Source organism: Comamonas sp. NyZ500, assembly GCF_016772095.1.
In the GTDB taxonomy this organism is placed as follows: Bacteria; Pseudomonadota; Gammaproteobacteria; order Burkholderiales; family Burkholderiaceae_C; genus Comamonas; species Comamonas thiooxydans.
Genome location: NZ_JAEIJE010000014.1, coordinates 1 through 57,671, shown reverse-complemented (window position 1 = coordinate 57,671; position 57,671 = coordinate 1). Strand labels below are relative to the sequence as shown.

Below are 57,671 nucleotides of genomic sequence, written 5' to 3'. Positions count from 1 at the left end.
CGCCAGGCCAGCGGCAGATCCAGCTTCTGTCTTTGCACCTGATCCTCGAACATCGCCTTCCAGCCTGTGCTGCGCCCCAGGGACGGTGTCAGCAATGCCAGCAAATCCTGCATGCGCCTCGGTGCAATGCCCGCGTAGAGCACGGGCACGGACACCACGGGCACACCGTCCAACAGCGCGTGGCGCTGCGGCGTGTCCAGAAACTGCTGCGCCGAGCGGTCCCAGATGTCGAACTCGCAAAACCAGTGCGGCAAGGCGTCGTAGTACAGAGAGTGCTTGGCATACAGCCATTCGCCATACATCACATAGCGATCGTCCAGCAGCGCCATCAGCGCGCTCTCATGGGCTCGGGCCCATTGCTTGTAGGCGTTGAACTGACGCTCGCGCCCGCCCATCTGATCGGCTTGCAGATAGTGGCCGCGCGACTGCAGCAGCAAGCTGCCGTCGGCACCAAAGCTCAGCGCCGCATTGGCGCCGTCCAGCTTTTCCTCGACCACGATATGGCGGCCGGCCAGCGCTTCATAAGGCACGGCATCTGCCTGATCGCCGATCTGCAGCCGCGAGCCACGCAGATGCGGCGTGCGCGGATATTTGAGGATCTCCAGATTGAATAGATGTGGTGAAGTCATGTTGTGCTTTCCTAAAAGGGAATAAGCCACGCGCAAAAAAGGCGCGGCAGACAAATCAAGGACATGGACAGCGCCGCTCTCCGCTGCCATCGGAAAAAGACAGAACCCAAGCCGCCAAGCAAAGAGCCGGCCTGGAGTTCAGAGAGTGGGAGGAGCTTGGAGCCTGAATGCAATTCAGGCCAGAGACGCCAAGCAGGAAGATTGCCGCCCTTCACAGAGCGGGAGTTCCACACCGCAGCGCACACGCGAGAAGGATCAGCGTGTGACGAAGTCGTTTAGCTCAAACGAATACGGCGGGACATGGTGCACCTCGAAAATGAGAGCGAATAGCGCAGGTGGAGCAAGGCTGGCGAGTGTATTTGCTTGCAAGCCCAACTGCCAAGCGCTTGACCGAAACTTGTTGCGCAAAGAACACGAAACGGTTTCACAGAGATGAAACAGAGGCTGGTTACAAATCGTAGTTTTCTTCCTGCACCTGCCAAACTCTCAATGACATCTGCACAGACCTTGCGCCAACCTCTTCTGATTTCCCTGATCGCAGCCGCTGCCCTGGCCGCCTGTGGTGGCGGTGACAACAACACGAACAACACCACACCAGCGCCTGCTCCGATTCCTGAAGTCCCGGCACCGGCACCCGAGCCCGAGAAGACGCCCACCTCGCTCACGCTGGAGAAAATCGGCAGCTATCAGTCGGGCATTTTTCTGCAGAGCGCCGCCGAAATTACGGCTTTCGATCCCGTCACCAAGCGCGGCTTTGTGGTCAACGCCCAAAAGGGTGCGCTCGACGTGCTGGACATGAGCAACCCCGCCGCACCGCGCATGCTGGCCAGCCTGGATGCCACAAAGCTCTCGCTGGGTGCGGGGGCCTCCATCAACAGCGTGGCCGTGCATGGCGGCCTGGTGGCTGCAGCCGTGCAGGCATCGGTCAAGACGGACAAGGGCATGGTCGTCATCTATGACGCCGACAAGCTCGGCGTGATCGCCGAAGTGCCCGTGGGCGCCCTGCCCGATATGCTGACCTTCACCCCCGACGGCAAGACCATTCTGGTCGCCAACGAGGGCGAGCCCAGCGATGACTACCAGATCGACCCCGAAGGCTCGATCAGCGTGATCGATGTGAGCACGCCCGCCAAGCCCGTGGCGCGCACTGCCGACTTCAAGGCCTTCAACAGCCAGAAGGCGCAGTTGCTGGCCAAGGGCGTGCGCATCTTCGGCCCGACCGCAGACGGCCTGGGAACGGCCGCCGTGGCCAATGACCTGGAGCCCGAATACATTGCCGTGGCCCCGGACGGCAAGACGGCCTGGGTGACGCTGCAGGAAAACAATGCGCTGGCCATCGTGGACATCGCCAGCGCCACCGTGACCGATGTGGTGGCTCTGGGCTTCAAGGATCATGGCGCGGCCGGCAACGAGCTGGACTTCGCCGACAGCGACGGCAAGAGCCCGGTCATCAACATCACCCAGGCCGCCAATGTGTTTGGCATGTACCAGCCCGACTCCATCGCCGCCTACAAGGCCGCCGACGGTGCGACCTATCTGGTCACTGCCAACGAAGGCGATGCACGCGCCTGGGGTGAAGGCAACAAGAGCTATTTCGGCACGGCCGCCGACAAGACGGCTGGCACCCCGGCCACGGCGGGCGATATGAGCAAGGGCTTTGTGGAAGAGTGGCGCATCAAGCACCTGGTGCACAAGGACGGCTTTCTGCGCCGCGCGGGCGACGATCTGCCTGCCCATCTGGCTCAGCTGGCCAGCGGCGCCTATCTGAATGCCAGCAACTTTGCCTGGTGCGGTGCGGTCGGCACAGACCCCAAGACCTGCCGCGACGATGACAAACTGGGCCGCCTCAAGGTCACCTGGACCATGGGCTACCAGACCGACAGCAGCGGCAACCCCGTCAAGGATGGCAAGGGCCACCTGACCTATGACAGGCTATACGCCTATGGCGGCCGCTCCATCTCCATCTGGGATGCCAGGGGCAAGCAGGTCTGGGACTCTGGCGCGGCCATCGAAAAATTCATCGCCAGCCCCGAATGCAAGCTGGGCGCCAGACGTGACATTGCCTGCGCCACCTACTTCAACACCGGTCATGACGAAACGGCCAGGCTCGATGCGCGCAGCAGCGCCAAGGGTCCCGAGCCCGAAGGACTGACCGTGGGCCAGATCGGCAGCAAGACCTTTGTCTTTGTGGGGCTGGAGCGCATGGGAGGCATTCTGGTGTTCGACATCACCGACCCCAAGGCACCCAAGCAGATCGACTATCTGAACACTCGCGAAAACTGGACCGCCAGCTTTGACAGCAAATCCGCGCTGGCAGGCACTGCACTCAGCGATGTGGGCGATCTGGGCCCCGAAGGCCTGCACTTCATTTCTGCCGCCAAGTCACCCAACGGCAAACCCTTGCTGATGGTGGGCAACGAGGTCAGCGGCACCACGGCCATCTACCAGCTCAATCTGCAATATTGAAACCTGCAGACAAGCAATCGCTTTCATGCCAGGCCCCGTCCCCACGGGGCTTTTTGCTATTCAAATCAAGCAAAGACTGCACCGAGGGTTTCTCAATTACGTAACAATAAGCGCCAGCGGTCGGTGTACCGCCTATGGGTTCCCATTCGCCGCAAGCCAGACGCTTGCGACCTACTAAACCGCCGTGTATCCGGACGGCGGTGGCTTTTTGAACGGAGCACTTAATGACGCACTCTTTCGCTCGCCGCCAGGCGCTGCGCGGCTTGGCCGTGGCAGCTCTCGCCTCCTCCTCCCTGCTGTCCGCAGCGCATGCAGACACCCCCGCCGTGCTGCGCGTCTCGGCCATTCCCGACGAGGCACCGACCGAGCTGCAGCGCAAGTTCAAGCCCCTGGGCGAATATCTCTCCCAGGCCACCGGCATGAAGGTGGTGTTCACCCCCGTTTCCGACTACGCGGCCGTGGTCGAGTCCCTGGCCACCAAAAAGCTGGACCTGGCCTGGCTGGGCGGTTTCACCTATGTGCAGGCCAAGATCCGCACCAACGGCACGGCCATCCCCATTGTGCAGCGGGCCGAAGATGCGGTCTTCACCAGCAAGTTCATCACGGCCGACCCCGCCATCAAGACGCTGGCCGACCTCAAGGGCAAGACCTTTGCCTTCGGCGCCCCTTCGTCCACCTCGGGCAGCCTGATGCCGCGCTTCTTCCTGCAGCAGGACGGCCTGAATCCCGAAAAAGACTTCAAGACCGTGGCCTACTCGGGCGCGCATGACGCCACCGTGGCCTTTGTGGCCGCAGGCAAGGCCGAGGCCGGCGTGCTCAACACTTCGGTGTGGGACAAGCTGGTCGAATCCAAGAAGGTGGACACCAGCAAGGTGCGCGTGTTCGCCACGACGCCCACCTACTTTGACTACAACTGGACGGTGCGCGGCGACCTGGACCCAGCCATCGTCAAGAAACTGACTGCAGCCTTCCTGGCACTGGACCCCAGCAAGCCAGAGCACAAGGCCATCATGGACCTGCAGCGCGCCTCCAAGTTCATCGCCACCGACTCCAAGAACTACGACGGCATCGAAGCTGCCGCCAAGTCCGCCGGTCTGCTGAAGTAAGAAATTCAGCTTTTTTGACTGCCAGCGCTTATTTATCAGGCGTTGGCAGCTATTGTTTTCAGAGTATTCGTCTCATGAGCTTCATGCTGGACGATGTGGGCCTGACCCACAGCAACGGCTTTACCGCCCTGTCCCATATCTCCTTGTCCGCCATCCAGGGCGAGAGCATTGCGCTCATCGGCCCCTCGGGTGCCGGCAAGACTTCGCTGCTCAGCACCATAGGCACAGCCTACCTGCCCACGGCAGGTCGCATGCAGGTGCTGGGCCGGACCACGTCTGCGCAATCCGCCGCCCGCGAACTCAAGGCTTTGCGCAGCCGCATCGGCACCGTGCACCAGGCCGCGCCCATTCCGCTGCGCCAGCGCGTGGTCACGGCCGTGCTGGCCGGCAAGCTCGGCCAGTGGCCGCTGTGGAAGGCGCTGGCATCGCTGGCCTATCCGCAGGACATTGCGGGCGCGCGCGAGGCCCTGGCCCGCGTGCAGCTCGAGGACAAGCTGTTTGCACGCTGCGACCAGCTCTCCGGCGGCCAGCTGCAGCGCGTGGGCATTGCCCGCGTGCTCTACCAGCAGGCCAAGCTGATTCTGGCCGACGAGCCGGTCTCGGCCCTGGACCCTGCACTCTCGCAGGCCACGGTGCAGTTGCTGGTGCGGGAAGCCGCCGCGCGCAAGGCCACGCTGGTGGCCAGCCTGCATGCCGTCGATCTGGCGCTGGCCAACTTTGCCCGCATCGTGGGCGTGCGCGATGGCCGCCTGGCCTTTGACCTGCCGGCCGCGCAGGTCAGCGATGCACAGTTGCAAGCGCTCTATGCCCATACCGATGGCAGAGCGGCCGACCTGCCCATGCTGCACAGCCGCCTGGCTCAGCGCGATCCCGCCAGTATCACGCCCACTCCCATCCAGGTGAACGCATGCCGGTAGACATGCTCGAGCAAGCCCGGCCATCACGCCGCGACCCCTCTGCTCGCGGCCGCCTGAGCGGCCTGATCCTGACCCTGGTCGTGCTCTGGCCCATGCTGCAGACCTCGGGCTTTTCGCTCAAGCCGCTATTCGATGCCGACAATCTCAAGGTCATCGGCGGCTTTCTCGCGCAGTTTCTGCCGCCCGAAACCAGTGGGGAGTTTCTGGCCTATCTGGCTCAGGCCACGCTGGAGACCCTGGCCATCGCCACGGCCGGCATGGCGCTCGCCTTTGTGATTGCCGTACCCATGGCCTATCTGTCCACGGGCGCGGCACGCGAGAGAGTCACGCTCAACCCCATCGCCCGCAGCGTGCTCACCATCCTGCGCGGCATTCCCGAGCTGGTCTGGGCTCTGGTGTTCGTGCGTGTCTTCGGCCTGGGTCCTGCAGCCGGCGTGCTGGCCCTGGGCCTGACCTATGGCGGCATGCTGGCCAAGGTCTATGCGGAAATTCTTGAATCCACCGATCCCGTCCCGGCCAGCGCCCTGCGTGCCAGCGGCACCGGCCGTATCCAGGCCCTGCTCTACGGCCTGCTTCCGCAGGCGGCCAAGGAGCTGACCTCCTACACCGTCTACCGCTGGGAATGCGCGGTCCGCGCCTCGGTGGTCATGGGCTTTGTCGGGGCGGGGGGCCTGGGCCAGCTCATGGATCAGGCCATGAAGATGCTCAACGGCGGCGAAGCCGCCAGCATTCTGCTGGCCTTCATGCTGCTAGTGGCTGCGGCCGATCTGCTTTCCTGGTGGCTGCGTCGCGCGCTCGACGCCGCGCCTGCCGCGCGCGCCCTGCCCTTCGGCTGGCGAACCGGCACATTTGTGCTGGCGGCCTGCGCGGCGCTATGGGCCAGTCTGCGGCTTCTGGATATTGATTTCTCGGCGCTGTTCACGGCGGATGCTGCCGCCAGCATGGGCGACTTTGTCCGTGGCTTTTTCCCGCCCGATCTGAGCCAGCCCTGGCTGCTCAAGGTGCTGCAAGGCATCTGGGAGACCCTGGCCATCTCCATAGTCGGCACCTTGCTGGCCGCGATCGCGGGCCTGCTGCTGGCCCTGCCGCGCTGGCGTGCGCCATGGAATGTGGTGCTCAACGTGCTGCGCTCCGTGCCCGAGCTGGTCTGGGCCACGATCACCGCGCTGGCCGTGGGCCTGGGCCCGTTTGCCGGTGCGCTGGCCCTGGCCCTGCATACCACCGGCGTGCTGGGCCGCCTGTTTGCCGAGGCCTTGCAGAATGCTCCGGCCGCTCCCGCGAATGCGCTCAAGCTCAGCGGCAGCAATCGCCTGCTGGCATTTTGCTATGGCACCCTCCCTGGCGCAGCGCCGCAGTTGCTGGCATACACGCTGTACCGCTGGGAAATGAATATCCGCATGGCCGCGATTCTGGGCTTTGTGGGTGCCGGCGGTCTGGGCCAGCTGCTGTACTTCGAGCTTTCGCTGTTCCACTATGCCCAGGCCAGCACCGTGATCATGGCCATGCTTTTGCTGAGCATTGCCGTGGACTGGAGCAGCGCCGGCCTGCGCCGCGCCATGCGTTGAGATAGTTGACGCGGCGCCCTAGCACCGAATCAGCTTCATCCGTTCCTCCATCACATCCGCCGCGCAGCCCCCCCCCAGATGGGCCAACGCGGCCGGCGATCCGGTCTGCATCCAGATCTCGATGAGAGTTGAAACCTGAATGACTTCAGCCACACCTGGCACCGCTTAGCGATGCTGCTTCACACTCCCAGGGGCAGGTCGGCCTTCTTCAGCGTGCGCAGCACAAAGCTGGACTGGCTATGGCGTATGCCCTTGATCTTGTAGAGCTTCTCGCGCAGCAGGCGCTCGTAATCGCGCGTGTCCTTGACAACGATACGCAGCAGATAGTCGTACTCGCCCGAAACCAGATGCGCCTCCACTACCTCGGGAATGGTGGCCAGCACCTCACCGAACTTTTCCAGGGTGTTGTCCGAGTGGCTGTCCAGCGTGACCATGACCAGAACCGAATCGGCCAGTCCCAGCGCCTGCGGGTTCAGACGCACGGTATAGCCCTCGATCACGCCGGCCTCCTCCATCTTCTTGATGCGTGCCCAGCATGGTGATGCACTCAGACCCACGGCCGCGCCAATCTCTTGCAGACTGGCGCGCGCGTTAGCCTGCAATGCAGCAAGAATCTTTTTATCCAGAGTATCCATATCTTGGAATTTACTGCAAAAAATTCAAAAACAGAAAAATTTTCTGTAGCAACACTGTATTTACAGAATTTGAAGCAACATTTTCTGCACTGCAACATGCACACTTGAGTCCATGGAAGCACGTTTACCGACGCAGCAAAACCATTCAACATACCGCGCCGTTTACCGTCAGCATCCGGTTGGTTGATCCGCAATACGCATATGCAACAGGCCGCATCACTTAAGCACAGTGATGCGGCCTGTTGATATTTGGACTGCTCAGTCGCTCCGGCAAACGACAGCGGCATGAAAAAACCCGGCCGGATTTCCATCGGGCCGGGTTTTCGGGAGCCGGCCCGGCGCACAAGGCACCTGGCGGACGCTCATGCTGTCTACAGGGCTCGCTGCGGAGCAGCATCGGCTTGCACATGCTTGCGCACCTTGCTAACCAGACTTTCGCTCACATCCGAAGCCTGGTTGCCCCAGCCCGTGCGCAGGAAGGTGGCCAGTGCGGCCACTTCGCCGTCCGTCAGGCGGTCGGCATAGCCCTGCATCACCAGATGCATGGGACGGCGCTCCGTAGCGGGCGATGAAGCGCCCTTGAGAATCACCGACACCAGCGGGCTGGCATCCTTGCCCAGCACCATGGCATTGCCTTGCAGCTCGGGGAAGATCCCGGGAGCGCCCTTGCCGCTGACAAAGTGGCAGGCTGCGCAGTTGTCGAGATACAGACGAGCACCCAAAGGCATGTCGGGCGCTGCGGACTTCAGCAGCTTGGCCGTGACTTCACCAGCTTCGTCAGCCCTGGCAACCGCAGTGCTGCGAGGGCCTGGCGTGGCCACTTTTTCAGGGGCTGCATCTGCGGCTTGGCCGTCCATGGTCTTGAGGAACTTGGCCATGGCGTTCAGGTCCGCGTCGGTCATGTACTGCATGGAGTGTTCGACCACCATCGCCATTTCTCCGTTGGCCACCGCATGGGCGTTGCGGCCGGTTGCCAGATAGGCGGCCAGCTGCTCGGTGCTCCATTTCTGGGCACGCGCGTCCTTGCCGCGCAGCGCTGGAGCAGACCAGTCGTCCACCATGCCGCCGGTAAGAAAACCGGAGTCGGACAGGCGGGTGCCGTTCTGCGCCATGAAGGCAGTGCGGGGACTATGGCAGGCGGCACAGTGACCTGCACCCTCGACCAGATACTGACCGCGAATCTGCTGATCGTCACCAGCCATGGGCTTGAAGTCTGCGTCACCCGACAGCGCAAGCCAGTTCCAGGCACGGATGCCGAAGCGCATATTGAACGGGAAGCTCAGGCTGGTGGCCTGTACCTCGTTCCTGACGGGCTTCACCTCGGTCTGGAGGTAGTCGAACAGCGCGCGAATATCGCTTTCCTTCATGAAGCGATAGTTCTCGTAGGGCATGGCCGGATACAGCTGCTGACCATGACCACCGATACCGTCCACCATCGCGGCACGGAACTGCTCCAGAGTCCAGTTGCCGATGCCGGTTTCCTTGTCCGGCGTGATGTTGGAGGACCAGATGGTGCCCATGGGGCTGTCAATGCCGCGACCGCCGGCCATGGGCTCCCCCCCCTTGGCGGTATGACAGGCCATGCAATCACCGGCGCGCATGACATATTCGCCGCGGCCGGCTTCGGCCTTCCAGTCGGCGGCCAGCGCTTCATTCGCGGGCGTGGGTTTGAAAGGTACGTAGATCAGCGCCAGCGCCGCCACAACGCCCAGAACGATCAGCGCAATCAGAATGCTGAGGATTTTCTTCATGTCTTGCTCTCCTCAGACCAGCGGACGTGGGTTTTTCAAATACATGGTGCGGATCGCATGCAGCGTCCAGTACGCCAGTCCGCCGACCATGCCGGTGGGGTTGTACTGGGTGTTCTGCACGAAGTTGCCGGCACCGAAGACGAACACGTTGTGCTTGTCCCAGGCCTGGCAGTAGCGATTGACCACGCCGTCCGTGGGCTTGTCGGACATGATGTGACCACCGGTGTTGTGCGTGGTCTGGTAGGGGCGCACGTCGAACTTGGCACCGATATTCTTGAAACCCGACTGCAGCAGATCCGGTTTCAAGGCGTTGCCCACCTCCTCGGCCTTGATCTTCTGGTACTGAGTCATCCGGATGTCGTTGTCCTGCCAGTTGAAGGTCATGCGCATCAAGGGACGACCATGTGGATCCTTGTAGGTGGGGTCCAGATCCAGATGGTTGTTGCGGTAGGACATGTGCGAGCCGTGCGTGCCGATCGACATGGAATGGCCATACCACTCGCCAATGCCCTTCTTCCAGCCCGCGCCCCAGCCCGGCGTGCCCTTGGGCAGCGGCATGGAACGGATGGGTTGACCATTCATGGTGCCCACGCGCCAGTAGGCGCCGCCAATGAAGCCCAGCTTGCCGAAATCGTTCTGGTTGATGCCGTAGTCGTCGATACACATGCCGTTGGAGCCGTGACCGATGAAGGGATTGAAGTTCTCTTCCTTGAAGAACAGGGTCACGCCACCATTCATCTGGTAGGCGTAGTTCTTGCCGGTCACCCCGGTGTTGGTCTTGGGGTCGTAAGGCTTGCCGATGCCGGAGACCAGCAGCAGGTGCACGTTGTTGAGCTGATAGGACGACAGAATCACCAGGTCTGCGGGCTGGAACACTTCCTCGTTCGTGTTGGAGTCGAAGTAGGTCACGCCGGTTGCGGTCTTGCCGTCTTCCGAACTCTCCACACGCAGCACTTCGCAGTGCGTGCGATAGGAGAAATTCTTCTTGCGCTTGAGCGCATCCAGCACCGCCGTCTGGGGCGAGGACTTGGAGTACTGGTAGCAACCAAAACGCTCGCAGAAGCCGCAGAAGTTGCAGGGAGCCATCTGCATGCCATAGGGGTTCACATAGGACGTGGACGCAATGCCGGCAGGCGCCGGGAAGGGATGCAGGCCCATGCTCCTGGCACAGGCTTCGAACTTGCTCGCGTCGTAGGTCGATGGCAGAGCAGGCATGGGGTACTCTTTCGAGCGCCAGCCTTCAAACGGATTGCCGCCGGCCTGGATCTGGCCTTTGATATTGCCGGCCTTGCCCGAGACGCCGGCCACTTCGTCAAACCGGGTGAAGAAAGGCTCCAGCTCGTCGTAACTGACGGGGTAATCCATCAGGTTCATGCCTTCCGGAATGATGGACTCGCCCCATTTTTCCCTCACATAGCTGCGCAGCTTGATTTCCTCGGGCTGAGGGCGCCACAGCAAGCCATTCCAGTGCGTGCCGGCACCGCCCACGCCATTCGCAGGCAGGAAGGACCCCATCGAACGGTAAGGCAAAGCGATTTCGCTGTCGTCGCGGCGCACCGTCACCGTCGCCTGACGGGGATGCTGCATATTCTTCAGGCGCACGCCATAGGTCAGCTCGTCGATCTGATTGGGGTACTTGAATTCGGGCACCGTGTTCTGGTCGCCGCCGCGCTCCAGCGCGACGATTTCCAGGCCCTCAGCGGCCAATTCCATGCCGGCGATGGAGCCTGTCCAACCGAGGCCAACAATGACCACGTCTTTTTTCTTTTCAATGCGTGCCATGACTCAAGCCCTTTCGCCCTTGATGGATACCGGTCCCAGCGGGTACTTCACGTTGTGCTGATCGACCCATTCGGCATAGCTGGCGCGGGCGCCAGGGAAGCCGATGTATTTCCAGGACTGCATGCCGTGGTTGCCGCCATGCAAGGGGTCGGCGAAATAGCCTTCCTTGGTATTGGCCAGCAAGGTGGTAAAGAAAAAGCTCAGTTCAGGGTCTAGCTTGATCTCGCCCTTTTGCAACGCGGTCAGAGCTTCGTCCTGCTGCTCTGCGGCAAGGTTTTTGAACTGCTTGCCAAAGCGCTCCGTGCAAGCTGCATTGAAAGCGGGAATGGCCTTGCGATAGAGCTGCGCAGGGTTCAGAGGCGATTGCCAGCCGCGATCGGGCGTGGCTGCCGGGTCGTGCGGGCCTTCCATGTACCAGATCTCGGCATTGCCGTAGTAACCCTTGAGCTGGCGATCGATGAACACCGGCACATGAGCTTCAATCGCTCCAGGTCCATCCCCTTCGGACGGGATCAGGCGAGCTGTTGCCGCCAGAACAAAAGCCCACTCGTCCGCATTGAAGTACTCGGGCTTGTATGCATCCAGTTTGAGCGCAGGCTCTTTGGAGTTGGCACGCATTGCCACGGCCGTTCCAGCCAGTGCGACGCCAGCACCGGAGGCGAACAGAAAGGATCTGCGGCTTGGTGGGGAAAAGTTGGACATTGTGCGATTCCTACATCGTGTGAACCTCGGCCATGCACAGCCAGTTGCGCGATGACCGAATGTTCAGGTTTTTTGAATCAGCGGTGGGTTTGGGGTCAGGCAGGAAGAAGCACACACCCAAAGAAAATGCCCGCAAAGCGGGCACTCGTACGCAGAGTCAGAGCCTTTTTCAAGCCGGCCCATACCGCCTTAACAATTTGATAATAGTTGCGCTGACAAGTATCTGTGCCGGGCAAGCAACTTGCCTGCCAGCAGGTCGTGGTTTTTCATTGGAGTGCGCAACTGGGGTTTTCACTTAGATATAAGACATAAGACTGCCTACCTACTACTCTGCGGCCCAAGACGCTGCCAGGCAGTGATGCCAGACTCAAGACGATGGAGAAGCCCAGACTCGCCCTTCACTACTTACACGGCCAAAAGAGGGAAGGTGACGGCGCACTTTGTCGACACTAAGCTGGAGTCCGTGGCAATGAAAACCGGAACGTGGTGCCCTGTCCGCCACTCTCGACAAGATGAATGGAGACTCCGTGCAGCTCCAGCATCTGGTGCACGATTCTCAAGCCCAGGCCACCGTCACGGCGGGCACCACCTACGGTAAATGGACGCCTGAACAGGCCTTCGTGCAACTCTGGCGGGATGCCTGGGCCGGAGTCGCTGATCGTCACCTCCAGCTCTTGGCCCACTGCTCTTATGGCGATCCTGATCGCCCCGCCTTCGGGGGTATAGCGCAGGGCGTTATCCAGCAGATTGCTCAGGACGCGCTCTATCATTCCCAGATCCGCACGAACTGCCGGAAGTTGAGGAGCAAGGTCCGCCTGCAAGGCGATATGACGCGACCCTGCCGCAAGCTCGAACTTCTGGAAAATGTCCTGTACCAGATCAACCAGAGAGAATGATTCGAGCTCCGGTTGCACAAAGCCGTATTCCAGTCTGGCCAGCTCGAACAGGCTTTGGGACAGGGCCCCTACTCTTCGACTCTGGTCGAGTGCAATGCCAAGGTAGCGCCTGCGCTCTGCAGGCTCCAGGCTTGCATCCTTCAGAAGCAAGGTCTCCAGATACCCATGCAAGGATGACAGCGGTGTGCGCAGATCGTGGGAAATATTCGCGATCAACTCCCTGCGCTCCTGATCCTGCCGCGTGAGAGCTTCCCATTGCTCGCTGATGCGCAGCACCATCTGCCGATAGGCAGCGTCCAGCACTGCAATCTCGTCACGGCTGTGATTGGCCACATCCGGGGAGCGTTCCGGCATCTCGGGAGGTGCGCCATGCATGTCAAACTGCCGAACCGACTCGGTCAGACGCCGCAAGGGACGCGTGATCAAGGTGAAGGCGACAAGGCCTGCAGCGAGACAGAGCAACCCGACCATGCCAATCGACAGCAGTGCCGTCTTCAACACCGCATCTGCCGAGCCTCTGGCAGCAAGAAGATCATGGGCCTCGCCAAGCAGCACCACATAGATGAAGCCGACTTGCCGCCCGTTCACGCTCAAAGGGGCCGCACTGAAGACCTTGCGGCCATCGCGGCTGCGCGGATCATCGCCCAGAATCGGCAGCATCTGTCCATCGATGAATCGATGAACCGGCTCAAGATCGACCCGGTCGCGACGCAAACGCCCCTCGGGTGCCGCGTGGCCGGCGATGCGGCCGTCGGGCTCCAGCAGATAGACCTCCACACTCGGGTTCACCATCATCAGCTGGTTGAAAAGATTTCGCACTGCGTTAGGCATCAAGCCATTCGCATCGGTCAGCTGGGCATCGCGGGCAATACTCTCGGCGACATCGCGCGACAAGGCCTGCACCACTTCCAGCTCATGCATGCGGTTGGAGCGAAGCTGCAGCCAGGCCGAGGTACCGCTGCAGACCAGTAGCAACACGGCAAACACGATCGCCAGCCGCTGGGTCAGAGTCAGGTTCATTCGCTCTCTCCAGTTTCAGCGAACTTGTAGCCGCGCCCCCAAACCGTGAGGATCCGCGTCGGCTGTGCTGGATTGAGCTCCACCTTGGCACGAAGCCGGTTGATATGGGTGTTGACGGTGTGCTCGTAGCCCTCGTGCTGATAGCCCCAGACCGCATTGAGCAGGTCCATGCGCGAGAACACCTTGCCCGACTGGCGGGCAAAGAAATACAGAAGATCGAACTCGCGCGGCGTGAGATCGAGACGACGCCCGCTCAGGCTGGCCTCCCGCGCCACCGGGTCCATGACCAGCCCATTGACCGACAGGCTGCCTGATTCCAGGCGCGCACTCTGAGCCAGAGCATCGACCCGGCGCAGCAGAGCCTTCACCCGTGCCACGAGTTCCAGAACGGAAAACGGCTTGGCCAGATAGTCGTCCGCGCCGATCTCCAGCCCCAGAATGCGATGCACCTCACTGGAGCGGGCACTGATGATGATGATCGGCGTGTAGCGGGTCATGGCACGCGCACGTCTGCATATCTCCAAGCCGTCCACGCCAGGCAACATCAGATCCAGCACCAGCGCATCCCAGCCACCGCGCTCCAGATGCGCGAGGCCGTCGTCGCCGCGGGCGCAATGCACGACCTCCAGCCCCTCGTCCCGAAGGTGGAGCGAAAGCAGATCGGCGATGTGGGCATCGTCCTCGACCAGCAGAATGCGACGGACGTTAGTCATGGGTAATCAGGTCTCCGGGAGGGACGGTCGATGCAGAACCGCGTACTTTCACATTGTGCTCAAACTGCTCGCGGGGAGTTATCACGTTTTTTTTAACTTTGCGTGAGGACTTCGGGATCGCCACTCCATAAGCTCAATGTCATCGAACCCAGAAAGCCGATGCCATGACCACCCGACGCCATATGCTGCTGGGCGCAGCAGCCTCCGCTGCAGCGCTTGCCACCGGAATCTTCCAGCGCCACGCGACTGCAGCGACAGAGACCTTCGAAGTCAGCTATACCGACGCCCAGTGGCGTGCACGGCTCAGCCCTCAGCAATATGCGGTGCTGCGCCAGGAAGCGACGGAGCCGCCCGGCAGCAGCCCGCTCAACAAGGAGCACCGTCCTGGAACATTTTCCTGCGCAGGCTGTTCCTTGCCCTTGTTTGCCTCCTCCACCAAGTTCGACAGCGGCACCGGCTGGCCGAGCTTCTGGAAGCCGCTGGACAACGCCGTCGCCACCCGCAAGGACCGAAGCTACGGCATGGTGCGTGTCGAAGCGCACTGCCGGCGCTGTGGCGGCCATCTCGGCCATGTCTTCGAAGACGGGCCGCCTCCCACAGGTCTGCGCTATTGCATGAACGGCCTTGCCTTGGCTTTCACGCCCAGGCCGGCCTGAGGAGAAACAGGCCATGCTGCTGATCGTCCTTGCCTATCTGGGTGGTGTGCTGACCATCGTCAGTCCCTGCATCCTGCCCGTGCTGCCTTTTGTGTTCTCTCGCGCGAACCAGCCCTTTGTGCGCAACGGCCTGCCGTTGCTGGCAGGCATGGCATTGACCTTTGCGATCGTTGCCTCTCTCGCCGCCGTCGGCGGCGGCTGGGTGGTGGCTGCCAATCAGTATGGCCGCTGGCTGGCACTGGCTCTGGTGGCCGTTTTCGGGCTGACACTGCTGCTGCCGCATCTGTCGGAGAGGCTGACCCGCCCATTGGTGACTGCCGGATCGCGCCTGTCCGAGTCGGTGCAGCAAGACGGTACACCGAAGATGGCTTCCTCGGTGTTGCTGGGAATCGCAACAGGGCTGCTATGGGCTCCATGCGCCGGGCCCATTCTGGGACTGATACTGACCGGCGCCGCCCTGCAGGGCGCCAACACGACCTCCAGCTTGCTGCTGCTGGCCTATGCCGCCGGGGCTGCGACTTCCATGGCTGCGGCTTTGCTGCTGGGTGGCCGGGTATTTGCCGCGCTCAAGCGTTCGCTGGGTGCCGGTGAATGGGTGCGACGCGGCCTCGGGGCAGCCATGGTCGCGGGCGTGGCCGCCATCGCCCTGGGGATCGATACCGGCGTGCTGGCCCGACTGTCAACGGCATCCACCGGCGGCCTGGAGCAGAAACTGGTCGAGCGCCTGAACCAGCCTCATGGAGAAGACCCCACGACCATGCGCGGCAATCCGGGCACGATGATGCGGGGAGCATCCCAGGCACCCGCTGAGGGAGCCGCCATGATGTCTGCAGGAGCCGCAATGCGCATGAGCGGACCATCGAATAAAGCCCCTGCACTGCCCGATGAAGGCATCGCACCATCGCTGGGCGGGGCAACCCAATGGCTCAACTCCAAGCCTCTGAGCGGGCAAGACCTGCGTGGCAAGGTGGTGCTGGTGGATTTCTGGACCTACTCCTGCATCAACTGCCTGCGCACCCTTCCCTATGTGAAGGCATGGGCAGAAAAATACCGTGATCAAGGTCTGATCGTGGTCGGTGTGCACGCCCCCGAGTTTGCTTTTGAGCGCGACATAGGCAACGTGAGCAAGGCCATGAAAGACCTGGGCATCAACTATCCGGTGGCCGTTGACAACCAGTATGCAATCTGGCGCGCATTCAAGAACCAGTATTGGCCTGCTCACTACTTCATCGATGCCACGGGACGCATCCGCCACCATCACTTTGGCGAAGGCGGCTACGCCGAGTCGGAGCGGGTGATACAACAGCTTCTCCAAGAGGCGGGCAGCTCCCAGTCAACCATGGGCCTGACGGAGGTAGATGCCGGGGGCGTTCAACTGGCCGCCAACATGGATGAGGTCGCGTCCCCCGAAACCTATCTGGGTTATGAGCGTGCCGAGAACTTTCTCTCCACACCCAAAGCCGTTCCCGACAGGACGGCAACGTATCGGGAACCGGAACGGCCCAGGCTGAACACCTGGGGCCTTGCCGGGCAATGGATGGTTGGAGCGGAAAGCGCCTTGCTGACCGGTCCATCAGGCAGCATCGTCTACCGGTTCAAGGCACGTGATCTGCACCTGGTGCTGAGCCCCGGCCCTGACGGAAAGCCCGTGCGCTTCAAGGTCCGCATTGACGGCAAACCACCCGGCACCGCCCACGGCGTGGACGTGGCCGCCGACGGCAGCGGCACTGTCACCGGCCAGCGGCTTTACCAACTGGTGCGCCAATCCGGAGTCATTACCGAGCACACCTTCAGCATCGAGTTCCTGGACAGCGGCGTTTCCGCCTATGCCTTCACTTTCGGATAGCCATATGAACACACGCATCATCCCAGGGGCCGCCTTGAATCGGCGCGGCCTGCTCCAGACACTGGCCGGCAGCATCGTTTTGCTGGGCGGCGGACTGCTCTGGCAACCAATGGCCTTCTCGGCCGAAGAAGCGGTTCGCCTTCCTACCCCTGTCCTGGACCTCCCGGCCACCGGACCCTCCCCGCAGCGTGCAATCTTTGCCGGCGGCTGCTTCTGGGGAGTACAAGGCGTATTCCAGCACGTCAAGGGCGTGCAACGCGCGGTCTCCGGCTATAGCGGAGGTGCTGCATCCACCGCCTCCTACGAGCTGGTCAGCCGCGGCAACACCGGCCATGCAGAATCGGTCGAGATCACCTTCGATCCGACCCAGGTGAGCTATGGAAAGCTGCTGCAGATATTTTTCTCTGTCGTCCACGATCCCACCCAGCTCAACCGACAGGGTCCGGACACAGGAACGCAGTATCGCTCGGCAATCTTCACGACCAGCCCGGCCCAGCTCAAGACAGCACAGGCTTACGTCGCGCAGCTCGATGCAGCGCGCCTGTATCCCAAACCCATAGTCACCCGCCTCGAGGACAAGGCCAGCTTCTATCCGGCCGAGCTCTACCACCAGGACTTCTTGACCGAAAACCCGCGCCACCCCTATATCGTCTTCAACGATATTCCCAAGGTGAACAGCCTCAAGCGCCTCTTCCCCGACAGCTACCGCAGCGAACCGGTTCTGGTAAAGAAAACGCGCCCATAGCGACTCCATTTCAGCGATGCTGCGGCAGAGCAGCAATTGTCGGCGCAGCTGATGGCCTGCTGCACGCCCTGACGATCCTGTCGCATCACGGAAGCCCTATGAGTACCATTCTGCCCATCGGCTTCGGTCATGTCCGGCACCACCGCCAGCAGCCTGTGCAGCATGTCTTCGCTCCCCACTCTGCCTCCTCATGCAGCCACCGCTCAGCCAGCGCACGCAGCAGGACGAAGTACTCAGGCACAGCCGGCGCGGCTGGATCAGCGTCCACGATTACCACCACGACAAGGTCGTGGGTCAATGCGCTGGCCTGGCTCGAACAACTTCCGCACGGCGAAGTCTGGTTGCACGCCTTCCGCGCGGTCATCCAAGAATCATCAGGACTGAGCCCGCTGCGCGCCTCAGGCCAGGAATTTGGCTCAGCCCTGGCCAGGCAGATTGCAGCATATGCCTCGCCCCTTCGCCTGCCTGGCACAGGCCTTGCTCCGGCCGGAAGGGCTGCTGCCACGCCGTCCACTTCAAACTGTAAAGCCTGCGCCAACGGGAGGTACGCAGTACGCACACAAACAAAAAAACCTCTTAGATCAATGACCTAAGAGGTTTTCGTATTTGGTGGGTGATACATGGATCGAACATGTGACCCCTGCCGTGTGAAGGCAGTGCTCTACCGCTGAGCTAATCACCCGATAGGCGTGATTATATCAAGGATTGGCGCTCACATTTTCAAAGTTACGCCAGGCAGTCTTGCCACCGCTGGATTTATCCATCTGCTTGAGCACATCGTCGTGGGATTGCTGCTCCTGCTCATTGGCGCGCAGCACTGGCAACTTGAAGCTGCTCAGGTCCACCGATGGAACGACAATCGCTCCAGCCGCCGGAGCATCTGCCGGCTCCTCGGTCATGAGCAAGGCATCTTGCCCGCGCGTGAGATTGATGTAGACATCCGCCAACAGCTCCGCATCCAGCAAAGCGCCGTGCAGCGTGCGATTGGAATTGTCGACACCCAGGCGATCGCAGAGCGAGTCCAGCGAGTTGCGCTTGCCCGGGTACATCTCCTTGGCCATGACCAGGGTGTCGAGGACTCCGCCCACGCACTGCTTGAGTGGCGGGCGCTTGGCCAGTTTGAGCTCGTTGTTCAGAAAGCCCAGGTCGAACGGCGCATTGTGGATGATGAGCTCTGCCCCCTGCAGATACTCCCAGATCTCGTCGATCTTTTCCTCAAAGCGCGGCTTGTCCTTGAGGAACTCCGTGGTGATGCCGTGCACGCGCAAGGCATCTGGATGGCTGTCCCGACCCGCATTGAAGTACAGATGCAGATTGTTGCCGGTGAGCTTGCGATTGACCAGCTCCACGCAGCCCAGCTCAATCAGACGATCGCCATCGATGGCCGACAGGCCGGTCGTTTCCGTATCCAGAACAATTTGGCGCGACATTCAATTTCTCCCAATTACCTGCGGCGCTCACATCGCCCAACAATTTCTAAAACAAGCGCGCACCAAAGCCAGGACACCAAGGAAGCGCCGCCGCGCACCGAGGGTGTCGTCCCCCTCCCCTAGCGCGAAGCGCGTAGAGAGAGGGGGAAGGCGCAAAGCGCCTCAGGGGGTGCTTAATGATTCTCTTTGGCGTGATTGATGGAGTACTTGGGGATCTCCACCGTCACATTCTCGCGCGCCAGAATCGCCTGGCAGGACAGGCGCGACTGAGGCTGCAGACCCCAGGCCTTGTCGAGCAGGTCTTCTTCCTCTTCCTCCGCCTCGTTCAGGGAGTTGAAGCCTTCCTTGACGATGACATGGCAGGTCGTGCAGGCACAGCTCATATCACAGGCATGCTCGATATTGATGCCGTTGTCCAGCATGGCTTCACAGATCGAAGTGCCGACAGGAGCTTCGATTTCCGTGCCATTGGGGCAGTACTCGGCGTGAGGAAGAATTTTGATGATGGGCATTGTTCTGTTTATGAATTAAATGGTGTTGACACTCTTGCCAGCCAGCGCCTGCTGGATGCTGCGATTCATGCGTTCGGCCGCAAACGACTCGGTTCCCTTGGCCAGGGCCTGTGTTGCGCCCTCCACGACGGCCGGATCATCGCTGGCGACGGCCGCGCGTAGCGCTGTCATCAGGCCGTCGATGCTGTCGCGCTGCTCGGCGCTGAGCACATCCCCATCCACGTCCAGCGCGCTCTGCGTGGCCAGCAGCATGCGATCGGCATCCACGCGGGCCTCGACCAGGGCGCGGGCTTTCATGTCTTCCTGGGCCGTGGCAAAACCGTCCTGCAGCATCTGGGCGATCTGGTCGTCGGAAATGCCGTAGGAAGGCTTGACATTGATATGCGCTTCGACGCCGCTGGTCTGCTCCTTGGCGCTGACGGACAGCAGGCCGTCGGCATCGACCGTGAAGGTCACGCGGATGCGCGCCGCACCGGCAGCCATGGGCGGAATGCCGCGCAACTCGAAACGCGCCAGGCTGCGGCAGTCCGCCACCAGATCGCGCTCGCCTTGCACCACATGAATGGCCAGAGCGGTCTGGCCGTCCTTGTAGGTCGTGAAGTCCTGTGCGCGGGCCGTGGGGATGGTCTCGTTGCGCGTGATGATGCGCTCGGACAGACCGCCCATGGTTTCCACACCCAGCGACAGCGGAATCACGTCCAGCAACAGCAGGTCGCCGGCGGTATTGTTGCCGGCCAGCTGATTGGCCTGAATGGCAGCGCCCAAGGCCACCACTTCGTCAGGGTTGAGATTGGTCAGCGGCTCGCTGCCGAAGAAGTCGGCCACGGCCTGGCGAATCTGGGGCATGCGGGTGGAGCCGCCGACCATGACCACGCCCTGCACCTCGTCGCGACCCAGGTCTGCATCCTTGAGCGCGCGGCGCACAGCAGCAAGGCTCTTGCTGGTTAAGTGAGCAGTCAGCGCAATGAATTCCTCACGCTTGACATCAAAAGACACTGAGCCCGAGGAAACATCAGCGGTAAACGCTACAACTTCTGATTCAGTCAGGGCCTGCTTGCAATGGCGCGCGGCAATACGCCAGGCGGTCTTGTCTGCTGCCGACTCCAGCTGCGTGCCGGTCTTTTCCGCCACCCAGGCCGCCAGCGCGTCATCGTAGTCATCGCCGCCCAATGCCGAGTCACCACCTGTGGCGATCACTTCGAACACACCCTGTGCAAGACGCAGCACCGAAATATCGAAGGTGCCGCCACCCAGATCGTAGACGGCGTAGACGCCCTCTGCCGCGTTGTCCAGGCCGTAGGCAATGGCTGCTGCCGTGGGTTCGTTGATCAGGCGCAGCAAGTTGATGCCTGCCAGCTTGGCTGCATCCTTGGTGGCCTGGCGCTGAGCATCGTCAAAGTACGCAGGCACGGTGATGACTGCACCATAGAGATCGTTGTCGAACGTGTCTTCGGCACGGAAGCGCAAGGTCGCCAGAATTTCGGCACTGATTTCCACGGCCGTCTTGGCGCCGTCCACGGTTTCGACGGAGATGACGCTGCTGTCATCGGTCTTGAAGCGATAAGGCAGCTTCTCGGGCGATTCGATATCGGCCAGGCTTCGCCCCATGAAGCGCTTGGCCGAGCTGATAGTGTTGGCAGCATCCTGCGCCTGCGCGGCCTTGGCATCAAAACCGATCTGTCGGCGGCCCATTTCCATGTAACGCACCACCGATGGCAGCAGCACACGCCCCTGATCGTCGGGCAGGCATTCGGCCACGCCGTTGCGCACTGCAGCGACCAGAGAATGCGTGGTGCCCAGGTCGATACCTACAGCAATGCGTCGCTGGTGGGGATCGGGGGATTGGCCGGGCTCGGAAATCTGCAAAAGCGCCATGAAATTCTTCTTTTGAAACATCAGAGGCCAGCGTGGCTGGCCCGCTCAAGGTGGATACGCTGCGTGCCTAGGGCACAGCGCGTTGCTCTGGCTCTTATTGTCCCAGTTGATCGCGACGGCGATCCACATCTTGCGCAAATCGCGCAACAAACATGAGGGCTCTCACCTGCTGCACGGCAGCGGCGGCATCGCCAGCCTCGTCCAGCAGACGACCGCATTCGCCAAGCATCTGCTTTTTGGCAGCGAGCATCTCGCCCTCCAGAGCATCCAGCTCCTGCTCGCTGGCAGCGTCTTCCAGCGCTTCGCGCCACTCCATCTGCTGCATCAGAAATGCCGCAGGCATGGCCGTGTTGTCTTCGGCCCGCACTGGTGCTCCCGCCAGCTCGCACAGATAGGCCGCGCGCTTGAGCGGGTCCTTGAGGCGCTGATAGGCCTCGTTGATGCGCACCGACCATTGCATGGCCACGCGCTGCGCCGCTGCGCCCTGGGCGGCAAAGCGGTCTGGATGTGCTTCACGCTGCAGCTCTTTCCAGCGTGCGTCGATCTGGCTGCGCTCCTGCGCAAACTTGCGCGGCAGGCCAAACAATTCAAAGTCGTCAGATTGCAGATTCATGGCATTAAAAAACCGCCTGCAGCAGCGCTGAGGCGGTTCCGTTCTTACGCTTGGGCGCTACACACGCCAGGGACACCGAGCAAGAGCCGCCTCGCAGCGAAGGTGTCGTCCCCTTGGGGGAAGGTGCGAAGCGACTCAGGGGAAAATCAAATCCTGAAGCTCTCGCCACAACCGCAGCGATCACGCTCGTTGGGGTTGTGGAACTTGAAGCCCTCGTTCAGGCCCTCGCGCACAAAATCCAGTTCCGTGCCATCGATATAGGCCAGGCTCTTGGGGTCGATCAGCACCTTGATGCCGTGGTCTTCAAACACCACGTCATCGGGCTGGACTTCGTCCACATACTCCAGCTTGTAGGCCAAGCCGGAACAGCCCGTGGTCTTCACGCCGAGGCGCACGCCAATCCCCTTGCCGCGACGCGAAAGGTAGCGGTTCACATGACGGGCAGCCGCCTCGGTCATTGAGATGGCCATGGCCTTAGGCTTCCGTCGCCGTGCGCTTTGCGCGGTAGTCGTTCACAGCAGCCTTGATGGCGTCTTCAGCCAGGATGGAGCAGTGAACCTTGACCGGTGGCAGCGCCAGTTCTTCGGCGATCTGGCTGTTCTTCAGGGCGGCAGCCTCATCCAGCGTCTTGCCTTTGACCCATTCGGTCACCAGCGAAGACGAGGCGATGGCAGAGCCGCAGCCATAAGTCTTGAAGCGTGCATCTTCGATCACGCCAGTGGCAGGATTGACCTTGATCTGCAGCTTCATCACGTCACCGCAAGCGGGCGCACCCACCATACCCGTGCCCACGGAGTCATCGCTCTTGTCGAACGAGCCCACGTTGCGGGGGTTTTCATAGTGGTCAACAACTTTTTCGGAGTAAGCCATGGTGTCTACCTCTTGAACTCTTTGTAATCTATGCTTAGTGTGCAGCCCATTGAATAGTGCTGAGGTCGATGCCGTCTTTGTACATCTCCCACAGAGGGCTCAGCTCGCGCAGCTTCAGCACGTTTTCGCGGATCGACTTGATCGCGTAGTCAATTTCCTCTTCCGTCGTGAAGCGACCAAAGGTCATGCGCAAAGAGCTGTGTGCCAGCTCATCGCTGCGGCCCAGGGCACGCAGCACATAGCTGGGCTCCAGGCTGGCGGATGTGCAGGCGGAACCCGAGGACACGGCCAGACCCTTGATGCCCATGATCAGCGACTCGCCTTCGACGAAGTTGAAGCTCATGTTCAGGTAATGGGGAACACCGTTGTCCATATCGCCGTTCACGAACACCTGCTCCAGATCCTTCAGACCATCGAGCAGACGCTGGCGCAGTGCACGTGCGTGCTCCATATCCTTGGCCATCTCTTCCTTGGCGATGCGGAAGGCTTCGCCCATGCCCACGATCTGGTGGGTTGCCAGCGTGCCGGAACGCATGCCGCGTTCATGACCGCCGCCGTGCATCTGAGCTTCCAGGCGCACGCGCGGCTTGCGGCGCACGTACAGCGCACCGATGCCCTTGGGGCCGTAGGTCTTGTGCGAAGCCAGGCTCATCAAGTCGATGGGCATGGTCTGCATGTTCAGATCCATCTTGCCCGAAGCCTGAGCGGCGTCGACGTGGAAGATGATGCCCTTCTCACGGCACAGGGCGCCAATGGTGTTCAGATCCTGAACCACACCGATCTCGTTGTTCACGGCCATCACGCTGGCGAGGATGGTGTCGGGACGGATCGCGGCCTTGAACACTTCGATGTCCAGCAGACCGTTTTCCTGCACGTCCAGATAGCTGACTTCAAAGCCCTGGCGCTCCAGTTCACGCATGGTGTCCAGCACGGCCTTGTGCTCGGTCTTCACGGTGATCAGGTGCTTGCCCTTGCCCTGGTAGAAATGCGCTGCACCCTTGATGGCCAGGTTGTCGGACTCGGTCGCGCCGCTGGTCCAGACGATTTCACGCGGGTCGGCGCCAATCAGATCGGCGACCTGCTTGCGGGCCTTCTCGACGGCCTCTTCGGCTTCCCAGCCCCAGGCATGGCTGCGCGATGCGGCATTGCCAAAATGTTCACGCAGCCAGGGAATCATGGCGTCCGCCACGCGGGGGTCCACCGGAGTGGTTGCACCGTAGTCGAGATAAATGGGAAAGTGCGGGGTCATGTCCATGACTGGCTCGTCTTGTTTTTGGCTGACAAATCGTGAGGAATCGATGCACCTTATGGTGCCATCAGGGCGAAGAAACATGCCGCACAGCCATGCATGCATCCAGGCCCTGACTATCGGAGTCGGGCTTCATGCCGATCTGGTTGCCGCCCGAGCACTGCTCAAGCGGCCCCGGATCAGGATTTCGCGAAGGCGTTACCCAGGGCGAACACCGAGTTCGGTGCGTTCACACGGATGGGCTTGACCACGGGTGCTGTGGAGATGGCGCGGCGCACCACGGGCTTGTCCTCGATCTGGATGCCCTTGGCCAGTTGCTCGTCCACCAGCTTTTGCAGAGTGACGGAGTCCAGGAATTCCACCATGCGCTGATTCAGTGCAGCCCACAGCTCATGGGTCATGCAGCGACCCGCTTCGCCCAGACAGTTTTCCTTGCCACCGCACTGGGTCGCATCAATAGGTTCATCCACCGAGACGATGATGTCAGCCACGGTGATGTCCGTTGCCTTACGGGCCAGGGTGTAGCCGCCGCCGGGGCCACGGGTGGATTCCACCAGTTCGTGGCGACGCAGCTTGCCAAACAACTGTTCCAGATAGGACAGCGAAATCTGCTGACGCTGGCTGATGGCAGCCAGAGTCACAGGGCCATTGTTCTGGCGCAGTGCCAGGTCGATCATCGCGGTGACCGCAAAGCGGCCTTTGGTCGTAAGACGCATACGAGCTCCTTCAGTCAGGATTGTTCGTTACAGAAACGCACGCCCGGTCACAGTACCTAGACGAGCACAGTCTCCGCCCTTACTCCGTCCTGTGATTAGGTTCAGAGCCCTTCTGTGAGGGAAGTTTGTTGTTGAGTGTTTGAGGCGAGTATATCACATTCCCCATCAATTTTGTCGGGTAACAGCGTGCACTCACGTAATAACCCCGAGATTTGCGAAGAAATATTCCTACGGCGCCGCCCCGAACAATTGCTGCTTGAGAAGCGAAAGCTGGTCTCGCACACGCGCTGCCTGCTCGAATTCCAGGTTCCTGGCGTGCTCCAGCATTTGCTTCTCCAGACGCTTGATCTCCTTGGCGATGTCTTTCTCCGACATATCCTCGACACGTGCCTGTTGTAGAGCCTGCTCCTGCAGACGCTCGGCCTCTTTGCCGCTTTTTTCGCTGTAGACGCCATCAATCAGGTCTTTCACCCTCTTGACAATCTGTTTTGGCACGATTCCGTTGGCTTCGTTGAAAGCCATCTGTTTTTCGCGGCGTCTTTCGGTTTCGCCGATGGCTTTCTTCATGGACTCCGTGATGCGGTCCGCGTACAGAATCGCCTTGCCGTTGACGTTGCGCGCCGCACGACCGATGGTCTGGATCAGGCTGCGTTCGGCACGCAGAAAGCCTTCCTTGTCGGCATCCAGAATCGCCACCAGCGAGACCTCGGGAATATCCAGGCCTTCGCGCAGCAGGTTGATGCCGACCAGCACGTCGAAGGCTCCCAGACGCAGGTCGCGGATGATTTCCACGCGCTCCACCGTATCCACGTCGGAGTGCAGATAGCGCACCTTCACGCCGTTGTCGGTCAGGTATTCGGTCAGCTGCTCGGCCATGCGCTTGGTCAGCGTGGTGATGAGCACGCGCTCCTCCAGCTCCACGCGCTGGCGGATCTCCTGCAGCACGTCATCCACCTGATGGATGGCCGGCCGCACTTCGATCTCGGGATCGACCAGGCCCGTGGGGCGCACCACCTGCTCCACCACCTGCCCGGCATGAGTCTTTTCATATTCGGCGGGCGTGGCCGAGACAAACACGACCTGGCGCATGCGCCGCTCGAACTCCTCGAACTTGAGCGGCCGGTTGTCCAGCGCCGACGGCAGGCGGAAGCCATATTCCACCAGCGTGGTCTTGCGCGCCCGGTCGCCGTTGTACATGGCGTTGAGCTGGCCGATCATCTGATGGCTCTCGTCGAGGAACATGATGGCGTCGCGCGGCAGATAGTCGGTCAGCGTGCTGGGCGGATCGCCTGGCTTGGAGGCCGAGAGATGGCGCGTGTAGTTCTCGATGCCCTTGCAGTGCCCCACTTCGCTGAGCATTTCCAGATCGAAGCGCGTGCGCTGCTCCAGGCGCTGCGCCTCCACCAGCTTGCCCATGCCCACGAGTTGCTTGAGGCGCTCGGCCAGCTCTTCCTTGATGGTCTCCACGGCCGCCAGCACCTTGTCGCGCGGCGTCACATAGTGGCTGCTGGGATAGATGGTGAAGCGCGGAATGTTCTGGCGCACCCGGCCCGTGAGCGGATCGAACAGCTGCAGGCTCTCGACCTCGTCGTCGAACAGCTCGATGCGCACGGCCAGCTCAGAATGCTCGGCCGGGAACACATCGATGGTGTCGCCGCGCACGCGGAAGGTGCCGCGCGAGAAATCCTGGTCGTTGCGCTGGTACTGCATGCGGATCAGCTGCGCGATCGCGTCACGCTGGTTGAGCGTGTCGCCCGCGCGCAGCGTCATGATCATGCGGTGGTAGCTCTCGGGCTCGCCGATGCCGTAGATGGCCGAGACGGTGGCCACGATCACCACATCGCGGCGCTCCATGATGCTCTTGGTGCAGGACAGGCGCATCTGCTCGATGTGCTCGTTGATGGCGCTGTCCTTTTCGATAAACAGGTCGCGCTGGGGCACATAGGCTTCGGGCTGGTAGTAGTCGTAGTAGCTGACGAAGTACTCGACCGCGTTTTTCGGGAAAAACTCCCTGAACTCCGAGTACAGCTGTGCCGCCAACGTCTTGTTGGGCGCAAACACGATGGCGGGCTTGCCCAGACGCGCGATCACGTTGGCCATGGTGAAGGTCTTGCCCGAACCGGTCACGCCCAGCAGCGTCTGGAAAGACTCGCCGTCATTGACGCCTTCGACCAGTTTTTCGATGGCCGCAGGCTGATCGCCCGCCGGTGGATAGGGCTGGAACAGCTCGAACGGCGAGTCCGGGTATTGCACGAAACGGCCTTGCGGCTCGGCATTCATATTTTGTTCTTGCATGATCTCATGTCCATGACGCATAGGGTAAGCGCGGAGTAGAATGGCAGCCCAACCCTCAAGCCTAACCTAGGCTGATGCGTTTTTTCGAGCACCGGGCGATGCCCTGCCCGTCTAACGCGCTCGGAGCAGTAGCTGGGGGTGACCTGACTTATTTCCATCCCTCAAGGATTTTTTCATGTCTCTGTTTACCGCCGTCGAAATGGCCCCCCGCGACCCCATCCTGGGTCTGAACGAGCAATTCAACGCTGACTCCAACCCCAACAAAGTGAACCTGGGCGTGGGCGTGTACTTCGACGACAACGGCAAGCTGCCCCTGCTGGAGTGCGTGCAGGCCGCCGAGAAGGCCATGATGGAAAAGCCCACCGCCCGCGGCTATCTGCCCATCGACGGTATTGCCGCCTATGACAACGGCGTCAAGGCCCTGGTGTTCGGTGCCGAGTCCGACGTGGTCAAGTCCGGCCGCGTTGCTACCGTGCAGGCCATCGGCGGCACCGGCGGCCTGAAGATCGGCGCCGACTTCCTCAAGAAGCTCAACCCCAACGCCAAGGTCCTGATCTCCAACCCCAGCTGGGAAAACCACAAGGCCATCTTCACCAACGCTGGTTTTGAAGTCGGCACCTACGCTTACTACGATGCAGCCACCCGCTCCATCGACTTCGCCGGCATGCTGGCCGACCTGAATGCTGCCGCTGCCGGCACCGTGGTCGTGCTGCACGCCTGCTGCCACAACCCCACCGGCTACGACATCACTGCCGCTCAGTGGGATGAAGTGATCGCCGTCGTCAAGGCCAAGGGCCTGGTCGCCTTCCTGGACATGGCCTACCAGGGCTTTGGCCACGGCATCGCCGAAGACGGCGCCGTGATCGGCAAGTTCGTGGCTGCCGGCCTGAACATCTTTGTCTCGACCTCCTTCTCCAAGAGCTTCAGCCTGTATGGCGAGCGCGTGGGCGCCCTGTCCGTGGTGGCCTCCGACAAGGAAGAAGCCGCTCGCGTGCTGTCGCAGCTGAAGATCGTCATCCGCACCAACTACTCCAACCCTCCCACACATGGCGGCGCCGTCGTGGCAGCTGTGCTGAACAACCCCGAGCTGCACGCTCTGTGGGAAAAGGAGCTGGGCGAGATGCGCGTGCGCATCAAGGCCATGCGCCAGAAGCTGGTCGACGGTCTGAAGGCTGCCGGCGTGACCCAGGACATGTCCTTCATCACCACCCAGATCGGCATGTTCTCGTACTCCGGCCTGTCCAAGGACCAGATGGTGCGCCTGCGCTCCGAGTTCGGCGTGTACGGCACCGACACCGGCCGCATGTGCGTGGCTGCGCTGAACAGCAAGAACATCGACTATGTCTGCAAGGCCATCGCCGCCGTGATCTAAGCTCACGATTCGGGGCCTGGTCCCTGAAGACCAAAGAGCAACGGACTTTTAATCCGTTGCTCTTTTTTTATGGCTGCTTCAGTGCCCACCTATTAGTTGATAGCTGCCAGCGCTCTTCTCATATTGTTTTCAGGCAGAAAATCACCTGAAAACCATGTAAACCAAGCGCAGTAAGCTATCAAAATCTTGATCAAGCGCTCAGTCCCCAGATGGCCGAGCGCATGGACAGCGCCGCATACTGGTAGGCCGTGTTGAACACGCGCGGCGCTTCGCCCTCCTGCACGGCACCTGCCGCATACAGCAGAGGCAGATAGTGGTCGTGCGTGGGATGGGCCAGACGGGCCTGCGGGCCCCAGTCCAGAAAGGTGCTCAGATCCGCCAGATTGCCGCTGTCCAGACGCTGCTGCACTTCGGTGTCGAACTGAATCGTCCAGTCATAGGCCTGGTTGTCGCTGGCACCGCGCTGCATGGCGCGCAGGTTGTGCACGATATTGCCGCTGCCCACGATCAGCACGCCGCGGTCGCGCAGCGCGCGCAGCTGGCGGCCCATCTCGAAATGCTTTTCGGGCGCCAGACCATAGGGCATGCTCAGCTGCATGACGGGAATGCTGGCCTCGGGGAACATGGGCAGCAGCACCGACCAGGTGCCATGGTCAAAACCCCATTTCTGGTCCACCAGCAAGGCCGATCCGTCCAGCGGCGAATGCAGCTCGGCCGCCAGTTGCCTGGCTACCTCGGGCGCGCCGGGCGCCGGATATTGCTGGTCGAACAGCTCTTGCGGAAAGCCGCCGAAGTCATGAATCGTGCGTGGCTGGGCCATACCGGTCAGCGCCCAGTCGGACTCGGTCAGCCAGTGGGCCGAAACGCAGAGAATCAGCTGCGGCGCAATGCCCTTGGCCGTCAGTTCCTGGCCCAGTGCCTTCCAGCTCTGGCGCCAGTGCGTGTCCTCGATCACATTCATGGGACTGCCGTGGCCCAGGAACATCACCGGCATGCGCGGCGAAGGCTTGAGCTGCTGCAGCAGTTGCTCGGGCAACAAGGAAGAAGAAGTGGAGTTCATGGAAAAAGCCTTCCAGCCCCCTCCGGCGGCCAGCACGGAGGCTGCGCCCAGGGACAAAAGCGTACGTCTACGCATCTCGGTCAATCGAACACGCCCCTAGGGGCGTTTTACAGATAGGGCAAGCTTGCCACAGCGCAACAGCGCCTGAAAGCACCGCCACCGCAACAGACTGTCCTGAAAGTGCCAGCGCCAAGGCCCGGCTTGCACTACAACAGCAGTTGCACAAGCACGACTCACGCCAAACAGGATCAGGCAAGGGCTTCGCTTCAAGGAAACCATCCTGATGCCACCCTGGCTTGCACAAGTCCAGACAAGGAATACTCCCACTCATGCCCAGCACCGCCATTCAACCCCTGCAAGGAATTCGCATACTCAGCCTGGCTCTGAACCTGCCCGGCCCCGCCGCACTGTGGCGCTGCGCCGGCATGGGAGCCGATTGCCGCAAGCTCGAGCCTCTGGCCCCCGGCGCAGGCCGCAGCGCCGACCCCATGGGCCTCTACTGCCCCGATGCCTACGCGCAGATGCATGACAAGGTGCAAACCCTGCAGGCCGATCTCAAGACCGCCGAAGGCCAGGCCAGTCTGCATGCGCAACTGGCGCAAACCGATGTGCTGCTGACCTCGTTCCGGCCCTCGGCCCTGAGCAAGCTGGGCCTGGGCTGGGAAGCCCTGCAGCAGCGCTACCCCGGGCTGTCGCTGGTGCGCGTGGTCGGCAGCGCAGGCGAGCTGGCCGATGTCCCCGGCCATGACCTCACCTATCAGGCCGAAGCGGGCCTCGTGCACAGCACGGCCCTGCCCCCCGGCCTGTTTGCCGATATGGCGGGGGCGCTGATGGCCAGCGAAGCCGTGCTCCAGGCCGTGCTCGTCAGCAGCCGCAGCGGGCGCGGCATACTGCGCGAGGTCGGCCTGGCCCAGGCGGCGCAGTGGCTGGCCCTGCCCTGGCACTGGGGCCTGACCCAGCCCGCGGGCGATGTCGGCGGCGCCCATGCGGGCTACCGCATCTATCCCTGTGCCGACGGCATCGTGGCCGTGGCCGCGCTGGAGCCTCACTTTGCCCAGCGCCTGTGCGAAGCGGCAGACCTGCCCTTCGGCCATCCCGCCGATATGCGCAAGCCCGAGATCCATCAGGGCGTGGCCCGGTTTCTGGCCGCACGCAGCTGCGCGCAACTGATGCAGCTGGCACAGGAGAAGGATATTCCCCTGCACGCCCTGCCCCAAACTTGAACCTGTTTACGCTCCCCTCCGCGCTAGGGCCTTCGCGGAATGGGATGCCAGGGGGCGGCCCCCCGCGCGCGATACCGCAGCAATAGTGGTGCTATTGCGAGGATTTGCGCGGCCGGCGAGGCAACGCCGCAGACCGCCCCTGACCGGGCGTCCGCAAAGGCACTAGCCTGGGCGCTTTTCAAAGGCGTATTTCTCGGTATCCACCTCGCCCTGGCCTTGCAGCGCATAGCGGTCGCCCGCAATGGCTTCGGGCTTGAAGATGTCATCGAGCTCGGCCAGCAGCTCGGCGTCGAGCTTGACGCTGCCGCCGCGAATGTCTTCGTGCAGATGCTCCACGCTGGTGGTGCCGGGCAAGGCGATCACATGCTCGCCCTGGTGCAGCACCCAGGCGATGGCCAGCTCGGCCAGCGTGCAGCCGGCTTTTTCCGCCACGGCCTGCATGGGCGTCAGCAGGCGCAGGTTCTGCGCATAGGCCTCGCCGGCAAAACGCGGCATGGTGGCGCGGATATCGCCCTTGACCAGGTTGTCCACCTGCTGCAGCTTGCCGCTGAAGAAGGCGCGGCCCATGGGACTGAAAGCCACATAGGCAATGCCCAGCTCCTTGCAGGCGGCGAGCGTGCCCAGCTCCGCATTGCGCGACCACAGCGAATATTCGCTTTGCAGCGCGGCAATCGGATGCTCCTTGTGCGCGCGGCGCAGCGCATCGACGCCCACTTCCGACAGACCCAGAGCGCGAACCTTGCCCTCTTCCTTCAGGCGTGCCATCTCGCCCACCGACTCCTCGATGGGCACGTTCCTGTCCCAGCGATGCAGATAGTAGAGATCGATCACATCGGTGCCCAGGCGCTTGAGGCTGTCTTCGCAGTTCTGGCGCAGGGTTTTGGGACGACCGTCGATGACGCGGCGCATCACGCCGTCTTCGCCGCGCACGCCGGCCATGCCGCATTTGCTGGCCAGGGTGATCTGATTGCGGTGGGGCTTGAGCACGGGTCCGATCAGCGATTCGCTGGCGCCAAAGCCATAGAGCGCGGCAGTGTCGAACAACGTGACGCCCGCGTCCAGTGCCGCATGCAGCACGGCGTGCGATTGCTCGGTAGAGACGGGGTTGCCGTAGGCATGGCAGAAATTCATGCAGCCCAGCGCGACATTGGCGACGCTGAATGGGCCTAGTGGTCGGTATTGCACGGATGCTCCTTGAGGATGGCAAAGTTAAGGCATTTATAGCCTATAGCCCATATAAACAGAGCGTTTAAAGCTATAAATTTCAAAGCAAAAACAGCAAAGGCCGGAGCATGCCCCGGCCTTTGTCTGTCTCAATCGATCACCGGGACTTATTCGGCGTTGAGTTGCTGCTCCAGGTCGTGCAAGACCTTGTAGCAGTTGAACACCTGCTGCACGCTGGAGTTGGGCTCGCGGCCTTCGCGGATGGCTGCGAAGAATTCGCGGTCCTGCAGCTCGATACCGTTCATGGAGACATCGACCTGGGACACGTCGATCTTCTCGTCCTTGCCGGTGTACAGATCGTCGTAACGGGCCAGGTAGGTGCCGGTGTCGCCGATGTAGCGGAAGAAGGTGCCCAGAGGACCGTCATTGTTGAACGACAGGCTCAGCGTGCAGATCGCACCGTTGGCGGCCTTGAGCTGGATGCTCATGTCCATGGCGATGCCCAGATCCTTGTGAATCGGGCCTTGCACGGCGTTGGCCTTGACGATCGGGCTGCCGGCCTGGTAAGCGAACAGGTCCACGGTGTGGGCGGCATGGTGCCACAGCAGGTGGTCGGTCCAGCTGCGGGCCTGGCCCAGCGCGTTCATATTGGTGCGGCGGAAGAAGTAGGTTTGCACATCCATCTGCTGGATGTTGAACTCGCCGGCTTCGATCTTCTTGTGCACCCACTGGTGGCTGGGGTTGAAGCGGCGGGTATGGCCCACCATGGCCACCAGGCCGGTCTGCTTTTGCAGCTCGGCCACTGCCTGGGCGTCCTTCAGTGCGTCGGCCAGGGGGATCTCGACCTGCACATGCTTGCCGGCCTTCATGCAGGCAATGGCCTGCTCGGCGTGCATCTGCGTGGGCGTGCACAGGATCACGGCATCGACTTCGGGCAGCGCCAGGCTTTCGGCCAGATCGGTTGCCACATGCTTGATGCCGTATTTGTCGGCCACTTCCTTGGTCTGGTCAAAGCGGCGACCGACCAGGGAGACGACTTCCACGCCGTCGATGTTCTTGATGCCGTCCAGGTGCTTGATGCCGAAGGCACCTGCGCCAGCCAGCGCTACTTTGATGGTCTTGCTCATGATTGGGATCTCCGTAGAGCCGCCTCAAGGAGGCGAAGCCCCCCCACAGGGGGGCAGTGAATACGCGAAGCAGCGAACGTGGTGAAACGTTTACTGATTCTCGAGGATCAGATGGCCCACTGCGGTGTTCGATGCGGGCACATGGTAGAAGCGGTGCGCCACCTTGGGCAGCGGTGCGGGGCCGTCCACATCGGACATGGCGCCGCGCGCGATCAGCCACATCACCAACTCGATGCCTTCCGAGCCGGCTTCGCGCACATAGTCGATGTGCGGCATCTGCGCCAGACCGTGGGGGTTCTCGATCAGCAGGTCCAGGAACTGGTTGTCCCATTCCTTGTTGATCAGGCCTGCGCGCGCACCCTGCAGCTGGTGGCTCATGCCGCCCGTGCCCCAGATATGGACGTTGATGTCCTGGTCGTAGCTCTCCACGGCCTTGCGGATGGCGCGGCCCAGGTTGAAGCAGCGCTGGCCGGTGGGCACGGGATACTGCACCACGTTCACGGCGAAGGGGATCACCGGGCAGGGCCAGGAGCCGGTCTTGGGGTCCTGCTCGCCGCACATCAGCGACAGCGGCACCGTGAGGCCATGGTCCACGTCCATCTTGTTGACGATGGTCAGGTCGAAGTCCTGCTGAATCACGGACTGGGCAATGTGGCTGGCCAGATCGGGATGGCCGACCACCTTGGGCACGGGGCGCGGGCCCCAGCCTTCGTCGGCGGGCTGGAATTCCGCAGCCGTGCCGATGGCGAAGGTGGGAATGCAGTCCAGGCTGAAGGCCGTGGCGTGGTCGTTGTAGACCAGGAAGATCACATCGGGCTTGTTGTCCTTCATCCACTGACGGGAGAAGTCATAACCCTTGAACAGGGGCGCCCAGTAGGCTTCCTGGGTCTTGCCCATGTCCATGGCGGCGCCGATGGCAGGCACGTGCGAGGTGAAAACGGATGCGGTGATGCGTGCCATGTCTTAGTTGCCTTCCTTGTTCTGGTTGCCTGCGCTGCCCTGGGGCTGGCGATGCGCCTGCGCATCACCGTCCTCGCCCACATAGCGATTGCCATCGGCAGAGCGGCCGCCGCCCATCATCATGGCGCGGTACTCTTCTTCGGTCATGCCGGTCATGGAGCCCGCCATCTGCTGGAAGCTCTTGCCGTCGGTGGCGCCGATCTTGGCCAGGAAGTAGATATTGCCGCCGGTGCGCATGCACCAGTTCAGATCGCGCGCCAGCACGGCCTGCTTCTGCTCCTCGGTCATCGCCCACTCGTCCAGATAGGCACGCTCGTTGGCGCGGAAGCGCTCGCGGTTCTCGGCCTTCATCAGGCTCATGCAGAACTGGTTGAGCCAGTAGCCCTTGCGGGACTGCTCGGCATCGAAAATGATGGTGCCGGGCACGTCCAGATACGGTTTTTCCAAAGCCATAAATTCTCCTCGTTACGGATGGCGCAGCCCATGCGACAAGGCTGCGGCCTGTTTCCGGGTGTATGTGTCGCCGGAACTCCGTCAGACCTCTTCGGGCCAGTACAGACGCATGGGGTTGTCCACCAGCAGCTTTTGCTGCAACTGCGCGGTGGGAGCGATATGAGGAATGAAGTCCACCAGCAGGCCGTCGTCGGGCATGTGGTCCTTCAGGTTGGGGTGCGGCCAGTCCGTGCCCCAGAGCACGCGCTCGGGGAACTCCTCGACCACGCGGCGCGCGAACGGTACCACGTCCTGGTAGGCATTCTGCTCACCATGAAGCGCCTTGGGGCCGGAGACGGACAGGCGCTCGGGGCAGGAAACCTTGCTCCAGACATTCTTGTGCTCGCGCATGAACTTCAGGAACAGCGCGAACTCCTCGCTGTCCACGCCCTTGGTCACGTCGGGGCGGCCCATGTGGTCAACCACCACGGTGGTGGGCAGCGCGGTGAAGAAGTCCCACAGCTCGGGCAGATCCACGGCTTCGAAATAAATCACCACATGCCAGCCCAGCTTGGCGATGCGACCGGCGATCTCCATCAGCTCGTCCTTGGGCGTGAAGTCCACCAGACGCTTGACGAAGTTGAAACGCACGCCGCGCACGCCGGCGTCGTGCAGGGCCGAGAGTTCGGCATCGCTGATGGAGCGCTTGACCGTGGCCACGCCACGGGCCTTGCCGCCCGAGGACTTGCAGGCATCGACCATGGCGCGGTTGTCCGCACCGTGGCAGGTGGCCTGCACCACCACATTGCGCGCAAAACCCAGGTGGTCGCGCAGCGCATACAGCTGGGCCTTGCTGGCGTCGCAGGGGGTGTACTTGCGCTCGGGGGCGAAGGGGAACTCGTTGCCGGGACCGAACACATGGCAGTGCGCATCCACAGCGCCGGCAGGCAGCTTGAACTGGGGCTTGCTGGGGTTGGCGTACCAGTCCAGCCAGCCGGGGGTTTTTTCAAAGGCGCTCATCTGTTTGCTCCTCAATTGTTGATTGCACCGTGCGCTGCGCACTTCCCACCATCCATGAAACTGGCGCTGCCACATCTCAGAGACACCGAGGAAGGGCCGCCCCGCACCGAGGGTGTCGTCCCCTTCCCGCGCAGCGAGAGAGGGGGAAGCGGCGCAGCCGCTCAGGGGGTGTTAATCCACATAGCGCAAGCCGGCCTTTTCCAGGGGCTCGCGCATCTTGTACATATCCAGGCCCAGGACGCCCGAAGCCAGCTTGGCGCGCTTTTCGCCTTCGAAGCTTTCGCGCTTCTGGGCGGCAGCCAGCACTTCCACGGCACGCGCGGCGGGCACGCAGACCACGCCGTCGTCGTCGGCCACGATCACGTCACCGGGCGTGACCAGCATGCCGGCGCAGACGATGGGGATGTTGACCGAGCCCAGGGTGGCCTTGATCGTGCCCTTGGAAGAGATGGCCTTGCTCCAGACCGGGAAGTCCATCTCCTGCAGCGTCTTCACGTCACGCACGCCGGCGTCGATGATCAGCGCACGTGCGCCACGCGCCTGGAAGCTGGTGGCCAGCAGGTCGCCGAAGTAGCCGTCGGAGCACTCGGCGGTGACGGCAGCAACCACGATATCGCCGGGCTGAATCTGCTCGGCAGCCACATGCATCATCCAGTTGTCGCCGGGCTGCAGCAGCACGGTGACGGCCGTGCCCGAGACCTGCTTGCCGGCGTAGATGGGGCGCATATAGGGCTTGAGCAGACCAACGCGGCCCATGGCTTCGTGCACGGTGGCGGAGCCCAGGGCGGCCAGGCCGTCAGCAGCAGCGCGGTCGGCGCGCTGGATATTGCGGTAGACAACTCCCAGTTCGTACATGGAAATACCTCTTTGCTTTGACGTTATTGAATCCAAAAAGTGAGCTGGTAGCGCTTGTCATTCATCAGATTTGAATAGTTTTCTTATTGAAAACCTTTCATACCGTGCGCCAGCAGCTCTCTTTTTTGAGAAGTTACAGACCCTTGGCCTTGAGCGCCTTGTCCAGGCGCGTGAACACGCGGCGGGCATTGCCTTCATAGACGGCGTGCTTTTCATCGGCCGTCAGGTTCTGCGTGGCTTCGATGTAGCGCTTGGTGTCGTCGTAGTAGTGACCGGTCTGCGGATCGATGCCGCGCACGGCGCCGATCATTTCGCTGGCGAACAGAATGTTCTTGGTCGGAATCACTTCCGTCAGCAGGTTGATGCCCGGCTGGTGGTAGACGCAGGTGTCGAAGTAGATGTTGTTCAGCAAATGCTCTTCCAGCAGCGGCTTCTTCATCTCCTGCGCCAGACCGCGGAAACGGCCCCAGTGGTAAGGCACGGCTCCGCCGCCATGGGGAATCAGGAACTTCAGGGTCGGGAAGTCCTTGAACAGATCCGAAGTCAGGCACTGCATGAAGGCCGTGGTGTCGGCATTCAGATAATGGCTGCCCGTGGTGTGAAAGCATGAATTGCAGCTGGTGGAGACGTGGATCATCGCGGGGATGTCGTACTCCACCATCTTTTCATAGATGGGGTACCAGCTCTTGTCGGACAGCGGGGGCGAAGTCCAGTGGCCGCCCGAGGGATCGGGGTTCAGGTTGATGCCCACGTTGCCGTACTGCTCAACGCACTTGACCAGCTCGGGAATGCAGGTCGCAGGGTCCACGCCGGGCGACTGGGGCAGCATGGCGGCGGGAATGAAGTGATCGGGGAACAGCTCGCTGACGCGGAAGCACAGCTCGTTGCAGATGGCGGCCCAGGTGCTGGAGGTCTGGAAGTCACCGATGTGGTGCGCCATGAACGAGGCACGGGGGCTGAAGATGGTCAGATCGGAACCACGTTCCTTCATCAGGCGCAGCTGATTGGTTTCGATGGTCTCGCGGATTTCATCGTCGCTGATCTTCAGATCGGCCACCGACGGGGTCTTGCTCGGGTCCTTGAGGCCGGCGATCTGCAGATCGCGCCATGCGCCCAGAGCCGCAGGCGCCGTGGTGTAGTGACCGTGTACGTCAATGATCATCTTCAAGCTCCGTTAAAAAATAATTCGTCTATCAAAAAGTTCAGTGCGCGCCGCCCAGGCCCAGCATGGAGGTACGCGGTGCGCCGCCGGCATAGCGGTTCTTGACCAGCAGCGCCAGCGCGGCGATGACACCGGGAATGGCAACCACCATGAAGACCTGCGGCAGCTCCAGGTGACGGCGCGACAGCTCGGCCACCAGGAAAGAGCCTGCAATGCCGCCAAAGCGGCCGATGCCCAGCATCCAGGACACGCCGCTGGCGCGGCATTCCGTGGGGTAGTACTCGGCAGCCAGCGCCTGCATGGACGACTGTGCCGCATTCATCAGCAAACCGGCAATGAATACCGAAGCCACCAGCATGCCCACGCCACCGCCGAGCACCTGGCCGATGAAGGCCACGCCCAGGCTGGTCAGGAAGTAGCCCGTCGCGATGATCAGATTGGCATTCCAGCGGTCCATCAGCAGACCGACGAAGATCGCGCCCACGCCGCCGAGCTGGAACAGCGCGGCAATCACGGCTGCCTGGCTGGCGGGCACGCCTGCTTCCTTGAACAGCACAGGCATCCAGTTGACCAGGCCATAGACGATCACCAGGCCCATGAAATACGTCACCCACAGGGCCAGCGTGCCGACCAGATATTTCTGCGAGAACACCAGACGCAGGCCCTGGGGACCTTGCTGTGCCTGGGCAGCCGCCTCGCCGCCGTCGTTCAGCACAAAACGCGCTGCATTGCGCGTGCCGGCGGCGATGCGCACCATCACCTTGCGCACGCGGTCGGCCGAGTAGTTCTTGAGCACCATGAAGCGCACCGACTCGGGCAGCATCACGATCATCAGCACGGCCAGGATCAGGGGCACCACGCCGCCCACGATCAGCAGGCTGCGCCAGCCGAAATGCGGAATCATCCAGGCCGCGATAAAGCCGCCGAAGGCCGAGCCGATGGGGAAGCCGCAGAACATGCAGTTGGTAATGAAGGAACGCTTGCTGTCAGGGCAGTATTCGTTCATCAGCGTGATGGCGTTGGGCATGGCGGCGCCAAGACCCAGGCCGGTGATGAAGCGCCAGATGGTCAGGCCTTGCAGATCGTGCACCAGACCGGAAGCAATCGATGCACCGCCCATCACCACCGAGGCGATGATCAGCACGGTCTTGCGGCCCACGCGGTCCGCCAGCGGACCCGCGCCCAGCGCGCCGAACGCCAGGCCGAACAGGGCCGCGCTCAGCACCGGGCCCAGATGGGACTTGTCGATGCCCCATTCGCCGAGCAGCGAAGGCGCGATGAAGCCGATGGCGGCGGTATCAAAACCGTCGAGCAGAACAATCAAAAAACAGAGGAAGAAAATCCCCCACTGGAAGCGTGAAAACGGGCTCTCGTTGAGCACGGTCTGCACATTGACGACCGCAGGGCCGGTGTTCTGTTTGCTAGTTTGCGAAGTCATATTTGGAATCTCAGTTGCCTCTCTTTGTCGCCTCTATCTCCTGTCTCGCGGCTGGCGCCAAAGCCTCAAAGGCATCTGGTACGTCCGTCACGAAAGGGCTATGACTGCCCTTTTGCTGGATGGGGTGTCAGTGCCAGGCCCCCGCCTGGACACGAATCAATTCAAGCGGGCTCCATGCCCTGGCGGCGCTTGGCCGCTTCGGCTTCAGGCGAAGCCATGAAGGCCAGCAGACGCTGCACGGCATCCGCATGTGCCGAGCCCGTCACAACGCCGGCAGAAAATACCGTATCGATGGCAATCGCGGCAGGCAGGCCGCCCACGATCTGTATGCCCGCAACATGGATCAGCTCGCTCAGCTGCTGAAAGCCCAGCGCCACTTCGCCCGAAGCAATCATGGAGCCCACGGGTATACCGGGCCGGGCCTGCACGATGCGGGCCTTGATCTCGTCGGCAATGCCCCAACGCTCGAACAGCTTTTGCAGCGCCACACCGCTGGGGCCGGTGGAATAGCCAATGCTGGGCGCGGCCAGCACGGCAGCGCGCACGGCCTCTTCGGAGCCGATATCGGGCAGGGCTGCACCAGCAGGCACGGCCACGGCGGTGCCAGAGAGCACCAGGTCCACCTTGCTGCCCTCAACCACACGGCCGGCGGCCTGCAGCTTGTCGATGGCGTTGGAGGCCAGGAAGACCACATCAAAGGCCTCTTCACCGGACTGCACACGCTGCGCGGCATCCACACCACCCACGGATTCGATCTGCACCGGCTCGCCGCCCTGGGCCTGCCAGGCTGCAACCAGATCCGCGAGGACCTGGCGGGTTGCCATGGAAGAAATGCCTTTGAGTGCTGCGCTCATGCCGGAAGACTCCTGAAGTGGATGCCATGGCTGCCCCGCAATCCCGAATGCCGAGTCCCGGCCATCGAGGCCTTTCGAGCCACTCCCGTCACGCTGCGGGCAGACTGCACCGGCAGGACGGGGCGCTCGACAGGGCGTGCATCAGGGCAACCATCTAGTCAAAACGAATGAGACTATTGTCGGCAGCCCTGCCCCCTCCCACTAGGCAAGCCCTCCGCTAGCAGCTATGCCGCAAAGGCATAGCAAAGTGCTCGCTCATAACACGTATAAATACCTACAAACCAAGCATGAAGCCAATAAAAAGAAAAGGCTGGTTGCTATTTTTTCAATAGCAACCAGCCTTCATTGCTGTGCATAAGCAACAGTGAATTTAGTGGTTAACCCCTAATTCAGTCGTCATGACGTCCATGCCCACGCCCGTGACCATGACCACGCCCCCGGTCATCGCGATCATGCCTGTCCCAGTCACGTCGATCGCGGCGATCGTCTCTGTCCCAGTGCCTATGATCCCGGCGGTCGTCATGCCAGTCGCGTCGCTCGTGGTGGTGGCGCGGCGGAGGTCCTGCACGCCAATGGGGTGGCGGATTGCGCAGGAAATAGACCGGCTGGCCGCAGGCGTGGTAGCGGCCGCAGTAGCGGCGCCAGTTGCGCGAATGGCCGGGCGGCACCCACATATAGATGGGCTGCACCTGCGGCACTACCGGGCCGCCCCACATCGGCTGGGCATACAGCAGCGGCGGTGGTGCATTACCGATATTGACCTGACCGTAAACCCCGGGCGCCAGCTGCCCTGAGATGGAGCCGCTGATATAGGCCTGCGCCTGGGCGGCACCCGCTGCGCAAACCAGCGCCAAGGCTGCCAGGCTGCGGATGAGTGAAGTGCGATTGGACATATGTCTCCATGCTCGATATAGATCACCGTGGGCCGGCGAGATCGCGCTTCGTCCCGGAAACGCTTCAGTCCTTAACGCGCCAGAGCCGAATCTCGCTGACCCGGACCGTGCATGAAGCGTAATGAGGCGTAATGAGCTCATCCTGCTCATGGGCTGAATGGCCTGGCAGCCCTGTCACCTGATCGTCTGGCCCTGCAGACCTTTTTTCAGAATCAGGTCCACCACGGGCTGCTCGCGCTTGTTGGCACGCATGCAGTGATCCTTCTGGAAGCGATCGGTGATCCGGATGACCCAACGCGCCCAGCGCTTGTTCTCGCGTTCGCGCCAGGCATGCGATGACACGCTTTCCCAGGCATAGCCATTGAGCACTGCCGCATTGACAAAATGGTCCAGCGCCCGCACTCCGGCCCTGCCCCGCTCCGTCTTGCCGAACAGGCCAACCCAGCAAAGAATCAGCCAGCCCACGACCGCCAGCGGAACGACTGCACACATCAGCGCAAAACCTGCCAGGCGCTCCTTCATGCAGCCTCTCTCTTGCGCAAATTGATGCGTACGCCATTTTCGGAGCGAATCGTCAGCCGCCCCACAGGCTGCGGCACATGGCCTGCCGCCGGCAGGATTTCATAGCGCTGCAGCAGGCAGGCCAGAATCAAGACCGCCTCCTGCAAGGCAAATGCAGCTCCCAGACAGACACGCGGACCCATGCTGAAAGGCATGTAGGCGTGTTTGATGGCTTCCTTGTCCTCCTCACGATCAAAGCGATCCGGATCGAAGGCATCGGGGTTCTTCCACCATTTTCGGTGGCGCTGCAGCAGCCAGGGCGCCACCACCACCGTGCTGCGCTCCTTCAGCTGCTTGCCCCTGATAGGACAGGACTGAACATTCTCCCGGGCGAAGAAGCCCACAGGGGGAAACAGACGCAAGGTCTCCCGAAAGATATTCCAGACCTGAGAAAAGCTCTTCATGTCTGCCTGCTGCGGCAGACGATCGCCAACCACTTCCACCACTTGCTCGTAGGCACGCTGCTGTATGTCGGGTGACTGGGCCAGAAGATAGCTGGCCCAGGTCAGTGCGCTGGCCGAAGTTTCATGCCCTGCCAGAAACAGCATGGCGACCTGATTGACCAGCTCTTCCTCGTTGAAAGGCTCGCCTGTGTTCGGATCCTTGGCCTGCATGAAGGCGGCAAGAATATCCTCCTGCTCCTCGGCCTCGCCCTTCAGATGCGCTTCATAGCGCGGCTTGATCATGGCGTGCAGCAAACCACGAATCTCCCTGGCCGCCTGGTTGCTCTGCCAGCGATACCAGGGCATGGTCAACCAGCGAGCACCGAACAGCGCAGGCAGCATGAGCTTGGGCGCCAGTGACTGATAGCGGGCAAATGCCTCGAAGATGCGATGCGCATCCGGCCCCTGCATGGGCTTGGAGAAAATCGTGCGGAAAATGATGTCGGCCGTGACATGGGTCATCTCGATCTCGATGTCGTACGGCTGTCCCTCCTCCACGGCATCCAGGCGCTCCAGCATGGATTGCGCGGCTCCCAGCATGCGCGGGAAAGCGACGTTCACGCGCGCCTGGGCAAACGCGGGATTCATCATGGTGCGCTGACGCTGCCACTGCTCGCCATTGGTCGTGAAGATGCTGTCCCCCAGCAAAGGCTCCAGCGATTCATGCAGCAGATGGCTTTTGGGAAACTGCTGCGCCTCGCTCTGCATGACTCTCTTGACCTCTTTGATGTCATTGAGCATGTAGAGATCCACGCCGGGCAGATGAACCTCACCCATCTGCATGCTGTAGCTGCGCTCGAACAGGGCGTCCATCCAGGAGCGCCGCGCATGCCAGAACATGCGCAGCTTCGATGTCTGTTCGGGGTGGGGCTTGGGATAAACGGGACAGAAACGACTCATCGCACCAATTTCCTCTCTATGTAGTCACGCATCGGACCGGCGCTGGTGAGCAACTCGAAATAATCATAGGCACCGGCAACTTCGCCGGCCATCAGATACTGAAAATGCATGCGCATCTTGTTCCTGCGCAACCAACGGTAGGTTGTCGGCAAAAACAGCTTGTGAAAGCGCGGGGAGCATATCGCTTGCGGATTGAATCCCCACTGGGCCCGGCGCTTTCCGGCCTCGATAACCGGGCTGGCGGCCTGGGTCTCATCCTTGCGCCCATCTTCGCGCAACGACAGCCCCACTACATCGCACATGCCGAAACACACGCTATCGCTGGGAGAAGAAATATCGGCCCAGTACACCGCGTCGTCCATGGCGACCTCACGCAAGGTTTGCCGCAACGCGCCAGCGCCGGGAAACAGCCCGAACAACGGAATGCAATTGCCCAGGGTGACCAAGCTCATCAGCGGCTTGCGAGAAGCGTGTGAGGATAACGGATCTTCAGCCAGCTTACGGCGAAGCGCCTGAGTCAACTTCAGAGCCTGCACACTGCCGACACTGAAGCCGACCACGACCACCTCGCGCCACCGCTGCTGCTGCATGGCCTGTGCCACCTCGGCGGCCATCGCCTCGATACGCGCATCCAGCACGGGGAATGTTTTCCCGGAACTGGCATGGGCAAAGTTCAAAATTCTCAAAAGCCAGCTGATATGCAGATACCGGTCCAGCACAAAGCCGCCCCAGCAAACGGCAGCAAGCACCGCAAGCACCAGTGCGAATGCGCCCGCTTTCGGCAAACCGTCCCATAGATTAACGAGCAAAGAGCCCATGCCGACTCCAGCCAGCAGCACCAACAGCACATAAAACAGCGGGTACATCAGTGCCCACAAAGTAAAACGCGCCTGCTCTCGTACAGGTTTCAGCCACTGCCTCAAATTCCAGACAGCAATATAGGTTCCCAGGGCCTGGCGAAAGACTTCCGCCCGACTTTGGGGCCAATGAAGACGAACCTGATCATGCCAGTCAAAGAAAACAAAATCGGCAGATGCAGTATTTTCGGACCCCGCCTGAGAAACCCGCCATCGAGAATGCAGCGATTTTTCTTGCGCGGCCTCGCCCTCATTCCACTTCTCTCTGCTGCCAATCGCGTATTTTCTACCCTCGGAAACAGACGGCTGCTTTTGCGACTCGGCGCGCATCAACTGGTGATAATGCCTTGCACCACGGGGATCAAAGCCACCCATGAAGATCACCAGGCGCTCGCAATCACTTGTCTTCCCGGAAGACTCAAATGAGATGTTCTTTTCTCTGCTAGTCATTGCACTCCGGAAAACGGAACCCTTTCATACCATGGCTTATTCGACAGAGGCCACCCCCTGCAACATAGAAGGCATGGCATTTTCCTGATTTTCCTGCCGGGAAACGAATACCGGATCCACAGCCTCTTCCGGCCAAAGCAAGGGATCCACCGACGAACCGCCTCCCCACAGGCGCTGCGCCATCTGGCCATCCAGCGCCGCCCCGCAACGCCATGAGACCGCCGAAAGCCGGCGATAGAAGCTGCCATTGATCTGCGTGCACTCTATCAAGGCCTTGCGAAAGCGCGAAAGCATTTCCTGGTCAGGAATGGCCTGATGGGCCCGAAACCAGAAATCCCGCATCTTGCCCTGAAAGGTCAAGCCTTCCAGGTCATACAAGGCATTGCCGCAGACCTTGACTGGGGCACCATGACCCAAAGCCGAAAGACCGGTCGTGCTATTGACCAGCACCACCCCCTTGGCATTCTTGAGCAACGATGGCAGATGCTGGTCATGAATATATAAGACCTTGCCCTGCAAACCATGGCGCTTTGCCAACAGACTGATGATATTGGCGTAGTTCCGGTGTCCCCGGTCCATGGGGTGGTGCTTGAACACCACCACGTCATTCGCAATCGACTTTCCACCTTCGGGCACGCCGTTCATGCGCTCCAGAGCCTGTGCCCTGGAAAATGAATGCAAAACGTGATTGATGAAATCCGTCACGAAATCATAGTTCGAGTGAACCACTATCTGGGCATCGTTATATACCTGCAACGGAGCCAGGAAGAATTTCTTGCGCAAATCTCCAAGCAGCAGATTCTCGATTTCCTTTTCCGTGCGGCGATACCAGAATTTACGCAGATAACTCAGCCACCACCAAGGCGCATCCCTCACGGTCATGCTTCTGTGATGCAGGGAGTTATTCCAGAACCACTGCCCCAGCCAGGCAGCAAAGAAATACAGCATGCCCCACATGGCCGAATGCCAGAATGAATTCCCGACCTTCTTCCATGACTCCGTCACCGGTCCATTCGGATGAGAAGGCTGTGGCGTAGTCTCTTGATGCGCCCTCTGTTTAAGCCATATGGCCAGTCTCTTTTCAAAATGAGAATGCCCGTTGACGCCCATGGGCTCAAACGTGATGTGGTCGGGCCGCAGATAGCCTTCTTCAAACACGCCGAAGGCACAACCCAGACGCTCCGTCATGGAGCGCACGCACGCATGCACAGGCCGGCAATCGCCGAACAGCAGCACCGCGTCAATCCGGTGCCTGATGATGAAGGCCTCCAGAACCTCGGGCCACTGTGCCAACTCCCCCTTAAACGAATGGGCCTTGCGCGGATAGAACAGCCAATCCCCTGCATTGAAGTTGAACTTGAAAACAGTCGCCCCCACCGAGCGCAAGTCCTTGGCCAGGTTCCAGAAAAAAGGCCCTACCGGGCCTTGTAGCAACAAAACACGTTTAGACGCAAATCCACTCTTGTTCTTCATGCGGTAGGAACTGCGGGCTGTCAGGCCGCTTGATATCTTTATGGAGGCGTCATGAAGCATGACCGCCCTATTTTAGGGGTTTCACCGAGAGAGACCTGTGCACATCACGGCACGTTGACAACAAATCGATGAAAAATAATTGCAAAAAAAGGTAAGTATCACCAATCCGACAAAATCGACTGAAGCAATACCTTGGATTTGCGCCATTGCCGCCTCAACCAGCCGGACTTCAGGCCCTGCAAACTGCCCGACTCCTCCAGGGCGGTACGTTGTTCAAGCAAACGCCTGAGCACCGCTTCGCAGCTTGTGTAGCCTCTGAGCACCGGATCCCAGTACAAGGGGTAGTGCAGCAGTGCTCCGGCAACCAGCTCGTCCAGAGACAGCGAGCGGCTGCGGCGCGGCACGGGCAGACAGTCCTGCGTGAGGCCCCAACCAGCGTAGAACGGCCGCCCGTGCACCACCACTTGCTTGTTGCGCAGCAAGGCATCAAAGCCGGTCAACGAGGTCATGGTCACCACCACATCGCAGGCCTCAATACAGCTCACCACCGAAGCGTCTTGCTCAATGTGGTCGGCATACCGCAAAGCCTGAGCCGGCTCTACACGCCCCTTGCGATTGCCGCTGCTCACATCAGGGTGCGGCTTGAAGACAATGAAAGCATCGGGAAATGCAGAGCGTGCTGCCTGGAGCAGACCAAGATTCGTGCAAACACCCTCGGCGTCGCAGCCAAAGCGAATGGATGCGTCGTCCTCCACCTGCCCCGGCACCAGCACCACTTGCCGACCATCCTTCGGACGGTCCTTGTGGAACCAGTCCACCGGGCAATTGGGCTCCAGGTTGTACTTGGTGATGCCGTGCTCGACGATGAAGGCGCGCACATTGCGCGCACGCTCCAGGTCCTGCGCCGTGAATGCCCGGCTATTGAGCAGATCCTCCAGCTCCGAAGGCTGGCCCGGATCGAAATAAATGCCCTTGGCATCCAGCACAAAGGACTGCGGCGGGATCAGGTCGGAACCCAGCCCCACGGAGCGCACAAAGCCGTCCTCCATGCGCAGCAGGCGCACGCCCGCCGCATCAGCCAACTCCTGCACACCTTCTGGCGGCACCCGGCCCCAGCAGACCAGACAGTCATCTCTTTCAGGCTTCAGCGCGGCAGCAGCATCCGCGCTGCGTGCGTGAACAACCCGCTTTGCGTGCAAGGACAGCATCTGCCGAAAATTCCAGGCGCGCCAGCGCGGAAAACCTACGCAAATCATCCGACCCGAGTAACGCCGGGCCATCTCCCGCTGCCTATCCAGCCAGACCGTCATATCTGCGATGGAGCCCAACTGCCTTGTTTCAGGATTCAGATATCGGGTGTAGTGCATATAACCGGCGGCAAACAACTCGTCCACCGAGCGGCTGCGGCCGGCCCTGCGCCCCATGGCTGCATGCTGCGGCTGGCGATCATCCGTCACACCCCAGCCCGCGTACCAGGGCACACCAAAGCAGACCACCGGCTTGCTGGCAAGCAAGGCCTCAAAGCCCATGGTTGAGCTGACCACATAAACCTTGTCCATCTGAGCAATCAGGCTCATCGGGTTGACCGCATCACGCAGCACCACCGTACGGGCATCGGGCTGCACACGCGTCAGATAGCCGCCCTTGCGGCCCGAAGTCACTTCGGGGTGGGTCTTGATATAGACCGTGGCCTGCGGATTCTCGTCCAGCGCTGCCGCCAGCATGGCTTCAAACGTAGCGGCATCCGCCCCACCCTTGGCCACACTCATATCCCCAGCCGTTTGGTCCACCACCAGAACCCGCTGAACATCATCGGCACGCAACACGCCTGCGGGCAGATCCGGTGCATGGTTGTATTTGCTGAGGCCCGCTGAAAGCAGCTTCTCGCGGGCCTGCCGCACCAGCGTGGCATCCGGTGCCAGCACATCGGCATCGCTGCTCAGCAGTTGCTCCAATGCACTGGGTCGCGTGCAATCGTAATAAATGCCTGCATCGTCAATCACCAGCGACAACGGCGGAAAATGCTCTCCCGTGCCAAAGGAGCGCAGAAAGCCATCCTCCAGCGCCACATAAGGCAAACCATGCTTGCCTGCATAGGCCACAGCCTTTCGAGTGGTAGGACGCAGACCCCAGCCGGCTACCACATCAACCGGGGCGGCGTGCCACACGCGCAAGCGCACTGGCGTCGCCTTTAGCAACACCGCCAGCAGAGGAATGCGAAATATTCCTCTCGAAAAAATGCCAATTCTTTCCGACACCTGGCTCTCACATAAAGCGGGTTTACTGTTTGCCGCCGGCACGCAGCACCTGTTGCCGGACCTGATCCTGCGCAGCCCTGACCTGCTCTGGCTTGACACAGATCTCCTCAGGCGCGGCGAAGAGACGGCCTGCAGACAAAGCCTCCAGATCCAGGGGCAGGCCAGGTGCCTTGCCGTGGCGCAAACAATCCAGATGCCAGCTAGCCCAAGCCTCCCAGTAAGCCAGCCGCTGCGGTGAAACACCTGCATCCGAATAGCCTGTGTCCTCTGCCGTCATCAGCGAACCCACACGGTGCGAACCCAATGCCAGCGGCTTCGCAATGCGCTTGACGGCGGCTTTTCCAAACACCAGCCTCAGCCGTGCATGAAACTCACTGTCCGCTCCCGTTCTCACGCAGTCCCAGGCACCCATGCGCTGCAACACCAACTCACGCCGAAACATCGGTGAAGAGGGATTCAGGCGCATCAAGGTATGCACGGGACGGGCATAGAAAACGCCATCATCCTGCATACGCACCCAATGCGAAGTTGTTGCTACCAGCGAAGCGTCTTCCAACAAAGGGCGCACCTGCATTTCGATCTTCAGCGGATGCGACCAATCGTCAGAATCGTGGCATGTCACAAACTCTCCGCGTGCAAGCTGCAGACCCATGCTCTTGGCCAGGTAAGTACCGCCATTCGTTTGCAGCCGCAGCAGCTTCACGCGTGCGTCTTTTTTCGCCCACGTCTCCACCAACTCGGGGGTGTCGTCAGTGCTGGCATCATCCACCACGATGATCTCCAGATTGCGATAGGTCTGGTTCAACAGGGACTCGATCGCTACCGATGCTCTCGCGCCGGTCTGGAACGTCGTCATCAGGACCGAAACCAAAGGACCATCCGCCGCTGCCGGCAAGTCGGGCAATTTCACATTGCATGGGCCGGGTGCCTCATGCGGATTACGCAATGCCAACGGCGGCAAGCCATAAGCAGCAAAAAAAAGATTGAGCCGTTCCAGTTGCTGCTCTGGCCGATCAGGATCCGCCATCGTCTGATAGAGAAACAACTCTGGATAGCGCGCTGCCTGGCCGCTGTTTCGGGCATCTGCCAACAACTCGCGCGCTCGCTGAGTCTGGTTTGTGCGCAACAAAAGCGCAGCATGCAGAGCTGGAGATGCGGCCTCTTGCACAGACTCCAGCAATTGCAGAGCCTCAACAGGCATGAAAGGCGCCAAGGCATCGGCCAATGCGACGCGCAAGCGCGCCGGAGTCCCCCGCCATTGCGCCGCCGCCAGCATCTTGCGTGCCCGGTCATGCTGGCCGCATGCGGCCAGAGAAACCACGGCAGGCATCACATGGCGCCTGCGACCCGGCTTCAGCGGCAGTGCCGCCACCGTGGCATACATGCCCATCCGGTAATATGCCCAAGGCAGCCAGCTATTGAGTCCATTCGAAGAGCTGACACCAACCTCGGCCAGAGCGCTGGCAAAATTGCCGCGCAGCAGATGCAGGAAACCACGCAAGGCCTTCATCAGACTTGCTCCGTTTCCGGGCAGCAATACACCAGCAATCCCGCCGTGGAAGCGTCAAGCCCCGACAGATCGCCAGAATCCATGCGCGTACGCAAATCCTTGGCCAGCGTCTTGCCCAGCTCCACCCCCCACTGGTCAAAGCTGTTGATGCCCCATACCGTGCCTGCAACAAACACCCGGTGCTCATGCAGAGCCAGCAAGGCGCCCAGCGACTCGGGGGTCAATGCATCCAGCAACATGAAGGTGCTGGGGCGATTGCCCGGAAAATCCTGATGCCCTGCCAGTTGCCCAGGCCCTGCCTTGCTTCCCTGCATCAGCGCCTGAGCCTGGGCCAGTGCATTGGCCAGCAAGGCCTCCTGATGCTCGGGCAAGCCATGGGTCGCCGTGCGAGCGGCAATGAACTCCACCGGAATACGCTGGGTTCCCTGGTGCAACCACTGAAAGAAAGCATGCTGGCCATTGCTGCCGGGCTCACCCCAAACCATGCCGGTCGTTGGATAGCCCACAGGCTTGCCATCTGCACGCACCTGCTTGCCATTGCTCTCCATCTCAAGCTGCTGCAGATAAGCCGGCAGTCGGCGCAAGCCATGGTGATACGGCGCAACGCAGCGCCCCGGCATACGCAGAAAACTGCCGTACCACACATCCAGCAAACCCAGCCATACCGGCGCATTGCGCTCCAGCGGCGCCTGGGCAAAGTGCGCATCCATCTCCGCTGCACCGGCCAGCAAACGCTCGAAAACCGCCGGCCCAACGGCCAAAGCCACCGGCAATCCAACGGCAGACCAGATGGAAAAGCGCCCGCCAATCCCCTCCGGGATATGCAGCGTCTGCGTAAAGCCATTCTGACGGGCAATATCTTCGCGCGAAGACACGGCCACAAAATGATCCGGCCAATGCAGGTCACCAGCCGCACATACCCAGGCCTTGGCCGATGCCATATTGCGCTGTGTCTCGGCCGTGGACCAGGACTTGGAAGCCACGATGAACAATGTCCGCTCGGGCTCCAGCCCTTGAAGCGCCTGCTGCAGATCATGGCCGTCCATGTTGGACACCACATGCACACGCGGCCCGCCTTGACACCAGGGTTGCAGTGCCTGCAGCAACAGTTCAGGCCCCAGGCCCGAGCCACCAATGCCGATATGCACCACATCCGTAAAACGGGCCTGTTCACGCAACTGCTGCGCCAAAGTCAGCATGGCGCGAAGGCCCACATGGCATTCGTCCTCTGGCATGGAGCAACCCTGCGGCGCCAAAGGAGCACGCAAGCGCACATGCAAGGCCGGGCGCTGCTCGGTTTCGTTCACCACGGCCCCGGCATACAAGGCATCGCGCCGCTGCGCCAAACCGGCCTCCCTGGCCAATTGCAGCAAGGCCTTCAACACAGCCTCGTCCCACAAGGATTTGGAGCAATCCAGCAAAACATGAGGTGCCTGCAAGCTCAAATACTCAAACCGGCCAGGGCTGCCCAGTGCCTGTTGCAGATTCAGCGTTTGCTCGCAAACGGCAGCCCTGGATTTCAGCGCCTGCCAAATGGGTGTATCCACACTCAAAACTTCATCCTTGTCAAATCACATTTTGCAGGTCTTGCCTGCATTAGCTCTTGAAAAAGTAGCCTTCTGCGCACGTCCCAAAATGGCTTCAAACGATTTGTTATATGAAACCCATCAAGTACGAACGCCAGTAGCTATGCTTTTAGAGCAAGCGACACAATCCCGAACCCGAACCCGAACCCGAACGAGACGCAGCCGAAGCCGTAGATAGCCACACGGCTACCGCCTTACTTCGGACTGCATCGCAAGGGTTGTACTGGCGCTTCCTAGCTGCGCAGCGACTGAAGCAGCGCTTCGAACTGCTCCCCTACCTCTGGGTGCTTGCGCGCCATGGCCAGCGTGGCTTCCAGGTAGCCGATCTTGGAGCCGCAGTCATAGCGCTTGCCCTGATAGCGGTAGGCCAGCACCTGCTCTTCCTTCATCAGCTCGGCAATCCCGTCGGTGAGCTGTATCTCCCCACCAGCGCCCCGACCCAGGCGCGCCAGATGATGGAAGATGCGCGGCGTAAGCACATAGCGCCCCACCACGGCCAGGGTGGAAGGTGCTTCCTCCGGCTTGGGTTTTTCCACAATCGCATGCACGGCCTCCAGGCCTTCCTTGAGAGGCTTGCTGTCCACGATGCCGTAGCTGCGCGTGTCTTCGCGCGGCACTTGCTGCACACCCAGCACCGAGCACTTGTAGTAGTCGTACACGTCCACCATCTGGCGCATCACCGCCGGCTCGCCATCCAGCAAATCATCAGCCAGCAACACGGCAAACGGCTCATTGCCCACTACAGGCTGTGCACACAGCACGGCATGACCGAGACCCAAGGCCTCAGCCTGGCGAATGAAGACGCACTTCATGTCTGAAGGCATCAGGCTGCGCACATAGTTGAGCATCTCGGTCTTGCCGCGACGCTCCAGCTCATTTTCCAGCTCGTAAGCCTTGTCGAAATGGTCTTCGATGCTGCGCTTGCTTCTGCCTGTCACGAACACCATTTCCTTGATGCCAGCAGCCAGAGCTTCTTCCACCGCATACTGAATCAGCGGCTTATCAACCACCGGCAGCATCTCCTTGGGACTGGCCTTGGTGGCAGGTAGAAAACGGGTTCCCATACCCGCGACCGGGAAAACTGCTTTTGTGACCTTCATCGTTGCAAACCTTTAATGAACAAATGACGGCTCACGCATCGCCGCCGAACAAGTCACGTGTATAGACCTTGTGCGGTACATCGGTCAGTTCATCCACAACACGATTGGCCACGATCACATCGGCAATCTGCTTGAACTCCGCCAAATTCTTGACAACGCGGGAGTGGAAGAAATCAGGAGCATCGAGCACAGGCTCATACACAACAACCTCCACACCCTTGGCCTTGAGGCGCTTCATCACCCCCTGGACGGAAGAAGCACGGAAATTGTCCGAGCCGGCCTTCATCACCAGGCGGTAGATACCCACCACCTTGGGATTGCGCTTCAAGATATCGTCCGCCACAAAATCCTTGCGTGTGCGGTTCGACTCCACAATCGCATGCATCAGGCTCTGCGGAACATCGGCATAGTTGGCCAGCAACTGCTTGGTGTCCTTGGGCAGGCAATAACCGCCGTAACCAAACGAAGGATTGTTGTAATGCCCACCAATGCGTGAGTCGAGACTGACCCCTTCAATAATCTGGCGCGTATCCAGCCCATGCACGGCCGCATAGGTATCCAGTTCATTGAAATACGCGACTCGCATGGCCAGATAGGTATTGGCAAACAGCTTGATGGCCTCGGCCTCGGTGCTGTCCGTCAGCAATACCTGAACATCCTTCTTGATGGCGCCCTCGCACAGCAGGTCGGCAAACTGCTGACCGCGCTCGGAACGCTCTCCAACCACGATGCGGCTGGGATGCAGGTTGTCATAAAGGGCCTTGCCTTCACGCAGAAACTCTGGCGAGAAAACAATGTTCTCGCTACCCAGTTGTTCCTTCAGGCGCTTGGTAAAGCCGACAGGCACCGTCGACTTGATCACCATCACCGCATCCGGATTGATGGCCATCACCTCTCGTGCCACCGACTCCACCGACTTGGTATTGAAGTACTGCGTTTGCGGATCGTAATCCGTAGGCGTGGCGATGATGACAAAGTCCGCGCCAGCATAAGCATCCTGCTTATTCAGCGTGGCACGGAAGTTCAGTTTCTTTTCCGCCAGGAAACTCTGAATCTCGGCATCCACAATGGGAGACTTCCTGTCATTGAGCAGAGCTACTTTACGCTCGTCAATATCAAGCGCCACCACCTCATGATGCTGTGCCAACAACATGGCATTCGAGAGGCCGACGTATCCTGTACCCGCAATTGCTATCTTCATAGTTATTTCAAACTTTTCTTAATATTATCTAATTTTAACCAAAGGTAACTAGGAGGCTCTCTCCTGTACGATTTCCTATATAAATCCAAAGACTTTTCCATATATTCATATGAACAATCAAAGTTCCTCATATGGAAAAAACATTCAGATAGCATATAGAGTCCTTCGAAATCCAGGCCAGAGGTATCCTTGACATGAAAATCAAATATCTCAGAATGAGATTCTATATCTTCAGTAGAATTTCCCCCTAAATATCTTCTATAGAAATTTAAAAAACATTTCTTATCCTTCAAATAAGCTTTCATGCATCTGGAATATATATCAGGACCAATATTTCCATCAGCAACAGACATTATTATATCTTTCAATATACCAGAGTTATTTAAGACTCTAGCAACATCATGATTGCCGTAAGGAACTTGAAAATATTTAATGTCCCCACCCCAAACACTCCCACTCAGTATTTTCATATGATTTGCATCGAGGTCATGCAATGGATCATAAAAAATGTAGGTAGGTGAAGAAATAGCTCCAATGCTAGCCACTTCATCAAAGGCCAAATCTCTATTTACACTTTCAAGATCTGCAGGCCACCTTTTCTCTATTGAATTTATTCGCTTATCTATAAATATTTGCGGAGCAATAGCAATACTTGCGGACGCGGAAAATATATTCTGTAGATGACATGCCGCATACCCTCCCATGGAAGATCCATACAAAATATTTTCTTTACCATCATCCCTTATTGATTTAGCAGCCTGGTGAATCTCACTTGAATGCCACCAATGATTTTTTTTGCGCTGGCAAATATAATAAGCTTCTATGTTCCTTTTTTGAAAAAAAGAAGCTCCAAACGAAGTTCCATTTCCAGCAGAATTCCAAGATGCGAAAGAAATAAATTTCTTCTCACTATCTCCTTCATTATGAAAAACCTCAATGTCCTCACCAGAAAATATTTTCTTCATAGCTCACTCGTACAAGGGGAGAGAAATATTCCATGAAATCGCAGAGAACGAATTACCAAGATCTTCACCAAGTTTATTTTTCATAATATTCTCTATCGACTTCTTTGCAAGAAATTGAAGATTCTTTTTATCCTTATTAATGTAAAACAAACTATTTGGAGAATTTTTTCTATAGTAATAAACTCCGATTGGTAAATTATGTATTTTCAGCTTTGAAAGAGCAGATTTTATATAGAACCGATAATCTACCATAGGCACGGAATCGATATCTTCTTCATACCCCCCACCTCCAAGAATTTATCCTTTCTGACAATAAACGTACCTTTGCCAAAAAAATTAATCGACAAGTTGACTTCAGCACCGCCACCCAAAGCCAAAGAGGTATAACCAGGTCGAATAAGCCCGCTATCTACATAATCCTGATGTTCAAAGCAATCGGCAAAGCCAGATATGACATCAATTTCAGGATTCAGAGAGTAACAGCGCGCATACATCTCCAACATATCTGGCTTTGCAATATCATCATCATCGAAGAAGCACACATACTTCCCCTTTGCATGCTTTACAGCCTGATTGCACGCGGCCCCTTTATATATTTTTGTTTCAGAGCGGAAATACCTTGCACCGTACTTTAGCGCAATGGATTCATTTTTATCATACTCAACACTGGCATCATCAAAAACAATAATCTCAGTCTTTTTATAGCTTTGCTTTTTTATTGATGCCAGAGATTCCTCCAAGAGCGCAGGCCTGTCTGCAGTAGGAATAACAATAGAAATCAAATCATTCCCAAAATTAATTTCACTCAAGTCAGACAAACCACCATCTGCCTCTAGATAATCAATCCATTTTTTCTTATTTTCTTGCATTTCAAAGGAAAGAACATCCTCAGAAGTGGAAGGAACATGCTTAACTAGCTTTTCCAAAAGAGAAGAAGATGAGCCACTTTCGAAAAGATAATTATTATGATATTCCTTTTTTATCAACTCTTTGATGCCAGGTATATCGGATGCCAAAAACTTTGCACCATGCAATATAGATTCAACAACGACACACGAAGAAGTCTCTCCTAAAGTCGGAAAAACAAATAAACCATTATTTTCATTGGCAAAATGATATATGTCTGCTGATTTGCAATTGAATTCAAATCTAAAATCAACTGCGCAATCTTTCAGTTTCTCTTCAATATATTTCTTCGAATCTACGTCATCAATTTTTGAAGAATTCCCTGCAAACAAAACATTCAATTTCTCTTCGCTATTTTTTAATGCTTCTAGAAATACATCTATACCTTTCAATCGCTCCATGCGACCATAAAATATAACAAGAGGAATATCTTTTTTCTTGAAACCGAATTTAATTGGAGTTTTAGAAGATTCCCCCTCTTCATGGAGAATAATATTTGGCATCACCTCTGCATTATTGACCCCGAAGTTTGACAGGAACCAACCTTTATAATATTCACTTGGCGTAGTTACTTCATTCGCCATTTTAAGAGACTCTCTTTCCATGAAGAAAGTCACTTTTTCATTCCAGGTTTTTATTTTCTTCTGTCCGAAATGGTATGAGAGAGTATGATTCCCATGCGCTGAAATCACTATTCTCTTATCGCACAAGGCCATTCCATTCTTCTGGGCCAACAAAGAGTAGTAAGCAAGACCCATGTAATCATGAAAAACAATCGTATCAAAACTGGAGGAATTCTCTACCAAATATTCCAATACTGCATGAGAGCGCTGCATTTCCTGAGAACCATAGTTCTTCTTGTTTATATTGGTCACCAGCAATTCAGCATTACACTCTTCTTTATAATATTTTTTCCAGAAATCATAACCTTCTTTGGAATAATATGGATGTGCAATATACAGGACAGATACTCGACTCCCCTGACTTTCTCCAAGAGTTTTAATCATGCTATGAAAGCATGTAGCAATTCCGCCACCTGCAGTAGGCCCTTTAAGTCCAGCCGTTACAAAAAGGACTCTTTTTATAGCGCCGTCTTTTCTTTTTTTATATTGTGACGCGACCGTAGTTTTTTCTTGCTTACTTCTGACGAAATTCAACCCATCAAGATAAATATCCAATGGATTATTTGAATACAACTCTGAATATATCCGCTCAGCCTCAGCATAATTACCCTGCCGAGTCAAATTATTTGCCTTAGAGAAACTCATGAACAGCTCCAATTAGAGTATACAAGGAATATTTTTAATAATCTAAAAGATGACTTAATTGAATTCCAAGTATTATTTCAACCAAGAAATTCAATTAAAAATTCATAAATTAAATCAAAAATTAATTCCGTAATTATCAATTAATACATTCTTGCAGTCATCATTTTTAATGATGCCACTCTCAGGAAACTTGTCCCCTGAATCATTTGTTTTACTATAAGTTCTAAGTATATATTTACCATCAGAATACAGTATGGTTGGATTCTTCTCATCAGTCTTATAATGAGCGCCACAATTATATATATTGTATTTTGACCCACCTTTGGCTATGTACGAAAGCCCTAAAGCACCGAATCTCATCTTAAAATCAGCTATTGACTGTATATTAAGATCTTCATCCACCATCAATGCATATCCACCGCATAGAGATATTACATAGTCCTCGAACTCAGGCTTGATATATTCTTTTATTTTATAAAACCAGTCCAAAGATAGGGCATCGTCATCATCCAGCCTGACAGTGGCACAATATTCATCCGGAGAAATTACAGACAAATATTCTTCAAAACCTTTCGAAACCCCACCAGATTTTTCTGATGTATAAGCCAATTCAATAAAATCATTCTCCTTCTTTACATTTTCTAGAAATATTTTGCTATCTTCTGGTAGGTCGGAAGAGGACAAAATAATAGCTTTGAAGTTAACCGATTCTTCGCTATTAATATTTTCTTTATAAATATTCTGCAAAGAAGGGAGGCAGATTTTTGAAAAAAGGTGTTCTCTAGTTTTCAATCTTTCTTCAGAAAAAAGCACTTCTCTGTAGGAAGAAAATTCAGTGCGACCTATTCTCCAATAGTCTTTTGCCGTTTCTAAAAGAACAGAATACCTTATCAAAATAAAAATATTCTTCTTTATCGTATTAATAGGCGGTTGATTACTAATCAACGGAAAAGAATTGTTACTTTTCAGTTGTTCAGCATGCATTTCTCGAAATATCGTCAATTGTTGCGCGCGTTCTTGCGCTAAGTTTTCCGCAACAACCTTTGATTGAGTCAGATCTTTGATCTGTGCCCGTCTTTCCTGCGCCAGTTCAATCTGCTCGTCGTGCACTTTCATTAACTGCTCCAACAAGACCATTCGCTCTTTGAGTTGTTGTTCCACAGCAGCCTTAGCCAAAGCAGACTGCTCGATCTGCTCCAAGCGCCCCCGTGCCAACAGCATCTGCTCTTCACGCGCCTTGCTGACCTGCTCCAGTTGTTGCGCTCGATCCTGCGACTGCTTTTCAGCTGCGGCCTTGGCCTGAGTCAGTTGCTCGATCTGAGCATGACGCTCCTGCGCCAGCTTGGCTTGCTCGTCACGTGCCTTCGTGAGCTGCTCCAGTTGTTGCGCTCGCTCCTGCGACTGCTTTTCAGCTGCGGCCTTGGCCTGGGTCAGTTGCTCAGTCTGCGCCAGACGCTCCTGCGCCAGCTTGACTTGCTCGTCACGTGCCTTGGTGAGCTGCTCCAGTTGTTGCGCTCGATCCTGCGATTGCTTTTCAGCTGCGGCCTTGGCCTGGGTCAGTTGCTCAATCTGAGCATGACGCTCCTGCGCCAGCTTGGCTTGCTCGTCACGTGCCTTCGTGAGCTGCTCCAGTTGTTGCGCTCG

48 protein-coding genes and 1 tRNA gene (1 of these 49 running past the window's edge) are annotated in these 57,671 nt (G+C 59.1%); 9 read left to right on the top strand and 40 right to left on the bottom strand.

Annotated features, from left to right (window positions below; translation table 11 throughout):
- On the bottom strand, positions 1–629 hold the 5' portion of the coding sequence (locus JAO85_RS18710) for an RNA ligase family protein (RefSeq protein ID WP_012838716.1). The gene continues 208 nt to the left of window position 1, outside the view; 629 of the gene's 837 nt are visible here — the first part of the coding sequence; it begins with the start codon at positions 627–629; the stop codon falls past the left edge of the window.
- Between the two features lie 489 nt (positions 630–1,118).
- Here JAO85_RS18710 and JAO85_RS18705 point away from each other — a divergent pair, with 489 nt between their 5' ends.
- The 4 genes from JAO85_RS18705 (at position 1,119) to phnE (ending at position 6,683) form a co-directional block, all read left to right on the top strand.
- Positions 1,119–3,095, top strand: coding sequence for a choice-of-anchor I family protein (locus JAO85_RS18705; RefSeq protein WP_039048937.1), 1,977 nt, complete (start codon positions 1,119–1,121; stop codon positions 3,093–3,095).
- A gap of 224 nt (positions 3,096–3,319) precedes the next feature.
- On the top strand, positions 3,320–4,201 hold the full coding sequence (locus JAO85_RS18700) for a putative selenate ABC transporter substrate-binding protein (RefSeq protein ID WP_034406087.1): 882 nt from the start codon (positions 3,320–3,322) through the stop codon (positions 4,199–4,201).
- Between the two features lie 74 nt (positions 4,202–4,275).
- The gene (locus JAO85_RS18695) at positions 4,276–5,118 is read left to right on the top strand and encodes a phosphonate ABC transporter ATP-binding protein (protein WP_202788715.1); all 843 of its coding nucleotides are present in this window, start codon (positions 4,276–4,278) and stop codon (positions 5,116–5,118) included.
- Positions 5,109–6,683 carry a phosphonate ABC transporter, permease protein PhnE gene (gene phnE, locus JAO85_RS18690; protein WP_202788714.1) on the top strand — a complete coding sequence of 525 codons (1,575 nt, stop codon included), beginning with the start codon at positions 5,109–5,111 and terminating at the stop codon, positions 6,681–6,683. The genes JAO85_RS18695 and phnE overlap by 10 nt, the downstream gene beginning before the upstream one ends.
- 179 nt (positions 6,684–6,862) lie before the next feature.
- Here the strand turns inward: phnE and JAO85_RS18685 are convergent, their stop codons facing one another.
- The 6 genes from JAO85_RS18685 to JAO85_RS18660 all read right to left on the bottom strand — a co-directional run bounded on the left by JAO85_RS18685 (position 6,863) and on the right by JAO85_RS18660 (position 14,182).
- Positions 6,863–7,318: an Lrp/AsnC family transcriptional regulator gene (locus JAO85_RS18685; protein WP_003062481.1), complete on the bottom strand. Its 456-nt coding sequence runs from the start codon at positions 7,316–7,318 to the stop codon at positions 6,863–6,865.
- A gap of 371 nt (positions 7,319–7,689) precedes the next feature.
- Positions 7,690–9,069, bottom strand: a complete 1,380-nt coding sequence (locus JAO85_RS18680; RefSeq protein WP_202788713.1) for a cytochrome c — start codon at positions 9,067–9,069, stop codon at positions 7,690–7,692.
- Positions 9,070–9,081: 12 nt separating this feature from the next.
- On the bottom strand, positions 9,082–10,851 hold the full coding sequence (locus tag JAO85_RS18675) for a GMC family oxidoreductase (protein WP_012838722.1): 1,770 nt from the start codon (positions 10,849–10,851) through the stop codon (positions 9,082–9,084).
- Between the two features lie 3 nt (positions 10,852–10,854).
- Complete coding sequence (locus JAO85_RS18670; RefSeq protein WP_012838723.1) at positions 10,855–11,553, bottom strand: gluconate 2-dehydrogenase subunit 3 family protein; 699 nt, start codon at positions 11,551–11,553, stop codon at positions 10,855–10,857.
- 449 nt (positions 11,554–12,002) lie between these two features.
- Positions 12,003–13,469, bottom strand: coding sequence for a HAMP domain-containing sensor histidine kinase (locus JAO85_RS18665; protein WP_034392017.1), 1,467 nt, complete (start codon positions 13,467–13,469; stop codon positions 12,003–12,005).
- Complete coding sequence (locus JAO85_RS18660; RefSeq protein WP_003067613.1) at positions 13,466–14,182, bottom strand: response regulator transcription factor; 717 nt, start codon at positions 14,180–14,182, stop codon at positions 13,466–13,468. Before JAO85_RS18660 ends, JAO85_RS18665 begins: the two co-directional genes overlap by 4 nt.
- A 164-nt stretch (positions 14,183–14,346) precedes the next feature.
- On the opposite strand from JAO85_RS18660, the gene msrB reads away from it, so the two are divergent.
- From msrB to msrA, 3 genes are read left to right on the top strand one after another with little or no spacing between them, the layout of a single operon-like run.
- A complete protein-coding gene (msrB, locus tag JAO85_RS18655; protein WP_003067612.1) occupies positions 14,347–14,838 on the top strand; it encodes a peptide-methionine (R)-S-oxide reductase MsrB in 492 nt (163 codons plus the stop codon).
- Positions 14,839–14,851: 13 nt separating this feature from the next.
- The gene (locus JAO85_RS18650; protein WP_202788712.1) at positions 14,852–16,684 is read left to right on the top strand and encodes a cytochrome c biogenesis protein DipZ; all 1,833 of its coding nucleotides are present in this window, start codon (positions 14,852–14,854) and stop codon (positions 16,682–16,684) included.
- A 4-nt stretch (positions 16,685–16,688) separates the two neighbouring features.
- Positions 16,689–17,429 carry a peptide-methionine (S)-S-oxide reductase MsrA gene (gene msrA / locus JAO85_RS18645; protein ID WP_202788711.1) on the top strand — a complete coding sequence of 247 codons (741 nt, stop codon included), beginning with the start codon at positions 16,689–16,691 and terminating at the stop codon, positions 17,427–17,429.
- A 607-nt stretch (positions 17,430–18,036) separates the two neighbouring features.
- On the opposite strand, the gene JAO85_RS18640 is transcribed toward msrA, so the two are convergent.
- From JAO85_RS18640 to uvrB, 10 genes are all read right to left on the bottom strand, one after another.
- Positions 18,037–18,111 (bottom strand) — tRNA-Val (locus JAO85_RS18640).
- 16 nt (positions 18,112–18,127) lie between these two features.
- Positions 18,128–18,859: a DNA polymerase III subunit epsilon gene (dnaQ, locus tag JAO85_RS18635; RefSeq protein ID WP_003067586.1), complete on the bottom strand. Its 732-nt coding sequence runs from the start codon at positions 18,857–18,859 to the stop codon at positions 18,128–18,130.
- A 173-nt stretch (positions 18,860–19,032) separates the two neighbouring features.
- The gene (fdx, locus tag JAO85_RS18630) at positions 19,033–19,371 is read right to left on the bottom strand and encodes an ISC system 2Fe-2S type ferredoxin (RefSeq protein WP_003054218.1); all 339 of its coding nucleotides are present in this window, start codon (positions 19,369–19,371) and stop codon (positions 19,033–19,035) included.
- A 15-nt stretch (positions 19,372–19,386) separates the two neighbouring features.
- Positions 19,387–21,246: a Fe-S protein assembly chaperone HscA gene (hscA, locus tag JAO85_RS18625; RefSeq protein WP_202788710.1), complete on the bottom strand. Its 1,860-nt coding sequence runs from the start codon at positions 21,244–21,246 to the stop codon at positions 19,387–19,389.
- A gap of 94 nt (positions 21,247–21,340) precedes the next feature.
- Positions 21,341–21,859, bottom strand: coding sequence for a Fe-S protein assembly co-chaperone HscB (hscB, locus tag JAO85_RS18620; protein WP_003067580.1), 519 nt, complete (start codon positions 21,857–21,859; stop codon positions 21,341–21,343).
- Positions 21,860–22,005: 146 nt separating this feature from the next.
- Entirely contained in the window at positions 22,006–22,329 is a 324-nt protein-coding gene (iscA, locus tag JAO85_RS18615) for an iron-sulfur cluster assembly protein IscA (RefSeq protein ID WP_003054214.1), read from the bottom strand.
- Positions 22,330–22,333: 4 nt separating this feature from the next.
- Positions 22,334–22,729: a Fe-S cluster assembly scaffold IscU gene (iscU, locus tag JAO85_RS18610; RefSeq protein WP_003054213.1), complete on the bottom strand. Its 396-nt coding sequence runs from the start codon at positions 22,727–22,729 to the stop codon at positions 22,334–22,336.
- Between the two features lie 34 nt (positions 22,730–22,763).
- Positions 22,764–23,984: an IscS subfamily cysteine desulfurase gene (locus tag JAO85_RS18605; RefSeq protein ID WP_039048945.1), complete on the bottom strand. Its 1,221-nt coding sequence runs from the start codon at positions 23,982–23,984 to the stop codon at positions 22,764–22,766.
- 173 nt (positions 23,985–24,157) lie between these two features.
- On the bottom strand, positions 24,158–24,694 hold the full coding sequence (iscR, locus tag JAO85_RS18600; RefSeq protein WP_003054211.1) for a Fe-S cluster assembly transcriptional regulator IscR: 537 nt from the start codon (positions 24,692–24,694) through the stop codon (positions 24,158–24,160).
- 228 nt (positions 24,695–24,922) lie between these two features.
- A complete protein-coding gene (gene uvrB, locus JAO85_RS18595) occupies positions 24,923–26,989 on the bottom strand; it encodes an excinuclease ABC subunit UvrB (protein ID WP_304515663.1) in 2,067 nt (688 codons plus the stop codon).
- Positions 26,990–27,164: 175 nt separating this feature from the next.
- Between uvrB and JAO85_RS18590 the strand changes: the two genes are divergently transcribed.
- Positions 27,165–28,361, top strand: coding sequence for an amino acid aminotransferase (locus tag JAO85_RS18590; RefSeq protein WP_003067573.1), 1,197 nt, complete (start codon positions 27,165–27,167; stop codon positions 28,359–28,361).
- A gap of 190 nt (positions 28,362–28,551) precedes the next feature.
- Here the strand turns inward: JAO85_RS18590 and ygiD are convergent, their stop codons facing one another.
- Positions 28,552–29,478, bottom strand: a complete 927-nt coding sequence (gene ygiD / locus JAO85_RS18585) for a 4,5-DOPA dioxygenase extradiol (protein ID WP_080746921.1) — start codon at positions 29,476–29,478, stop codon at positions 28,552–28,554.
- A gap of 272 nt (positions 29,479–29,750) precedes the next feature.
- Here ygiD and JAO85_RS18580 point away from each other — a divergent pair, with 272 nt between their 5' ends.
- Positions 29,751–30,644 carry a CaiB/BaiF CoA-transferase family protein gene (locus JAO85_RS18580; RefSeq protein WP_202788709.1) on the top strand — a complete coding sequence of 298 codons (894 nt, stop codon included), beginning with the start codon at positions 29,751–29,753 and terminating at the stop codon, positions 30,642–30,644.
- Positions 30,645–30,806: 162 nt separating this feature from the next.
- Here JAO85_RS18580 and JAO85_RS18575 read toward each other — a convergent pair whose 3' ends face one another.
- The 22 genes from JAO85_RS18575 to JAO85_RS18470 form a co-directional block, all read right to left on the bottom strand.
- Positions 30,807–31,829, bottom strand: a complete 1,023-nt coding sequence (locus JAO85_RS18575; RefSeq protein ID WP_034392028.1) for an aldo/keto reductase — start codon at positions 31,827–31,829, stop codon at positions 30,807–30,809.
- Between the two features lie 146 nt (positions 31,830–31,975).
- Entirely contained in the window at positions 31,976–32,935 is a 960-nt protein-coding gene (locus JAO85_RS18570) for a Gfo/Idh/MocA family oxidoreductase (protein WP_202788708.1), read from the bottom strand.
- Between the two features lie 90 nt (positions 32,936–33,025).
- Complete coding sequence (locus tag JAO85_RS18565; protein ID WP_012838736.1) at positions 33,026–33,895, bottom strand: class III extradiol dioxygenase subunit beta; 870 nt, start codon at positions 33,893–33,895, stop codon at positions 33,026–33,028.
- A 3-nt stretch (positions 33,896–33,898) separates the two neighbouring features.
- Entirely contained in the window at positions 33,899–34,348 is a 450-nt protein-coding gene (gene ligA / locus JAO85_RS18560; RefSeq protein WP_012838737.1) for a protocatechuate 4,5-dioxygenase subunit alpha, read from the bottom strand.
- Between the two features lie 81 nt (positions 34,349–34,429).
- Positions 34,430–35,347, bottom strand: a complete 918-nt coding sequence (locus tag JAO85_RS18555; protein ID WP_202788707.1) for an amidohydrolase family protein — start codon at positions 35,345–35,347, stop codon at positions 34,430–34,432.
- 171 nt (positions 35,348–35,518) lie between these two features.
- Positions 35,519–36,202 carry a 4-carboxy-4-hydroxy-2-oxoadipate aldolase/oxaloacetate decarboxylase gene (gene ligK / locus JAO85_RS18550; protein ID WP_012838739.1) on the bottom strand — a complete coding sequence of 228 codons (684 nt, stop codon included), beginning with the start codon at positions 36,200–36,202 and terminating at the stop codon, positions 35,519–35,521.
- A 133-nt stretch (positions 36,203–36,335) separates the two neighbouring features.
- Positions 36,336–37,364, bottom strand: coding sequence for an amidohydrolase family protein (locus tag JAO85_RS18545; protein WP_003067554.1), 1,029 nt, complete (start codon positions 37,362–37,364; stop codon positions 36,336–36,338).
- A gap of 40 nt (positions 37,365–37,404) precedes the next feature.
- Complete coding sequence (locus tag JAO85_RS18540; protein ID WP_003067553.1) at positions 37,405–38,802, bottom strand: MFS transporter; 1,398 nt, start codon at positions 38,800–38,802, stop codon at positions 37,405–37,407.
- Between the two features lie 161 nt (positions 38,803–38,963).
- Positions 38,964–39,656, bottom strand: coding sequence for a substrate-binding domain-containing protein (locus JAO85_RS18535; protein ID WP_202788706.1), 693 nt, complete (start codon positions 39,654–39,656; stop codon positions 38,964–38,966).
- Between the two features lie 389 nt (positions 39,657–40,045).
- Positions 40,046–40,549, bottom strand: a complete 504-nt coding sequence (locus JAO85_RS18530) for a hypothetical protein (RefSeq protein WP_034379441.1) — start codon at positions 40,547–40,549, stop codon at positions 40,046–40,048.
- A gap of 174 nt (positions 40,550–40,723) precedes the next feature.
- The gene (locus JAO85_RS18525) at positions 40,724–41,071 is read right to left on the bottom strand and encodes a hypothetical protein (protein WP_034379442.1); all 348 of its coding nucleotides are present in this window, start codon (positions 41,069–41,071) and stop codon (positions 40,724–40,726) included.
- Positions 41,068–42,453, bottom strand: a complete 1,386-nt coding sequence (locus JAO85_RS18520) for a cytochrome P450 (RefSeq protein ID WP_012838742.1) — start codon at positions 42,451–42,453, stop codon at positions 41,068–41,070. The genes JAO85_RS18525 and JAO85_RS18520 overlap by 4 nt, the downstream gene beginning before the upstream one ends.
- Positions 42,450–43,760, bottom strand: a complete 1,311-nt coding sequence (locus tag JAO85_RS18515; protein ID WP_202788705.1) for a hypothetical protein — start codon at positions 43,758–43,760, stop codon at positions 42,450–42,452. The genes JAO85_RS18520 and JAO85_RS18515 overlap by 4 nt, the downstream gene beginning before the upstream one ends.
- Positions 43,761–43,796: 36 nt before the next feature.
- A complete protein-coding gene (locus JAO85_RS18510) occupies positions 43,797–45,233 on the bottom strand; it encodes a capsule biosynthesis protein (RefSeq protein WP_237734907.1) in 1,437 nt (478 codons plus the stop codon).
- 158 nt (positions 45,234–45,391) lie between these two features.
- Positions 45,392–47,413 carry a capsular polysaccharide biosynthesis protein gene (locus JAO85_RS18505; RefSeq protein WP_370552209.1) on the bottom strand — a complete coding sequence of 674 codons (2,022 nt, stop codon included), beginning with the start codon at positions 47,411–47,413 and terminating at the stop codon, positions 45,392–45,394.
- 100 nt (positions 47,414–47,513) lie between these two features.
- A complete protein-coding gene (locus tag JAO85_RS18500; RefSeq protein ID WP_237734906.1) occupies positions 47,514–48,821 on the bottom strand; it encodes a glycosyltransferase family A protein in 1,308 nt (435 codons plus the stop codon).
- A gap of 179 nt (positions 48,822–49,000) precedes the next feature.
- Positions 49,001–50,548, bottom strand: coding sequence for a glucose-6-phosphate isomerase (gene pgi, locus JAO85_RS18495; RefSeq protein ID WP_202788702.1), 1,548 nt, complete (start codon positions 50,546–50,548; stop codon positions 49,001–49,003).
- Positions 50,549–50,820: 272 nt separating this feature from the next.
- Positions 50,821–51,687, bottom strand: a complete 867-nt coding sequence (galU, locus tag JAO85_RS18490) for a UTP--glucose-1-phosphate uridylyltransferase GalU (protein WP_034408272.1) — start codon at positions 51,685–51,687, stop codon at positions 50,821–50,823.
- Positions 51,688–51,718: 31 nt separating this feature from the next.
- Positions 51,719–52,888 carry a nucleotide sugar dehydrogenase gene (locus JAO85_RS18485; protein WP_202788701.1) on the bottom strand — a complete coding sequence of 390 codons (1,170 nt, stop codon included), beginning with the start codon at positions 52,886–52,888 and terminating at the stop codon, positions 51,719–51,721.
- Between the two features lie 2 nt (positions 52,889–52,890).
- Positions 52,891–53,853, bottom strand: coding sequence for a YqiA/YcfP family alpha/beta fold hydrolase (locus tag JAO85_RS18480; RefSeq protein WP_202788700.1), 963 nt, complete (start codon positions 53,851–53,853; stop codon positions 52,891–52,893).
- 245 nt (positions 53,854–54,098) lie between these two features.
- The gene (locus JAO85_RS18475) at positions 54,099–56,027 is read right to left on the bottom strand and encodes a glycosyltransferase (protein ID WP_202788699.1); all 1,929 of its coding nucleotides are present in this window, start codon (positions 56,025–56,027) and stop codon (positions 54,099–54,101) included.
- A gap of 114 nt (positions 56,028–56,141) precedes the next feature.
- Positions 56,142–57,671, bottom strand: a 1,530-nt coding sequence (locus tag JAO85_RS18470) for a glycosyltransferase (RefSeq protein ID WP_202788698.1), incomplete at its 5' end; no start/stop codon positions are given.

Excerpts from the sequence above, each read along its gene's own strand:
- JAO85_RS18705 (WP_039048937.1), top strand. The coding sequence starts at position 1,119 with ATGACATCTGCACAGACCTTGCGCCAACCTCTTCTGATTTCCCTGATC.
- JAO85_RS18700 (WP_034406087.1), top strand. The coding sequence starts at position 3,320 with ATGACGCACTCTTTCGCTCGCCGCCAGGCGCTGCGCGGCTTGGCCGTG.
- JAO85_RS18695 (WP_202788715.1), top strand. The coding sequence starts at position 4,276 with ATGAGCTTCATGCTGGACGATGTGGGCCTGACCCACAGCAACGGCTTT.
- phnE (WP_202788714.1), top strand. The coding sequence starts at position 5,109 with ATGCCGGTAGACATGCTCGAGCAAGCCCGGCCATCACGCCGCGACCCC.
- JAO85_RS18685 (WP_003062481.1), bottom strand. The coding sequence starts at position 7,318 with ATGGATACTCTGGATAAAAAGATTCTTGCTGCATTGCAGGCTAACGCG.
- JAO85_RS18680 (WP_202788713.1), bottom strand. The coding sequence starts at position 9,069 with ATGAAGAAAATCCTCAGCATTCTGATTGCGCTGATCGTTCTGGGCGTT.
- JAO85_RS18675 (WP_012838722.1), bottom strand. The coding sequence starts at position 10,851 with ATGGCACGCATTGAAAAGAAAAAAGACGTGGTCATTGTTGGCCTCGGT.
- JAO85_RS18670 (WP_012838723.1), bottom strand. The coding sequence starts at position 11,553 with ATGTCCAACTTTTCCCCACCAAGCCGCAGATCCTTTCTGTTCGCCTCC.
- JAO85_RS18665 (WP_034392017.1), bottom strand. The coding sequence starts at position 13,469 with ATGAACCTGACTCTGACCCAGCGGCTGGCGATCGTGTTTGCCGTGTTG.
- JAO85_RS18660 (WP_003067613.1), bottom strand. The coding sequence starts at position 14,182 with ATGACTAACGTCCGTCGCATTCTGCTGGTCGAGGACGATGCCCACATC.
- msrB (WP_003067612.1), top strand. The coding sequence starts at position 14,347 with ATGACCACCCGACGCCATATGCTGCTGGGCGCAGCAGCCTCCGCTGCA.
- JAO85_RS18650 (WP_202788712.1), top strand. The coding sequence starts at position 14,852 with ATGCTGCTGATCGTCCTTGCCTATCTGGGTGGTGTGCTGACCATCGTC.
- msrA (WP_202788711.1), top strand. The coding sequence starts at position 16,689 with ATGAACACACGCATCATCCCAGGGGCCGCCTTGAATCGGCGCGGCCTG.
- dnaQ (WP_003067586.1), bottom strand. The coding sequence starts at position 18,859 with ATGTCGCGCCAAATTGTTCTGGATACGGAAACGACCGGCCTGTCGGCC.
- fdx (WP_003054218.1), bottom strand. The coding sequence starts at position 19,371 with ATGCCCATCATCAAAATTCTTCCTCACGCCGAGTACTGCCCCAATGGC.
- hscA (WP_202788710.1), bottom strand. The coding sequence starts at position 21,246 with ATGGCGCTTTTGCAGATTTCCGAGCCCGGCCAATCCCCCGATCCCCAC.
- hscB (WP_003067580.1), bottom strand. The coding sequence starts at position 21,859 with ATGAATCTGCAATCTGACGACTTTGAATTGTTTGGCCTGCCGCGCAAG.
- iscA (WP_003054214.1), bottom strand. The coding sequence starts at position 22,329 with ATGGCCATCTCAATGACCGAGGCGGCTGCCCGTCATGTGAACCGCTAC.
- iscU (WP_003054213.1), bottom strand. The coding sequence starts at position 22,729 with ATGGCTTACTCCGAAAAAGTTGTTGACCACTATGAAAACCCCCGCAAC.
- JAO85_RS18605 (WP_039048945.1), bottom strand. The coding sequence starts at position 23,984 with ATGGACATGACCCCGCACTTTCCCATTTATCTCGACTACGGTGCAACC.
- iscR (WP_003054211.1), bottom strand. The coding sequence starts at position 24,694 with ATGCGTCTTACGACCAAAGGCCGCTTTGCGGTCACCGCGATGATCGAC.
- uvrB (WP_304515663.1), bottom strand. The coding sequence starts at position 26,989 with ATGCAAGAACAAAATATGAATGCCGAGCCGCAAGGCCGTTTCGTGCAA.
- JAO85_RS18590 (WP_003067573.1), top strand. The coding sequence starts at position 27,165 with ATGTCTCTGTTTACCGCCGTCGAAATGGCCCCCCGCGACCCCATCCTG.
- JAO85_RS18580 (WP_202788709.1), top strand. The coding sequence starts at position 29,751 with ATGCCCAGCACCGCCATTCAACCCCTGCAAGGAATTCGCATACTCAGC.
- JAO85_RS18570 (WP_202788708.1), bottom strand. The coding sequence starts at position 32,935 with ATGAGCAAGACCATCAAAGTAGCGCTGGCTGGCGCAGGTGCCTTCGGC.
- JAO85_RS18565 (WP_012838736.1), bottom strand. The coding sequence starts at position 33,895 with ATGGCACGCATCACCGCATCCGTTTTCACCTCGCACGTGCCTGCCATC.
- ligA (WP_012838737.1), bottom strand. The coding sequence starts at position 34,348 with ATGGCTTTGGAAAAACCGTATCTGGACGTGCCCGGCACCATCATTTTC.
- JAO85_RS18555 (WP_202788707.1), bottom strand. The coding sequence starts at position 35,347 with ATGAGCGCCTTTGAAAAAACCCCCGGCTGGCTGGACTGGTACGCCAAC.
- ligK (WP_012838739.1), bottom strand. The coding sequence starts at position 36,202 with ATGTACGAACTGGGAGTTGTCTACCGCAATATCCAGCGCGCCGACCGC.
- JAO85_RS18545 (WP_003067554.1), bottom strand. The coding sequence starts at position 37,364 with ATGATCATTGACGTACACGGTCACTACACCACGGCGCCTGCGGCTCTG.
- JAO85_RS18540 (WP_003067553.1), bottom strand. The coding sequence starts at position 38,802 with ATGACTTCGCAAACTAGCAAACAGAACACCGGCCCTGCGGTCGTCAAT.
- JAO85_RS18535 (WP_202788706.1), bottom strand. The coding sequence starts at position 39,656 with ATGAGCGCAGCACTCAAAGGCATTTCTTCCATGGCAACCCGCCAGGTC.
- JAO85_RS18530 (WP_034379441.1), bottom strand. The coding sequence starts at position 40,549 with ATGTCCAATCGCACTTCACTCATCCGCAGCCTGGCAGCCTTGGCGCTG.
- JAO85_RS18525 (WP_034379442.1), bottom strand. The coding sequence starts at position 41,071 with ATGAAGGAGCGCCTGGCAGGTTTTGCGCTGATGTGTGCAGTCGTTCCG.
- JAO85_RS18520 (WP_012838742.1), bottom strand. The coding sequence starts at position 42,453 with ATGAGTCGTTTCTGTCCCGTTTATCCCAAGCCCCACCCCGAACAGACA.
- JAO85_RS18515 (WP_202788705.1), bottom strand. The coding sequence starts at position 43,760 with ATGACTAGCAGAGAAAAGAACATCTCATTTGAGTCTTCCGGGAAGACA.
- JAO85_RS18510 (WP_237734907.1), bottom strand. The coding sequence starts at position 45,233 with ATGAAGAACAAGAGTGGATTTGCGTCTAAACGTGTTTTGTTGCTACAA.
- JAO85_RS18500 (WP_237734906.1), bottom strand. The coding sequence starts at position 48,821 with ATGCCTGCCGTGGTTTCTCTGGCCGCATGCGGCCAGCATGACCGGGCA.
- galU (WP_034408272.1), bottom strand. The coding sequence starts at position 51,687 with ATGAAGGTCACAAAAGCAGTTTTCCCGGTCGCGGGTATGGGAACCCGT.
- JAO85_RS18485 (WP_202788701.1), bottom strand. The coding sequence starts at position 52,888 with ATGAAGATAGCAATTGCGGGTACAGGATACGTCGGCCTCTCGAATGCC.
- JAO85_RS18480 (WP_202788700.1), bottom strand. The coding sequence starts at position 53,853 with ATGAAGAAAATATTTTCTGGTGAGGACATTGAGGTTTTTCATAATGAA.
- JAO85_RS18475 (WP_202788699.1), bottom strand. The coding sequence starts at position 56,027 with ATGAGTTTCTCTAAGGCAAATAATTTGACTCGGCAGGGTAATTATGCT.